We start from the raw sequence: 55,646 nt of genomic DNA, 5'->3' as shown, positions 1-55,646 counted from the left end.
GGTGAAGAGGTGGCCGGGGTCGGCTCCGGGGTCCTCGGTGGGAGTCGTGGGCGTATTCGCCGGGGCGGGCACGGAGGTCGGGGAGAGCCCGGGCTCCGGGGCGGCGGTGCCGTCGCTACCGCAGGCCGAGACCACGAGGGTGACGCCTAGAGCCAGAAGTGCCGTCCATCCCCGCAGTGTGACCATGCGCACCACTGTAGTGGGCACCGGCTTCGCGCCACCGTCCGTGGACCCGGCAGCCGGACGCCCGGCGCCGCGTCGTGCGGTGCCGGGCGTCCGGGTGCGGATTCAGGTGCCGCGTCAGCGGCTGGTGAAGGGGAGCAGAGCCATTTCGCGCGCGTTCTTCACCGCGACCGCGACCTGGCGCTGCTGCTGCGGGGTCAGACCGGTGACCCGGCGGCTGCGGATCTTGCCGCGATCGGAGATGAAGGTGCGCAGCAGATTCACATCCTTGTAATCGACCGTCTCGATACCCGCGGCGATCAGCGGGTTCTTCTTGGGCCGGCGGGCCTGTTCGGCGCGGACCTTCTTCGACGGGCCTCGTTTGACTGCCATATGACCGGTTCCTAACTCACGAGATCGGTGGGTTACCAGCTCGATTTGTGCACACCGGGCAACTCTCCTCGATGCGCCATCTCGCGCACACGCACACGCGAAAGGCCGAACTTCCGGAGATAACCGCGCGGTCGCCCGTCGGCGGTGTCCCGATTGCGCAATCGTACCGGACTGGCGTCACGGGGCAGTCGGCGCAGGGCCGCCTGGGCGGCCAGACGCTCGTCCTCCGGCGTGGAGGGTTTACGGATCAGTTCCTTGAGCTCGGCGCGCCGTTCGGCGTACCGGGCCACGACGGCGCGTCGCTGCTGGTTACGAGCGATCTTGGACTTCTTGGCCATCAGCGCTCCTCCCGGAAGTCGACGTGCCGGCGGACCACGGGATCGTATTTCCGCAGCACCATGCGGTCGGGATCGTTCCGGCGGTTCTTCCGGGTGACGTAGGTGTATCCGGTGCCCGCGGTGGAGCGGAGTTTGATCACCGGACGGATATCGGTCGATTTCGATGCCATCGGGGCGCTCAGATCCGTGTTCCGCGGGCGCGGAGGCGGGCCACCACGGCTTCGATCCCGTCCCGGTCGATGGTTTTGATGCCTTTGGCGGACACGTCGAGGGTGATCCGGCGGCCTTCGCTGGGCAGGTAGTAGGTCTTGCGCTGGATGTTGGGATCCCAGCGCCGGCTGGTGCGTTTGTGCGAATGCGAGACGGCCTTGCCGAATCCGGGTTTGCGGCCGGTGACCTGACAATGCGCCGACATGGGACTCCCTCCGACGTGAACGACGATGACAATCGTTTTCGACAACGATGGGTCCACACTGTAGCGTGTGCCGGGTCGTAATTGAAAATCATTACCGAAAGGGTAGTGGTGTCCCATTCCGCACAACTCCCAGAAGTCATCGATCCCGGAGACCGCCGCACACCGGTCGTGGTGGTCGCCGGCCTGCACGGTGATCCGGCCGGTTCCGTCGACCTCATCGCGGACGCCCTCGGCGCGGCCCCGGGCACCGTCGTGGTGCGCCACGATCTCGCCGAACTCGGGGAGGGAATCGTGCGCCGCACCGTGTCCCACGGCGGCACGGCCACCGTCTCCGTGCACGAACTGGCCCACGGTTGCGTCTCGTGCACCTTGAAGGCAGATCTACTGCCGCTGCTGTGCACTCTCGCGGCCCGCGATTCGGTGGACCGGATCGTGCTCGCCCTGGACCCGGCCATCGAAGCGGAGTCGGTGTGCCAGGGAATCGGCGAGATGGTCGTGGCCGGTGTCGTCGGCCGGGTGGACGGTCCCGCGGCGCGGGACGTCCGGATAGCCGCCGTGCTCACCGGTATCGACGCGCACACCTGGCTGCCGGCGGCGACCGGTGACGAAGCACTGCACGAACTCGGCTGGGCATGGGCCGACGATGAGCGCACTCTCGCCCAACTGGCCGTCGGACAAGTCGATTTCGCGGATGCCCTGGTGATCACCGGAGGCGACGCTGTGGACCCGCTGGAGCGGGCCCGGCTCGGGGCGGTGCTGTCCCGGTTGGTGCCGCTGGCCCCGGCGCTGTGGACCGGCCCCGACTCCGCGGTGACCTCCGGAGCGGTCGAGGGACTGCTGGCCCGGATCCCGGCGGAGTCCCGGCGCGGACGGGTCTTCGACGCGCATGCCCCGCTGCTGCGCGGTCAACCCCCGCTGGGGGCGGAATGCGGTGTCGAACTGGTGGAATTCACCGCCGGCCGGCCCTTCCACCCCGAGCGGCTGCACGAGGCGCTGGATGTGCTGTTCGAGGGTGTGGTCACGGCGCGTGGCCGGATATGGCTGGCGACCCAGCCGGACGAGGTCGTGTGGCTGGAATCGGCCGGCGGGGGGCTGCGAATCGGCGGTGCCGGTCGCTGGCTGGCGGCGATGACCGAAGCCGAACGCGCCGAGGTCGAGCGGGAGCGGCTGGCCATGGCCCGATTGCGCTGGGACGACCGGTTCGGCGACCGCGACAATTCGCTGGTCGTCCTGGTCCACGCGGCCGACCCGGACGAGGTCCGGCAGGCACTGGACCGGGCACTGGTCGACGATGCCGAACTGCGGCTGGTCGAGCGGGCGCCGCATCAGGTGGCCCGCTGGTCGGATCCCTTCGGTGAATGGCATACCGACCCCTGTGATTCGGACGAACCGTATCCGGCCGCCACCGGTGAGGGCCGGGGCGGCGACACGGGCGAGCGCGCCCGGAAGGAGAAGTGATGAAAGCCGATATCCATCCTGATTACCATCCCGTGGTCTTCGAGGACGCGAGTACCGGGGCCCGGTTCCTGACTCGTTCCACGGCCACCGGCGACCGGACCGTCACCTGGACGGACGGTAATACCTATCCGCTGCTGACGGTGGACGTGACCGCGGATTCGCACCCCTTCTGGACCGGCGCGCACCGCGTGCTCGACACCCAGGGCCGGGTGGAGAAATTCGAACGCAGATACGGCCGGCGTGCCGGGCGGAACCGGAAGGAGCACTGAGATGGCGGTACCGAAGCGGAGGATGTCGCGGTCCAATACCCGTAGCCGCCGGTCGAATTGGAAGGCCACCCCGCCGGATCTGGTTCCGGTCACGGTGGACGGTGTGGTGCATCGGGTGCCGCGGCGGCTGGTCGAGGCGGCCCGGCGCGGCTTGCTGGACCTGACACGCCGGTGAATTGTCAGGCCCCCTAGATGCGAAAGGACCGTGGAGACAGTCGTATCCGCGGAAGGGCGGAGGCCGATGTGACTCCGCTGGCAAATCTTCGGCAAGCATGATCATGGTCTTCACCTCGAACGAGCGCCTGCTGAGAGGTTGCGGACCGAAGTCGGGTGCGGTACCGCTATTTCGGAGGGATATCCGGTAAGCACCGGAAAAACTCGGCGGACTACTGCCTCACCGGTCCGTACCGGTTATCCTCGTGCGTGAGGGCGGGTCTCCCAGAGATGGGAGACCCGCTCATCGCCACTTTCGAGGCCTTTCGCCCCCATCTCCCCGGGCAACTCCGCCCGCTGTCGCGAGTCGCATTCCGCCGCGAGCACCTGCGCGATATCACCCACCTGTCGCAAAAGCGCCAGGGCGAGCGCGGCCGGTAGCAGCAGCAGCGAGACCGGCCACGGCAACTCCACTCGCTCCTGCTGGTCCGCCCGGTCGGCGAAATCGGCGAGCGTGGCTTCCATTTCGCTGATCTCGACCCGTAGTTCGGAGACCTCGGAGCGCAGACCGCGCACCTGCGCCCACAGCTCCCGCAGGAGCTTCTCCTGATCGGACAGCACGATGTCGGTTTCCGCCCGGCTCAACGCGCCGGTTCCGGCAGCGGCTGAGCCCGCTGCGCGAGCGCTGCCGCCGCATTGGGCCGGGCGGCGGGCCGGATCTGCTCGTCCGTGGGGGACGCACTGCCGTTACCGCCTGCCGGGCCACCGGTCTCGGACGTACCGGGCTTCGCGGCGCGGGGAGTGTCGTCGGGGCGCTCCGGCGCCACCAGCACCGCGGTGATCGGAACGGCCAGGGCCAGCAGGCCGAGGACGAACATCGGGAAGGCGTAGCCGAACAGTTCCATGCCCTGCGCGGGTTCGGCCTCGGAGTCGAAGCGGAATTCCAGGGCGGCGACACCGGTGAAGTAGACGGCCGCCACGCCCGCGCCGAACATCGCGATCGACCCGAACCGGGCCGCCGGGAAGCGGAACCGCTGAAAGAGGAACACGCACAGCGAGGAAGCGGTGACCACGACGACGATCGCGACGACGAAGAGCCCGATGTTCACCGAGACCGAACCCTGGATATCGATCGAGGTGAGCTGCAGCCACAGCATGATCCCGAACCCGAGGCCGAGCCCGGCCGCCGCGTTCACCATGCGTTTGACCTCGAACTCGCGACCGGCGAGGAGCAGGCCGAGGAAGACCGCGGCGACGGCGAACACCAGGGACAGGGTCAGGTCCGAGATGTCATAGCGCAGGATGCGGCCCGGAATGGATATGCCCAGCAATGAGACGGTGCTGGCCAGCCAGACCCCGATACCGCCGATGGAGACCGCGGCAGCGGCCACCCATACCGGGCGGAACCGGACCGAACGGCGTCCGTTCACCGCGCAGGCCAGGCCCACGAACATCCCGACCGCCGACACCCCGAAGGTGAGCAGGGTCAGCCAGTAGCCCATGGTGAACAGATCGGCGGTCTCGACCGTTTCCGCGGCCAGCACCTCAACCATGCCGGGCGACTCCCTCGTATTCCTGAGCCTTCAAACGGTTGATCGCGTACTCGGTGACGGCGGCCAGCGCCTGCCGGACCTCTTTCGCGTCACGGGCATCGATATCCACGATCGGCACACCCTCGCGCACCGACAGCGCCTCGCGCAGTTCGGCCATGGCGAACCGCGGCGAGTTCGGGAACCGGTTGACCGCGATCAGGAACGGCAGATTGCGGGCCTCGAAGAAGTCGACGGCCGCGAAACTGTCCTCCAGCCGGCGTGCGTCCACCAGCACCACCGCGCCGATGGCGCCGCGGATGAGGTCGTCCCACATGAACCAGAACCGGCGCTGACCGGGTGTACCGAACAGGTACAGCGTCAGGTTGCCCGGCAGGATGATGCGGCCGAAATCCATTGCGACCGTAGTGGTCCGCTTGTCCGGGGTGTCGTCCAGATTGTCGACGCCGTCGGAGAAGCTGGTGACCATCGCCTCGGTACGCAGCGGCACGATCTCCGAGACCGCGCCCACGAAAGTTGTTTTGCCCGCGCCGAATCCACCGGCCACGACGATCTTGGTCGACGCGACCCGGGTATCGGTCTCCCCCGCACCACCACCCTGGCTCTTGCTAAAGGGCTCGGAGTCCACGCAATGTCCTCTCCATCAGCGACCGGCGTTCGTCGTAACTCGCCTGCTCGGTCAAAGTCGAATGCACTCGCAGGTTGCCGTCCACGACGAGATCACCGATGACGACGCGGACCATACCGAGCGGGCGATCGAGATGCGCGGCGATTTCGGCAACCGACAGCTGGTGGGTTCCGAGCCGGAGGATCTCGGCTCGGATGTCACCGGACGGCCAATCGAATTGTGCATGATAGGAGATGGTTTCGATAACCGCCTCCATCGGCAGGTCGACTGCGGGCTGGGTTCGGCCGGCGGTGATTGCGTACGGGCGGACACGTCCGGCCCGGCGCGGGCTGTTCGGTTGCGCAGGGGCGCTGAACCGATAGGCACCGGTGTTGTACTGCGAGGAACCGGGTCCGAAGTTCTGTGCGCCCGGACCGTAGTTCCGATCCGGGGAGCCGAATCCGGGTCCGCCGGTGGGTGGATCGGGCAAGCCTTGGCCGAATTGGGACATGGTGCTCAGACGGTGGATCGGGCGGTCGCGCTGACGACCGCACCCACGCGATCGACCAGCAGGGCCATCTCGTAGCCGATCCGGCCGATATCGTGCTGCTTGTTGGCCAGTACCGCGATATGCGAGCCGTTGCCGACGCTCATGACCAGTAGGTAGCCGCGCTGCATCTCCACGATCGACTGCATCACCTTGCCGCCGTCGAACAACTGGGCCGCGCCGGTGGAGAGACTGGCCAGGCCCGCGGTCACCGCGGCGAGCTGTTCGGCACGATCGGCGGGCAGATGGGGGCTGACAGCTTGCAGCAGGCCGTCCGCGGAGACCAGGACGGCATGGGAGACACCCGGCACGTCCCGGGTGAATCTGGCGACCAGCCAGTTCAGGTTCTCGTCCGTGCTGCTCTTCGGGTCGTCGTCGGTCATGCAAGCCCTCCGTCATTGTTCTGCGCGTCGGCCCGCCCACTGCGGACCCCGCTCAGGTGTCTGGTCAGATTGCTCCGGATCTCCGCCGGGTCCCGGGGGGCCTCGTCTTCGACGGGGGTCAGCCCGCCGGGTACGAGCTGCGCGCCCGGTCGGCGGATGGGGAGCCCGTTCGCGGTCTTGGAGTCCGAACTCGGCTTGGCGGCGTCCTCCGCGGCCAGCCAGCCGATATCGGCGGGAGTGGTCCAGTCCTGGCGCGGCTGGTCCTGTGTGGTGGCCGGCTCGACCAGCCATTCCGAGACCATACGCTGGTAGATCGGCGTGGGGGTTTCACCGCCGACCGGCTGCAGCCGGGAAGAGGTGGTCGTGGCCGGCGCCGGCTCGTCGCGGCGCGCCTCGCTGCGGCCGAACGGGTCGTCGTGGTCCATGCCCGGCCGCCGGATCGGCAAGCCGGAGCGGGCGGTGACCGCCGGCGGCTCCGGTTCGGACGACGGACGGTGTTCGGTGGCGCTCGGTGCCGGGGTCTCGACCGGCGCCGGGAAGGGCTGGGACTTGTAGGTTTCCGACCACAGTCCGGTGGGCGAGTCGTCGGCTTCCGGGGTTTCGGGGACCGGATCGAACGCCGAGAAGGTGTCCCGGGATCCGCTGCCGTTCGCCGTGTCCTTGCCGGGGGCCGCGGGACCGTGCGTGGACGGACGGCGCTGCGGCAGCCCGGTGGATGTGGTGCCGAAACTCGAGGTCGCGGGGGCGGGGGTGAGCGGCCGCACCGCGGGGAGATCGGTCCGCGAGGTCCACGAATCCGAGGACGGCAGGTCGGGTACCGGGGTCAGCTGCCGCGGTGCCGGCGGCGGAGGCAGCTGCGGCAGCTGAGAGGTGTGCTGGAGTTGCGGCGGGGCCGCGGAGAGGTCGGCGGTGAGGACGTTCGAGTTGTCGGGGCCGGTATCGGGGGAGATCAGCAGACCCGGCAGATGCAGGCTGGCAGTGATGCCCGGCTGCTGCGCCATGGTCGAGGTGCGGCGCAGGCCGACGGTGATCTGATGCCGTTTGGCCAGCCGGCCGACGACGAAAAGACCCATCCGGCGCGCGGTTTCGACATTGATCTCACCACCGGAGGCCAGGCGCGCATTGGCGGCCTGCAGGTCCTCGTTGGCCATACCCAGTCCCCGGTCGGTGATCTCGATGAGGTACCCGCCGTCGACCGCGCGGGAGACGGTCACCGCCACCGGCGTATTGGGCGGGGAGTACCGCAACGCATTGTCGATGACCTCCGCGAGCAGGTGTTCGATATCGACCGCGGGCTCACCGGCGACCACACCCTCGGGCACATGACCGATCTCGACCCGCTGATAGTCCTCGACCTGGGAAACCGCACTCCACAGCATATCCGAGAGCGGGACCGGGTCGAGCTGGCCGCGACGCAGCGCGGTACCGGCCAGCACGAGCAGGTTGTCACCATTGCGCCGCATTCGCGTGGCGAGATGGTCGAGCCGGAACAGGTTCTGCAGCCGCTTCGGATCGTCCTCGTCGTGCTCGAGTTCCTCGATGATGCCGAGCTGCTGTTCGACGAGCGACTGGCTGCGCCGGGAGAGGGTCTCGAACATGTTGCCGATCTGCACACGCAAACGTGCCTGGTCGGCAGCCAGATTGAGGGCCTGCTGGTGCATTTCGTCGACCGCCCGGGCGAGCTGGCCGATCTCCTCGGTGCCCTGGACGCCGACCGGTTCGATCTCCGGGGTCTCGGCGCCACCGCGAACCTGCTCGAGTTCCTCGGGAAGGCGCACATGGGCCACTTCCAGCGCGTCCCGACGCAGCCGGCGCACCGGGACGACCAGGGTCCGGGCGACCGCGAGCGCGAGGGTCAGGCCGCCGAGCAGGGCGGCGATGAGCAGTGCGGTCTCGCGCAGCGCGCTGTTCTGGGCGGAAACCGTCGCATGGTGCAGTGCGCCACCGATGGTGGCGATCAGCTGGTCGGTGGTGACCCGGTAGGCCTGGGAGCTGGTATCGAGGGATTTCAGTGCGGCGGGATCGGTCATCGCGCCCTGGGTGCCCTGGCTGAAGATCGCCAGCCGGGTCTGCACCGCGTCCAAGAGCGGCCGCATATTGCCGGCCACATCCGGCATGATCTGGCCGTACTGGTGGATCATGGTGAGTTCGGCGCCACCCGAGGTGAGCACCCGGGCGCGCATGGCCGGATTGTCCTCGGCGGTGGGCGAACTGATCACCAGGCGCTGCGCGGTCAGCGAGCGCCGTGCGTTCTGGATGGCGCTCACCTGCAGGAAGTAGCGCTGGATCGACAGGTCCTCGACGGTGGGCGACTGCGCGAGCGCGTTACCGATCCGGACGGCGATCTCGTCGGCCTGGTCGCCCACCATGGCGGGCGACCCGTTGCTGAGGCCGCTGCGCATGGTGCTGCCGATGGTGAGTGCCGAGGACAGTTCGCGGGAGACCTCCGGCCGGATCTGGTTGGAGTCCAGCGCCCGTTCCAGGGTTTCGTGGGCCGCGTCGAAACCGGCGAGGGCCGCGGAGGCCCGCGGGTCGCGGTTGTCGGCCCAGCCGGCGGTCGCGGTGACCGCGAGGTGTTCGGCAGCGGCGTTGTAGCCGACGATGGGCGCGATGATGCGGGACTGGTCGGTCGCGGCCTCGAGCTGTTCCAGGGTGCGCAGCTCGTTGTTGATCCGTAGCACCGCGAAGAGGGTTGCCAGGATGACCGGCAGGACCAGGACGATGCCGACCTTGCGGGTGACCGACCAGTTGGACAGGCTGAATTGCCACGGTCGCGGGGTTTCCATCCGCCTCTGTCGCCTCCGCATCACGATCGACCTCTTTTTGGCGCGTGGGCGTTTCAGTTATGATTCACTTCACACCGAACCAACCGGAGGTCTAGTTTTTACCGATCGGAACATACCGTGCATGTTAGCGGCGGGCAATCGGGACGTTCAGACGGTTATACCGCGAATAAAGCGGATGTGGAACAGGTTTCGTGGCATATCACAGGGTGGTAATGGATCGTCCGGTTGTCGGATGAATTCCCAGGTGAAGATGCCTGCGCGCGGGAACGTCGAGAGTTGGTCTTCATTAGGTCGACCGTCCGGTACCTTCCCGTGAGGGGGAAGTTCCGCCCGATATTCGACCCGGATCCGGAAAATCCGTCCGGCGAAACCGGTGGTCAGCGGACTCGCGGCGCGGCGGGCCCTCTCAGTAGCCTCTCAGTCGCTGCGGTCAAACTGGTGTTATGCGGATTCTGGTGGTCGACGACGATCGTGCCGTGCGGGAGTCACTGCGCCGGTCGCTGACCTTCAACGGGTACACCGTCGATCTGGCGGTCGACGGTATCGACGCATTGGAGAAGGCGACCGCCGACCGCCCGGACGCGCTGGTACTCGATGTCATGATGCCGCGGCTGGACGGACTCGAAGTGTGCCGGCGGCTGCGCAGCACCGGAGACGACCTGCCCATCCTGGTGCTGACCGCCCGCGATTCGGTATCCGAGCGAGTCGCGGGCCTCGATGCCGGCGCCGACGACTACCTGCCCAAACCGTTCGCGCTGGAAGAACTGCTGGCCCGGCTGCGTGCCCTGCTGCGCCGCCGTGCCCCGGACACCGGTGAGATCTCCGAGGCGATGCACTTCGCCGACCTCTCACTCGATCCGGTCACCCGGGAGGTTGCCCGCGGTTCGCGGTCCATCTCGCTGACCCGCACCGAGTTCTCCCTGCTCGAAATGCTCATGTCCAACCCGCGCCGGGTGCTGACCCGCGGCCGGATACTCGAGGAGGTATGGGGCTACGACTTCCCCACCTCCGGTAACGCCCTGGAGGTCTATATCGGCTATCTGCGCCGGAAAACCGAGGCCGACGGCGAACCGCGGCTCATCCACACCGTGCGCGGCGTCGGGTACGTCCTGCGTGAAACGCCCCCGTAGGCGCGGATATGGCACGCACTCCCCGTTCCGCGGCGAAGAAACATTCGGTCGCGCCGCTCGGCGGCCCCTGGCCGGACGAGCCGGCCCCCATGCGCCCCCCGACCCCGCTGACCCGCACCGTATCCCTGCGATGGCGGGTAACCCTGCTGGCCGCCTCGCTGGTGGCGATTTTCGTGGCGATCACCTCGATCGCCGCCTACGCCATGGTCGCCCGCGCCCTCTACGGTCAGGTCGACGCGCAGCTGCGGGCCCGCGCCGCCACCATGATCAGCGGCGATATCGACAGCATGGCCTTCCAGTCGCTGGGCGTGGCGACCCTGTTCTCCAACGATATCGGTGTCGCGCTGATCTATCCGCCCGCCAACCAGGAGTCCACCCAGCGCCCCAGCCTGCCCGCCTATATCCCGCCGCAGCCGACCACCCCGCCCATCGGCACCGAGGAGATCGCGGTGGCGCAGGGCACCCGCGATTCGTCGCTGCGCACCTACAACAATCAGCGGGTACTGGCCGAGCGCATGGATTCCGGCGTGACCCTGATCATCTCGCAACGCCTGGAACCGACCCGGGAGGTGTTGGACCGGCTGGCCTGGCTGCTGTTCGCTGTCGGCGCCTGCGGGGTCGTCCTCGCCGCCGGCGCCGGCACCACTGTCGGGCGGACCGGGCTGCGCCCGATCGCCCGGCTGACCGCCGCCACCGAGCGGATCGCGCGCACCGACGACCTCACACCGATCCCGGTGACCGGTGACGACGAGCTCGCCCGGCTCACCGAGAGCTTCAACACCATGCTGCGGGCCCTGACCGAATCCCGGGACCGGCAGCGGCGGCTGGTCGCCGACGCCGGCCACGAACTACGCACTCCGCTGACCTCCCTGCGCACGAATATGGAGCTCCTCATCGCCTCGAGCCGCCCCGACGCGCCCGCCATCCCCGAGGAGGATATGGCCGAACTGCGCTCGGATGTGGTGGCGCAGATCGAAGAGCTGTCCAACCTGGTCGGCGATCTGGTGGACCTGGCCCGCGAGGATGCCCCGGAAACCGTCTACGAGCGGGTCGATCTCGGTGAGGTGACCGAACGCGCACTGGAACGGGTCCGCCGCCGCGGCGCGTCCGATTTCGCCGCCGAATTACGCCCCTGGTTCGTGTACGGGCACGACGCCGCATTGGAACGCGCGATTCTCAATGTTCTCGACAACGCCGCCAAATGGAACCCGCCCGGCGAACAGGTCCGCGTACTGATGGCCGAGACCGGCCGGGGACTTCTGGAATTATCGGTCGACGATGCCGGACCCGGTATTCCACCGGGCGAACGCGAGCTGGTCTTCGAGCGTTTCTATCGCACCACCGCCTCACGTTCCATGCCCGGTTCCGGGCTCGGCCTGGCGATTGTGAAACAGGTCGTGACCAAACACGGCGGCACTATTGCCATCGACACCTCCGAGCGCGGTGGCGCACTCATCCGCATCGTGTTGCCGGGTGAAAACCCGCCGCCCGAGGAATATCGTCCGGAAAGCGGAGGCAGCGAATAATTCGGGAGGGCCGGAAATATTGTTCGGTTGGCCCGGGGGTGCCGGAAATTGCGGAAGAATACGGGTCGCCTGGAACAAGAACAGGGATGTGGGTGAATGGTGGGCGGGGACGCCGACGGCCGGTGTCGGGTCTGGGGAATGTGCCGCTCGGGGGAAAGGAGAGTGGGCGCGCATGTGGGGTGGGGTTTGTGCGGGGCGGGAGGTGGGCTTGCTCGCGCCGGCGGGATACAAGGCGCGCACGAGGCCCGGCGTGAGCCCTGTGGAGGTGGGCTTGTTTGCTCGGGCCGGATAGAAATGTGCATGTGAGGTCGGCGGGGACCCTGTGGAGGTGGGGTGCGGGCTTCCTCGTGAGGGTGAGAGGTGGGCTTGCTCGCGTCGGCGGGATACAAGGCGCGCACGAGGCCCGGCGCGGACTCTGCGGAGGTGAGAGTGGGCTGGCCCGTTAAAACGTGCCCATGAGGTCTGCGCGGACCCTGCTCATGAGGTCGGTGCGGACCCTCTGGAGGTGGGGTGTGGGCTTGCTCGTGAGGGTGGGGTGTGGGCTTGCTCGTGAGGGTGGGGTGTGGGCTGCTCATGAAGGTGGGGGTGGGCTGCTGATGAGGTTGGATGTGGGCCCGCTCGTGAAGGTGGGAGACGTTGACCTGCTCGTGAAGGTGCTGTGTTTTTGGCGCGCTGGCGCGCGCGGGGTTGAGGCCCCCTTGGTCTCGCCGTTTCGGCCTCGAGACTCGAGCTTCGCTCATACGCTTTCGAGGCCGAAACGGCGAGACGGGCCTCAACCCTTTCAGGTGTCTCGTAAAACTCGACGCATGCGGTTGCGTCGGCATTCGACGTTCGGGTCGCATGCTCGACTCGCCTTCGGAGGTTCGGAGTCCGGGAGCGGGGAGCACTTACAGTGCGGTCCGTGATTTCATCGGGGCTGTTCGAGGTGCGTGTTCGCGCCCTTCTTCCGGTCGTTTCGGTTGATCTACCTCCGTGGTCGGGACCGCGCTGGTTTCTGGGCGGCAGAGCGAAGGAGTACCGGTATCGATCGATGAAGTGTGGAACGGGGGGGCACCGGGGTACCGGCCACATGGCGGCGAGGCGCGGTTATGGGCACCGCAAATTAATGCAGCTCTCAGTTCGTTCTCAGTAGTGGTCGGCAGGCTGGACAGCGGATATGAGCAGAAAAGGGAAACTATGACCGAGGATTTCACCAATCGGCCGGCCGGGCCGGAATCGGGACCGGTGCCGCCCTCGACGCCGCAGCCGCAGGCGGGGCCGCCGAGCTCCGGGCCCGGCGGTGAGCCGGCCGGGCCGCCCGGTCGGGCGCCGGAGGGCGGGATACCGCAGTATCCGGGTGGACCGCAGTTCCCGGGTGGCCGGCCGGGCGATACTGCTGCGTATCCGGTCTCCGGCGGGTCGTTCGCCGGACCGCCGCCCGGCGATTCCGGGCAGTTCTATGCGGCCGTGCCGCCACCTCCGCGCCGGAGCCCGGTGCGTACCGGTTTGGTGGCCGGGGCGGTCGCGCTGGCTCTGGTGAGCGGCGGTATCGGTGGTGCGGTGGGTGCGCTGGTCAGCGATTCGGGCGATCGGCCGGCGGTGACCAATGCGCTGGACGGGCCGGTGCCGAAGGTGCAGAACACGGCGAATGCGCCGGCAGGGTCGACCCAGGCGGTCGCGCAGCGGGTGCTGCCGTCGGTGGTGATGATCGAGGTGGCCAGTAATCGCGGGCAGGGGGAGGGGTCCGGGGTGGTGTTGTCCTCGGACGGTTTGATCCTGACCAACAACCATGTCGCGGCCGGGGGCGGCGGCAACGGCGATATGTCGGTGACCTTCTCCGACGGCAGTACGGCGCAGGCTTCGCTGGTGGGTGCCGATCCGGTGTCCGATCTCGCGGTCATCCGGGTGCGCGGCAAAACGGATCTGCAGCCGATCGAACTGGGTAGTTCGGCGAACCTTCAGGTCGGTCAGCCGGTGGTGGCGATCGGTTCGCCGCTGGGGCTGGCGGGCACGGTGACCACGGGGATCGTCTCGGCGATGAATCGCCCGGTGTCGACCACCGGGGAGGGCGGCAGCGACCCGACCGTGCCGAATCCGGTGATCGACGCGATCCAGACCGATGCCGCGATAAATCCGGGGAATTCCGGTGGTGCGCTCGTCGACGCCGAGGGCCGGCTGATCGGGATCAATACCGCGATCGCGAGTCTGGGGTCCTCGGGGGCGGGAGGTCAGCAGAGCGGTTCCATCGGGCTCGGGTTCGCGATCCCGGTGGATCAGGCGCGCCGGGTCGCCGACGAGTTGATCAAGAGCGGTCACGCGACATACGCGCAGATCGGGATGACGGTGCAGCGGGACGAGTCGGTGCACGGCGCGCGGGTTCTCGACGTGACGCCGAACGGCCCCGCGGCCGCGGCGGGGATCCCGTCCGGGTCCATCGTGACCCGGCTGGACGACCGCACGATCGAATCCGGTGACGCGCTGGTCGCCGCGGTGCGATCGAAACAACCGGGAGACAAGGTGACAGTGACGTATACCGATGAACGTGGTGGAAATACCCGTACGGCCGAGGTGACTCTCGCCGCCGCCGCGGTGGAGGGAGGCCGATGATGCAGAAGGTGGCCGGGGGTGGGCACGCGGCGCTCGCGATCGGCGCTACGGTGAGCGGTATGGAAATCGATGCTCCTGTTGCGGGGCGTGCACTGGTCGTGGTGGTGGACGATCGAACGGCGCACGGCGGCGAGGATTCGCTGGGCCCGCTGGTCACCGAACTGCTCACCGAGGCGGGGTTCCTCGTCGACGCCTCCGTTTCGGTGGAAGCCGACGAGGTGGCGATCCGGAACGCGTTGAACACCGCGGTGATCGGTGGCGTGGACATAGTGATTTCGGTCGGTGGCACCGGTATGTCGCCGCGGGATGTCACGCCCGAGGCCACCGCCGAGGTGCTCGACCGGGATCTGCCCGGGATCGGTGAGGCGCTGCGGGCGTCGGGACGGGTGGCCGGTTCGCTGGACGCCGGGCTTTCCCGCGGGCTGGCCGGTATCTCGGGGAGCACGCTGGTGGTGAACCTGCCGGGTACCCGGGCCGCGATCCGCGACGGTATGGCGACCCTGGGGCCGCTGGCGAGCCGGGTGATCGGTGAGTTGTCCGGGCTCCTGGAATGAGCCGGAGCGGGCAGTATGAGTGAGGGCGAGACCCCTGAGGTCCCCCGTCGGGCGCACCGCCGGACGGGGGACCCGGCGCGTGTGGACCGGATCTTCGGTGACGTGCTGCCGTCCACCACGCGGGACGAGCGGGATGACGGCGCGGTATCCGGTGCCGACGACGAGTGGTGGCGTGCACAGGTGCCACCGCATCACGGCGGCACCGGGTGATCCCGGAATTTCCTTGGCGCCCAACGCTTTTCGGGTGAGTATCGCGGCGTTGGAGTGCTATCCCCGGGAGTAAAGGGGGATATGAATTTCTCTGAAATTCTCCGATATAGGAATGGCGAGTTTATAATGTTCCGACCCCGATGTCGGTGATTTAAAGGGGGCTATTCTTTTGACGAATTCTTTGCGGGGGATTTTCTGGGTTGCCGACCTGTTCGAGGGTTCTCACCTGCGGTTGCCTGCCGATTCGTACCGCTTCGCATTCGGTTGTGAGTTGGATCACATTAACGTATAGCGAAAGCACCCTTTGTCCAACCTGTTACCGACCGTTTAATCTCGGCTTCGTCGACCGCCGCAATGGTGGTCCGGCGTGACTTCACTTTGTGGATCCCGCCGGTCGCATTGGCGTGCATTGTCCGATTTGCGGCGTTGCACCGAAATAACAACAGGTCACCTGTAGGTAACAAACGAGCGAAACACTGGTCGGAGCCGGCGAGTCAGCTGTCCGAGTCTCGTAGGCCGTGCTGTTTGTCCGACATGATGAGGGGAAATATGAGCGAGAACCGCACCGACGGTGTACGTAACGGCGTCAGGATCGCGGGTGTCGGTGCCGCGGCCGCCGTCGCGGTGGGCCTGTTGTCGGTGGGCGCCGCGAATGCCGATGCCTTCGTGGCTCTGCCCGATGGTCTGAAGGCCGGCCCCGGAGTGACCATTACCCGAACGGGTGAGCATGCCGTCGTTTCGCCCTCCATGGCGGCCAACGGCGCGGGCCGGGTGGTCTGGGTCTCCGGAAACGCCATTGCCGACGTCACAGTCACGCCAGAGGGCGAACCGGGTCCGAACAACGGCCCGACCGGTGAGGACGGGACCAACAACTCGTCCACGCACGGTGCCTCGCAGCTCAATACCGGCTATATCGTCGGTTGCCAGGTGAGCATCGGCGAGGACGCGATCGGCCTGGGCGGCTCGCTGGGCCTGTCCCTCGACGGCGGTAGCCTCGGTGGCTCCGTCGGCGTCGAATTGGGCCCGGGTGACGTCAAGTTCGTGCAGATCGACTACAAGGACATCACGAAGCCCGGCAAGTACTCGGTGGAGTACCAGGATGCCGAGATCGAGATCCAGGGTTGCGCGGGTTATGCGCAGGCGCGGTCGTACACGGTCGTCGAGATCATCGGCGACCACTACTCGAAGACCACCCTGTACGGCCAGCCGTTCAGCATCGGCTGAGCGGCCGCGCCCGTCCACGTCGCCTCGAATCGAATCTTTCTCGCGCATTCCGCGAGCTCTCCCCTCGAAGGGTGTCACTCTCATGTTCAACCGTAAGAACCTGGCGCGCCTGGCCGGCGTCGGCGCCGCCACCACCGTCGCGCTCGGCCTCTTCTCCACCGGCGCGGCCAGTGCCGATACGTTCGTGCCGCTGCCCGGCGGCGAACTCGTCAAGACGCTGTCCGACGGCACGGTGGTGACCGTGCGCATGGTCGGCGAGTCGGCGTCCATCAGCCCGTCCATGGGTGCCACACCGGTGCACCGCAACGCGTGGGCCTCCGGTAGCGCGCAGGTCGAGATCGCCGGCGGCGAGGATGTGGGCGGCAAGATCTACCCCGGCTATGTCGTGGGCTGCCAGGTCAATATCGACGGTGGCGGTGCCGAGGGCGGTGCCGGTGCCGAGGTGGACACCGAAGGTGCCGTGAGCCCGAGCGCCGAAACCGGCGGCAACCTCACCGTCGGCCCCGGCCAGGCGAAATCGTTCTATGTCCTCGATATCGAGGGACCCGACGACTACGGTAGCGAAGATCACGCCACCAACAACAAGTTCCGCGGCAACAGCGGGTCGGTGACCTGGTCCGATCAGACCATCGGCCTCAGCGGCTGCGGTGGCTACGCGCAGGCCCGGTCGTTCGTCAAGGTCGAGGTGGAAACCGAGAACGTGATCACCTTCGTCACGCTCTGGGGGCAGCCGTTCAGCCTCGGCTGATATCCGGCCGATCCGACATACTGGCACGAATACGGGCCCGCCGCAGCCGCGGCGGGCCCGTATTCTGTTCCGGCAGGACCGGTCCCGCCGGTGCCCGGCGGGTATTTCCCCAGCACCGGTCACCTTCTGGCTACCTGGCACTCATCCGGTCGACACACCATGTCGGCGGCACGGTACTCGAGTGTTCACCGGTTGTGTGGTTTTTGGTTCATCTGGTGGCTACAGCCGTCCCGCAAGCTCTATGCAGCCTGTTCTCGGGCCGCCCCGACATCGATTCGCTGCGATGCCGGGTGTCGCTGAAAACCTTGATGAGGGGAAATATGAGCAAGAACCGCACCACCGGTCTGCGCTGCGGCGCGCGCGCTTTGGGCGTCGGCGCTGTCGCGGCCGTGGCCATGGGCCTGTTCTCGACCGGTGCCGCGAACGCGGACACCTTCGTTCCGCTGCCCGACGGTGAAAAAATCGGACCCGGCGTGAAGATCACCCGCACCCATGAGAGCGCGCTCATCTCGCCGTCCCTGGCCGCCAACGGTGCGGGCCGGACCGTGTGGGTCTCGGGCAACGCCACCGCCGATGTCTCGGTGACCCCTGAGGGTGAAGCCGGTCCGAACAACGGTCCCACGAACGCGGATGGGACGAACAATTCCTCGACGCATGGTGCTTCGCAGCTCAATACCGGTTATATCGTCGGCTGCCAGGTGAGTATCGCCGATGACGCCATCGGTCTGGGTGGCTCGGTCGGTATCGAGGTCGGCGGCGGCAGTGTCGGTGGCTCGGTCGGTGTCGAGTTGGGCCCGGGCCAGGTCAAGTTCGTGCAGATCGAGTTCAAGGATATCGAGAAGGCGGGCGTCTACTCCGTGGAGTATCAGGACGTGGAGATGGCGATCCAGGGTTGCGCCGGGTATGCGCAGGCCCGGGCCTACACCGTGGTCGAGATCATCGGTGACCACTACTCGAAGACCACCCTCTACGGGCAGCCGTTCAGCATCGGCTGATATCGGCACCGGTCGAATTCACCCATCACATCTCTCGCTGTAGCGAATTCAACCCCAGAGGGGCACACACACATGTTCAACCGTAAGAATCTGGCGCGCCTTGCCGGCGTCGGCGCCGCTGCCTCGATGGCGCTGGGCCTGTTCTCCACCGGCGCGGCCAACGCCGATACCTTCATCCCGCTGCCCGGCGGCGAAATCACCAAGACCCTGTCGGACGGCACCGTGGTGACCGTGCGCCTGGTCGGCGAGTCCGCCACCATCAGCCCGTCCATGGGCGCCACCCCGATCCACCGCAACGCCTGGGCCTCGGCCAGCGCGCAGGTCGAGATCGCCGGCGGGGAGAAGGTCGGCGGCAAGATCTACCCCGGCTATGTCGTGGGTTGCCAGGTCAATATCGACGGGGGTGGCGCCGAGGGCGGCGCCAGCGCCGATATCGACGGCGAGTCCGGTGAGGTCAGCCCCAGTGGTGAGGTCGGCGGGAACCTGACCCTGGGCCCCGGCCAGGCGAAGTCCTTCTACGTCCTCGATATCGAGAAGCCCGACGACTACGGCAACGAGGATCACGCCACCAATAACAAGTTCAAGGGCAACAGCGGTTCGGTGACCTGGTCCGACCAGACCATCGGCGTCAACGGCTGCGGCGGCTACGCGCAGGCGCGCGCGTTCGTGCGGGTCAAGGTCGAGACCGATAATGTGATGTCCGTGGTGACCCTGTGGGGTCAGCCGTTCAGCCTCGGCTGATCCGGCCGTACGGCTTATCCGACCGGGTGCCCGGCCCGGCCGGACCCGCAGCTCGGTGGAGGGACCTGCCGCGTGTTCGCGGTGGGTCCCTTCGTCGTACGTGCGGGCGATCAGTGGAAGATCACGGTGAGTGCGCTGTGCAACGAGGCCGCGGCGACGACCGCTGCCCGGCGGGCGTCCATTGCCACCAGCACGACCCGTTCGGTGTGGCGGTTGCCCGAATCTGCCGGCGGCCCCGACACCAGTATCACCGCGGCGTCGACCGCCAGGGTTTGCGCGAGTGCCGGATCCTCGGTGCCGGCGGCCACCACGTCCACCCGATCGCCGGCCCGCAGGATTTCGGTGATCGCGGTATCGGCCAGGCGGACGGGCACGATCCGGGCATCCGGCCGTCCGGTGGCCGCCTCGGCGAGCCGTGGCCCGACCACACGGACATCGGTGAGCACCTCGCCCGCTCGCAGGGCGGCGGTGAGCACGGCGCCGAGCAGCGGCGCCGGGTCGGCGGCCGCGCCGTCGGGTGTGGCGTCCGGAGGGTAGGAGGCGAGGCGGAGATCCGCGGCGGCGATCAGGTGGCCGGGTGGCAGGTCACGGGAGGCGACCACGACGGAGCTGCGCGCATGGGCCGGATCGCCGCGGAGGAACAGCGTAACGGCCGCGAGTGCGCACAGTACGGCCAGCACGCGGCGCAGCAGGACCCCGTCGGCCCAGGCCGGCCGATCGGCGAACGCGTCGCGCCAGGTGTCACCGGCGCCGAGGGAGGAACGTCGGCCGCCGCTCGTGCGGTCAGGGGGTCGGATGCGGCTCATGGGCCGAGCGTATGAGTACTGCCCGGCCACGAACCCGGGGTTGTGCGTGGTTGTGGACAACTCCCGGGGTGTGGATGGTTTCTTCGGGACGACCGGCCGCTGTCAGCGATCCGTCCGGGCGGGGCCGGGTCGCGAGCCCGCGCTCAGCTGGCCGCGGCGGCGGGTGCCGAGGAGGTACCCGAGGAGCCCTTGTCCGAGCTCGATTTCGAGCCGGACCCCGAAGAGCTCGACGCGGAGCTGTCGGACTTGGCCGGTTCACTCGCGGTCGACGCGCCACTGCGGCTGTCGGTCCGGTAGAAGCCGCTGCCCTTGAAGACGATGCCCACCGAATTGAAGAGCTTACGCAGGGTGCCGGAGCACTCCGAGCAGACAGTGAGTGCCTCATCGGTAAAGGACTGAACGATATCGAAGCGGTTGTCGCACTGGGTGCACGCGTATGAATAGGTTGGCACTGGGTCCTCCGCAGTATTCGAGACTTAGCACTCTACAGCCGACAGTGCCAACAGTGCCAATCGCCGAGTGATTCCCGGATCCCCTCCATTGTGCCGAGTACCACCCCGGCGGTGTCTCACGGCGCTGTCACATCGAGCCGGCGCAGGCCGCCGCCCGGGGTGAGTACCCAGGTCATCCGGATATCGTGCGGTTCCTCGGGCAGCCGCTCGACCACCTCGTCGTCGCGGACGACCACGGTGCGCCGGGCAGTGGGATCGGCCATACCCAGGGTCCGGTCGTAGTAGCCGGCGCCCTGGCCGAGCCGGACCCCGCGCCGGTCCACCGCCAGTGCCGGGATCAGCAGGACCTCGGCCCGCGCGACCGTTTCCGGCGGTAGTACCGGGCCCGCCGGTTCCAGCAGGCCGTAGCGGCCCGGCCGCAGCGATCCCGCGCCGGTGAACTCGCCCCAGCGCAACGGGCCGGGCGCCCCGGTCACCGGCAACAACACCCGGCAACCGGCCGCGCGCAGCGCCTCGGGCAGGGCCGGCGAACCAGGTTCCGCGCGCATCGGCACGTAGGCGCACACCCATTCGGCGGGACCGAGGTCCGCGGCCGCGCCGGCCAGTGCCGCCGCCTCCGTGGCGCGCACGAGTTCGGGTAGTCGCGCCCGGCGGGCACGGATCTCCGCGCGCCAGGCCTGTTTGTCACGCTCGTCGGGCAGAGGCACGGCGACAACCATAGGCTCTCACCGGTGCCGGTTTCGTCGCGAAAGTCCGCAGCGAGCCGGTGTACAGCCGTTTGGGCGGCGCTCCGGGTGGATAGGGTGTGTATATGACAGAAAAGGCCGCAGAACAGGGCAGTGGGGGCGCCTCCGCGCCGGAACCGGGGTTCCGGACGGCCGTCGTGCCCGCGGCCGGGCTGGGAACGAGGTTCCTGCCCGCGACCAAGACGGTCCCCAAGGAACTGTTGCCGGTGGTCGACACCCCCGGTATCGAGCTGGTGGCCAGCGAGGCCGCCGAATCCGGGGCCAGCCGCCTGGTGATCGTGACCTCGCCCGGTAAGGACGGAGTGGTCGCGCATTTCGTGGAGGACCTGGTGCTGGAGAGCACCCTCGCCGAGCGCGGCAAGTTCCAGCTGCTCGAGAAGGTGCGCAAGGCACCGGGGTTGCTCGATGTGAGCTCGGTGGTGCAGGAGGAACCGCTGGGCCTCGGTCACGCGGTCGCCCAGGCGGAAGCGGTGCTCGACCCCGACGAGGACGCCATCGCGGTACTGCTCCCCGACGATCTGGTGCTGCCGTGCGGGGTACTGGATGTGATGAACCGGGTCCGCCGTAAACGCGGCGGATCCGTGCTGTGCGCGATCGATGTGCCCAAGGACCAGGTCAGCGCCTACGGCGTATTCGACGTGGCCCCGGTGCCCGACGCGGTCAACCCGAATGTGCTGCGGGTCAAGGGCATGGTGGAGAAGCCGGGCCTCGAGGAGGCCCCCTCCACCTTCGCCGCCGCCGGGCGTTACCTGCTCGATCGCGCGATCTTCGACGCCCTGCGCCGCATCGGTCCCGGCGCCGGCGGGGAACTGCAACTCACCGACGCGATCTCACTGCTCATCGACGAGGGACATCCGGTTCATGTGGTCGTCCACCGTGGGTCGCGCCATGATCTGGGGAACCCGGGCGGCTATCTTCGTGCTGCGGTGGATTTCGCACTGGAGCGCGAGGAATACGGTCCCGCGCTGCGCGAGTGGCTCCAGCACCGGCTGAGTCCGGAGTGGAACCCGCAACTCACCGCGGACGAATGAGATCGCCTGCGGGGCGAGGACATCGGGAAGGGCTGGATGCGCTCTGTTGAGGATCAGCAGATCAAGGTGACCGCCGCGGCCGTCGCGCCGCGGCCCGTGCGGGTCGCGATCTCCGAGGCCCAGGGCCTGCTGTGCGCCGAGGACGTGGTGACCGAGCGGCCGCTGCCCGGTTTCGATCAGGCCGCCATCGACGGATACGCCGTACGCAGTGTGGATGTGACGTCCGCCGGGGCCGATATCCGCGACGAGGACGGCGAACTGGTCGACCTGACGCTGCCGGTGGTCGGGGAGGTGCTCGCCGGCTCCCGGCAGCCGATCCGGCTGCAGCCCCGGCAGACCGTCCGGGTCGCGACCGGCGCGCCGCTGCCCACCCTCGCCGACGCCGTGCTGCCGCTGGATTTCACCGACGGCGGCCGGGGCCGGCTCAAGGTCTACGAACCGGTGCGGTCGGGTGACTATGTGCGCCGGGCCGGCGACGATGTGCAGCCCGGGGATGTCGCGGTGCACGCCGGGACGATCATCGGTCCCGCGCAGGTGGGTCTGCTGGCGGCGGTGGGCCAGGACAAGGTGCTGGTCCATCCGCGGCCGCGGCTGTCGGTGATCTCGATCGGCGAGGAGCTGGTCGATATCGATCGGGCGCCCGGACCCGGGCAGGTCTACGACGTGAATTCCTACGCCCTGGCCGCCGCGGCGCGTGATGCCGGCGCGGATGTGAACCGGGTCGGCATCGTCGATGCCGACCCCCGGCGGCTCCGGGATGTGGTCGAGGGTCAGCTGGTGCGCGCGGAAGTGGTGGTGATCGCCGGCGCGGTCGGCGGATGGGCCTCCGACCAGGTGTGTGAGGCGTTGGAGGGGCTCGGTGAACTGGAGATCGCCCGGGTGGCGATGCATCCGGGTTCGGTGCAGGGATTCGGCCGTCTCGGCCGCGACGAGGTGCCCACCTTTCTGCTGCCGTCCAATCCGGTGGGCGCCCTGGTGGTTTTCGAGGTGATGGTGCGGCCGCTGATCCGGATCGCGCTGGGAAGGCGGCAGCCGATGCGGCGGACCATCCGGGCGCGGACCATAACTCCGATCCAGTCGATGGCGGGCCGCAAGGGTTATCTGCGTGCCCAGCTGATGCGGGACGAGGCCACCGGTGAGTACCTGGTGCAGCCGCTCGGCAACAGTGCCGGGGCGTCGTCGCACCTGCTGGCCGCCATGTCGGAGGCCAACAGTCTCATCGTGGTCGAACCCGACGACACCGAAATTCGCACCGGTGACAAGGTCCGGGTCGCATTTCTGGCGCAACGCGGCTAGAAAGTGGAGTCCATGAATGTTTTCCGGGCCACCCAGCACCCCGGGTGGCCCGCGCACCTCGGTCCGGTACGGGTATCCGCCGGAGAGGTGACGTTGCGTCCGGTGCGGTTGCGCGACGCGGCGGCGTGGAGCCGGATCAGGATGCGGGACCAGAATCACCTGGAACCCTGGGAGCCCACCGGCCGCGGGGCCTGGGACGCGCGCAATCACGCGTCGAACTGGCCGCCGCTGTGGTCGAGCCTGAAGGCGGAGGCGCGCCGCGGCGCGATGATCCCACTGGTTATCGAAGTCGACGGCGCGTTCAGCGGGCAGTTGACGGTCGGCAATATCGTGCGCGGCGCGCTGCGCTCGGCGTGGATCGGGTACTGGGTGGCCAAGGATCTCGGCGGGCAGGGGGTCGCGACCGCGGCATTGGCGCTGGGGCTCGATCACTGTTTCGGTCCGGTGGGCCTGCACCGGGTGGAGGCGACCGTGCGGCCGGAGAATCTGGCGAGCCAGGCGGTGCTGCGCAATGTGGGTTTCCGTGAAGAAGGGCTGCTGCGTAGGTATCTCGATGTGGACGGGGCATGGCGCGATCATCTGCTGGTCGGGATAACGGTGGAGGAGCCGGCCGGCCGGGTGGTCGATCGGCTGGCGCGGGAAGGACGGTTGACGCTGCGGTGACGTGCCGCCGGAAACCGGCCTGCCCGGACCCGGCTTTGGTGGAAATGTGACTCATGTGGCGGAAGTGCACGGCGCGCCTGCCGTGTTGTACCCCTACTCGGAATTAACCTACGGACGTCGGTGGTGCGTCCTGTGCCACCGGTGGAGAGCTCGTACCACGATCTGCGAGACGTACCCGCGGGGAAGGACTCCGGCGTCGGGGCGCACACGGTTCATGGCGGGGGCTCGGACGACGACCAGGCGGGACGGAGGTGCTGACGACGATGCCGAATTCGATCCTGTGGATCGGGCTGGTCGTGCTGTGGGTCTTCGTCCTGTTTCCTATCCTTGCCGACCGGCATCCCAGAATCCGCCGGACAACCGACACGGCCCTGGCGACGCGGGTACTGCATCGTGGAGATTCCAAAAGGCGTAAGGGAAGTGGGCATGCCCGCAAGAAGCGGACCACGCGGCCTTACCGAAAGCGTCACCACGCCAATGATGCGGAGGATCCGATGAGCACATCGGCCGAGGAGAACGGTACCGCGGCTGACGAGGAGCAACCGGACGAGGTCGTCGGCGATCGGCCCGGGGGCGCCGAGCCGGAATCCGGTGCGGACGGTACCGCGCACGACAGCGAACCCGGCGACGGCTGGGACCACGAGGAGTTCGAACGCGGCGAGGACTGTGACGAGGAGGCCGGGTCGCCCGAGCGCGCCGAGGCCAATGTACCCGCGCGCATTCCTCCGGTGCGCGCGACGACGCGGGCACCGGACCCCGAACTCGAATACGACGAAGAGGATTTCGTGCCGTCCCGCCGCGGGCGCGGTGGTTACGACCCCGAAGCCGACGCCATCGCCCGGGCCGCGCGCTATACCTTCCGGCAGCGCGCCGTGGTCGCGCTCGTACTCGGCGCCGTGCTGTGCGGCGGCCTCGCGGTCGCCGTCGCACCCATTTTCTGGTGGGGCTGCGGTGGCGCCGTGCTGTCCCTGGGTACCTACCTGGGTTATCTGCGCAAACAGGTCCGGATCGAACAGGAGATCCGCCGGCGGCGCAGCGCCCGGCTCGGCGGCCGGGATCAGGAGTCGGCCGGGCACGGTCCCGCCGATGCCGGGACGGCGTCGCCGCGGGGTGCCCGGCCCGGAATGGACCGGGATACCGCCCGGGCGCTGCGTCGCCGTGCCCATCTGCTCGAACCCGACGACGAGGATCCGGCGTTCGAGCATCTGGACGCCTACGACGCGTCCGTCGCCCGGACCGTGCGCAACCGGGCGACCGGCGGTGAGATCCGCCGGGCCGCGGGTGCGTGACCCGTATCGGATCCCGCCGCCCGGAAATGCTCGGAGAATAGAGAAACCGCAGGTCAGGATCCCGATTCGGATTCTGGTAGCCCTGTTTGCTAGAGTGGCACAGCGCGGTTCACCGAGCCGCACGGGGCTATAGCGCAGTTGGTAGCGCGTCTCGTTCGCATCGAGAAGGTCAGGGGTTCGATTCCCCTTAGCTCCACATACATGGTCCCCGGCCCGCTGAACGCGGGTCGGGGACCATTTGTGTCGGGCCTCGTGCAGGCGGCCCTGCGGGTAGTACGCCATCCTCGATGCGAGGGAGTACCCGACCTCGTCGGACTCCGGACGGTATACCGCTACATCGTCGGCCGGATCCACCGGCAGGCCGAAGGCCACTGGGTCGGTTCACCGAGCCGGGGCGTCGAGCACTGCCGCGGCGGCGTCGGCCATGACGGCGTAGCCCGTCGGGTTGGGATGGAGATGGTCGCCGCTGTCGTAGCGCGGGTCCAGGGCATCAGGGTCGGATCCGGCGGCAAGGAGACGTTCGAAATCGATGACGGCGTCGAATTCTCCGGACTCGCGTATCCAGGAATTGACCGTGTCCCGGACATTTTCGCCGCGCGGGCTGAAATACGGGGCACCGCGGTACGGCAGTAGTGTGCCGCCGATGACGCGTAGCCCGTCGGCGCGCGCGAGACGAATGAGTTGCCGGTATTCGGTGATCAGCTGATCGGCGGTGACTTCCGGGTTCGGTCGCAGCCAGGGTTCGTCGAGTTCGCTGGCACCGATGTCGTTGATACCGGACAGCAGGACCACCGTGCCGACGCCTTCCTTGTCGAGTACGTCGCGGCGGAAGCGGGTTGCGGCGCGCTGGCCCACGTAGCCGGAGTCGGACACGATCCGGTTGCCGCCGATCCCGGTGTTGAGTACGGCCCGGGGGCGGCCGTCGGCCGCCAGTCGGGTGGCCAGGGCGTCGGGGTAGCGGTTGTCGGAACCGGTGGTGGCTCCGGCGCCGTCGGTGATGGAGTCGCCGAAGGCCACCACGCCGTCGCGGGTCTCGGGCCCGCCGACCTGAAGATCCGACAGGTAGTACCAGGACCCGTCGGACTCGGTGAAGGCGGCACTGCCGGTGTCGGCGTGATGGTCGCCGTCGGCTCGGTAGGAGGTCGTGTTGCCGAGGTAGTGAAAGGTGGCCGGTCCGGTCTCGTCGGCCAGGTAGAGGGTCACCGTGACCGGCTTCCGCGCGGTCACCGAGAACTCGACGGCGTCGCTGGTGAGTTCGGTACCCTGCGCGATCTCCGCGGTCGATGCCCCGTCGAAGGACAGCGATCGCACCGTGCCCGGCTCCACGGCCGCGCCGTCCGTGGTATTCGCGAGCGTTGCCGCGGCGATTCGCAACGGCCGGTCCCCGAAAAGGTTGGACACAGTGATCCGGGCCTGATCGCCGCCCACGGTGGGACGGACGGTCTGCCGCACGGTCTGGTCGGCGAAACCGGCTGTCGACCAGGTCGGTCCCCAGACGCCGGTGGCGGCCATCTGGGCGGTGGACCAGCTGCCGAGCCACGACTGCCGCTCGCCGGAGCGGTCGGCGACGCCCGCGTAGAGCGCCGTTCCCGCGACGGTCAGTACTGCAAGCAGCACAGTCAGGAGGAGGGTCCTGATCTTTCGCGCGTTCATCGACCGGTCTCCTCGTCGAGCCGCCAGCTGATCCCGTGTGGCGCCAGTCCATCGAGGAACGCGGACGGGTCGAACGCCTCGGCGGCGGCCAGTACCCCCGGTCGCACCGTCCCTTCGGCGAGTTCGACCGCGGCTGCGACCGCCATGAGGCCGGAGTCCCGGTAGGAATCCACGCCGCTGAGAACACCGCGTACCCTGCGGTTGTCGGCGCCGAATGCATCCACCACCAGGTCGTACCGCATGTCGGCACCGGGTGACGGAGCGAGGGGCAGGGTCTCCACCAGATCCGGCGTCACGCCGCCGACGGCCGCGTGGATTTGTGCGTCGAGCACCCCCGCCACGAAACTCACCGGCGTGTGGCGCGGGATGGTCAGCACGGGCGGCTGCGGGAACTTCGTCACCGTGGTCGCCGCGGTGGTGCCGGGAAAGACCATCGACGTGTGCCGGTCGATCGGACCGCGGCGCCGTTCACCGTCCTGGTAATGCCAGCCGCCGTCGCGGAACCAGTCCAGGCTCGCCAGCAGTGTCCGGGCGCTTCCGCGCGATCCCTCGCCGCCGCTGTGAGTGTGGTGACTGATCACGATCTCCGCCGGTGCACCGATCCGCCGCGCGGTCAGGTAACCGAGCAGGTCACCCGGAAGGTTGCTGTCGGTGATGCCCGGGACCGCCGTCACACCCGTGGCCTCGGCGGTCGCGGCGAATTCGTTGAAAACCCGGTCCAGCCACAGTTGTTCACCGGACAGATCCACGTAGTGCGCGCCCGCCGCGAGTGCCGCCGCCAAGACCGGTGCACCATGGGTCACGTAGGCGGGCAGGCTGCTGATCACCGTGTCCACGCCGGTGAACGCGGCGGTCAGTGCCGCGTGGTCGTCCAGCGCCGCGACCCGGATCTCGGTGTGATCGCCGGGGGCGAGGGCGTGCAGCCGTTCGGCATTCCGCCCGACGAGGACCGGGCGCACGCCGCGCCGGACCAACTCGGTGATGATGTGGCCACCCACGTGGCCGGTGGCGCCGTATACCGCGATCCTCATGTCCGAACTCCGCTCTGTCGTGCTGGTGATAAAACCAACCTATGGATCAGCGGTGAGTAATAACATGGGTAGATAGCTCATATTTATGTCCGAAACTCTCACAAGCAGTTGTACGATCGATTCGTGGACATTCTTTCCGACGCCGTATCCGCGATTCGTACCGGCAGCCCCGGCTCGGGCCTGTTCATCCGGCACGCACCGTGGGGGCGTGACTACCCCGTGGTGCCCGGCGCCGGATTCCATGTGGTGCTCGAGGGATCGTGCTGGCTGCGCCCGCGCGTCGGCGACGCGATCGCGCTCGGGGTCGGTGACGTCGTCTTCATGCCCAGGGGCGCCGAACATGTCCTCGCCGATGATCCGGCCACACCCGTCACCGAGGTCGCCCGGCCCGGCGAGCCCCGGGAAATATCAGGGCCCGGCCGCCGCAGCGTGCTGCTGTGCGGTGCGTACGCGCTCGACCGGCGTCATCCACACCCGATGCTGGACGGCCTGCCGGAATTCGTTCATCTGCCCGCCCGGCTGGGCAGGCACCCGTCCCTGCGCAGTGCCGTCGACCTGCTCGCCGCCGAATTGTCCGGCCCACGAGCGGGAACCGATGCCGTGCTGCCGTCGCTACTGGATGTCCTGCTGCTGTACATCCTGCGGGCATGGTTCGAGGAGGACGGCGCCGGCTCCACCACGCCCACCGGATGGATCGCGGCATTCCGTGACATGCCGGTGGCGCGCGCATTGCGGGCCATCCATGCCGCCCCCGGCCGAGCGTGGACCGTGGAGCAGCTCGCTGCCGAAGCCGGGGTATCGCGAGCAACCCTGGCCCGGCGATTCGCTGCCACGATCGGGGAAGCACCGCTGTCCTATGCGACTCGCTGGCGGATGATTCTCGCCGCCAAACGGTTACGTGACAGCGGCGATTCGATCGCCGTGGTCGCCGGGCGGGCGGGGTATGGCTCCGAGTTCGCCTTCGCCAAGGCATTCAAACGCGAATTCGGCATGGCCCCGGGCCGATACCGCAAGGACAGCGCGAACCCGGATCTCATCGCGGTCTGATCCGATACGTCCGGATAGCTGTGTTCCGCGGCGGCGTCGAGACCTCCTCGGTGGCCTCGGGATACGTGCGGAGCGGTTGAGCGGGTCATGGAAGGCGACCGACGCCGTCCCGCGGTTCGCGGGTCGGTGCCGGTGATTTTGCCGCCGAGGCGCCGATCGTATTCGCGGGCAATCGATTCGATGAGAGCTGGAGTGCCTCATGGTCTCGAATCAGCGAACGCAATAGTGCGTTTTGCCGTCGGTGAGTTATGTCCATCGACTATTGTCATCGACTGAACAAATCTGTCCGATATGCGGTACGACCGAATCGAGAGCCGATCATGTTTGAACAGAGTGTGATGGTGCCGGGCGACGTGCGCACGCGGCAGCCGGTGCCCGCGGCCACCACGGGCCTGCCGACGGCGACCCAGTTGCTGTGCAGCTTCCAGGGGACCCGGTTCGAGGATCACGACGTCCTCCGCACCGCGCGGGCACTGGCCGTTCTGCACGGCCATCGGGTGACTCTGCGGGACGCGCGCACGGTCGCCGAGGTGGACAATCGCCGCCGGGAGCTGGTCGAGGATATCGACGAGTGGGTCGACGCGCGGTCCCCGCAACGTGACGCCGACGTATCGATCCACGCCGAAACGCTGGGGGCGGTGATCGATCGCATGGCCTGGGGCTGGGTGGACGCCAACCAAGTGGTCGAGATCGACGGCACACGCGATCACCACGCGCGCAAACGCTGGCACCGGCTGGCCGAAATGATCGACGGCTATACAGAACTGATCACCGAGCTCCTCCGGGGCGGGCGGCGGCTACCCGGCCGGCCGTAATACCTGATGGCGGTGCCCGGTATCGCGAGCGATCCGGTCGGCTCGGCGGCATCAGCGGTCGAGTACCGCGAGCATTCCCGATACGGCCGCGGGCCAGGTGAACTGCTCGGCTCGCCGCCGGGCCGCGCCGCGCCGCTGCGCGGTCGGGCGGGCCAGGACGTCGGTGACCGCGTGCGCGAACGCCGCCGGATCGTCGGCGGCGACCGCGCCACAGTCGGCGGTGACGATATCGGCCAGCGCCGAGGACCTGCTCGCGACCACCGGCGTACCCGCGGCCAGCGCTTCCAGCGCGGCCAGCCCGAAGGTCTCGTGCGGGCCCGGGGCCAGCGAGATATCCGCGGTCGCCAGCAATCTCGCCACATCCGACCGGTCGCTGATGAACCCGGTGAAATGTACCGCGGGCAGGCCGCCCGGCAGTTCCGGCAGTAGTTTGGCCCGGCGTTCGAGCGCGTCCCGGCGCGGGCCGTCACCGGCGACCACCAGACGCGCGTCGAGCCCGTCCCGGCGTAGTTCGGCGAGCGCTTCGATACTGCGATCGGCGCGTTTCTCCACCGACAGCCGGCCGCAGTGCACCAGCAGGGGCTGTCCGGGCACCCCGAGGTCGGCCCGCAGACCGTGGTCGTGGCGGCGCGGGCTGAACAGGTCCAGATCCACGCCCAACGGCACCATCTCGACATTCGGGGCGCCGATACGCCGGAACTCGGCCCGCGCGAATTCGGTGGTGCACACCACCATGTCGTATTCGGCGGCGGTGTGCCGGTTGGCGATATCGGCGCAGCGCCGGGCGATCCGGTCCGGCATGATCTGCCCCAGCAGCCGGTCCAGGCGTTCGTGCGAGATCATCACCCCGGCCACGCCCCGGCGCCGCGCCCAGCGGCCGAATCCGCGCAGGGTCAGCCGGTCGGAGACCTCCAGCACATCGGGCCGCAGGCCGTCGAGGATATCGGCGACCCGGCGCGGATCGGCCGCCCGGTAACCGCCCGTCCACGGGATCCCGACCGCGGGCAGAGTGATCCGCAACGCTCCGCTCGGCAGTACTTCCTCGGTGCGCCGCGGCCCGGGCACAATGAGCACGACCTCGTGGCCGGCGGCCACATAGCCCGCACCGAGATGGTGCAGCGCGGTACGCAGACCCCCCGAGCGTGGGCCGTAGAAATTCGCCAGTTGCACGATGCGCACGTCGCCGATCGTGGCGCGAGCCGGGTTACCACCGGAACCGGGGCGTTGAACTCGCGGTGAAGGCCGCGTGTTATTTGGACCTCGAGTGGCTACGGGGCGGGCATACCGCGGCCCACCCGCGGCAGGTCCAGATTCAGCGGGATCCGTCCGAGGGCCAGATGTTCGCCGACCTCGTCGGCGGGCAGCGGGCGCGCGATGAGGAAACCCTGGGCCCGGTAGCAGCCCAGACCGACCAGGGTGCGGGCCGCGACCGGGGTCTCGACCCCTTCGCCGACCACCCCGAGACCGAACGATCCGGCCAGCCCGATAATCGATTTCACGATGGCCAGGTCGTCGGTACTGGCCCCCAGCCGCTGGACGAAGCCCCGGTCGATCTTCACCGCGTCCACCGGCAGCGCCTTGAGATGGGAGAGCGAAGAATAACCGGTACCGAAGTCGTCGATGGCGATCTGGACACCCATCCGTTTGAGCCCGCGCAGCGTGACCTGGGTGCGGGCCAGATCCTGGACCACCACGTGTTCGGTGATCTCCAGGCAGATCGAACTCCCGTCGATTCCGAAATGCCGGAGGATGTCCTCGATACGCTCCACGAAATCCAGGCTCACCAGCTGTACCGGCGACACATTGATCCGCATGACCATATTCGTCGCCAGGCCCTGCCGTCGCCACTGCGCGAACTGCGCGCAGGCGGTGCGCAGCACCCAGCGACCCAGCTCACCGGCGAGGTTGGTGGCCTCGGCCACGGTCACGAACGCACCGGGCGGGAGCAGGCCGCGGGTCGGATGCATCCAGCGGACCAGCGCCTCCATGGCCACGATCCGGCCGGTGCGCAGATCCACCTCGGGTTGGTAGTGCAGGATCAGCGATCCGTCGGCCACCGCGCTGCGCAGGTTCAGTTCCACATCGTCCTGGAGTTCGAACTGGGCCCGCATGGCGTCGGTGAACAGGGCCACTCCGTTGCCGCCGCCGGATTTGGCCGACAGCAGCGCGTGGTCGGCGCGCCGCATGATGTCGGCGACGGTGGTTTCACCGGGGATACCGACGGCCACGCCGACGCTGGCGCCGCGGCTCACCGACTCGCCGCCCACGGTGACCCGGCGGCTGATCAGTTCCTGGATCCGGGTCGCCTCGTATTCGGCGGCGACGGTGTCCATGGGTTTGGCGGGGACGATCACGAACTCGTCGCCACCGAGGCGGGCGATCATATCGTTGGGGTCCAGATTGTCCCGTAGCCGCTCGGACAGGGTCCGGATGAACTTGTCCCCGGCGGTGTGGCCGAGGAAGTCGTTGAGGGCCTTGAGCCGGTCCAAGTCCAGGAAGAAGGCCGCGACCGGGCCGGGACTGCCCGGTTGCAGCCGCTGCTCCATATGCTCCAGCAGCGCGCGGCGGTTGGCCAGACCGGTCAGGTCATCGTGCAGGGCGATGAAGCGGAGCTTCTCCTCGGCCTCCACCCGGGCCTGCAACTGCGCGAACAGGGTGGCGATGGCTTTGAGCACGTTCAACTCCCGGGTACTCCAGTCGCGGTCGCCGACCTTCACGAAACCGAGCAGACCGGTCGACCGGCCCCGGGACACCAGCGGCACCGCCGCGGAGCTGATATCGCCCAGCCCGGACGCGGAGTGGATGGTCTGCTGGTAGTCGGCGGCGCTGGCCGGGATGAGGAACGGTTCGGTGGCGTGCTCGAGTGATTTGAAAACCGAATCCGCCTGATCGAAATACACGATCTTGAGCGGATCCGGTTCGGGCACGTCCTGGCGCGGCGGCCACTCGGCCACCAGCACCGTGGATCGGTTCGCGGGATCGTTGTGCCGCAGGTAGCTGAAGTCGACATCGAAATAGTCGATCAGCATGGCCAGCACCTGCTCGGTCGCCGACACCATGGTCGCCGAATCGACGCCCATCAGCTCCGCGGCGACTTCGGTCACCAGCGAGTCGAGTGTCCGCCGAGGCACCTGATCTCCGATCACACTATCTGCGGCTGTCCGCGCCCGGTGCCGGGCGCCGTCGGCTCCGCACGCTGGCAGCTGCCGCGTAACTCAGGCGTAGTACCAGCGCCACGCTGTCCTGTTCCGGCACTTCCAGTATTTCCAGGAAACGACCCTGAAGTGTGGACAGTCTATCCGCGTATGCCGGGGAGAGCGCATCCAGTTCGGTACGGGATCGGGAAAACAGGAAGACGGGGGACATCGGCTGGACGGCCAGGCCGGACCGCTGCGCCTGGATCCACAGCCGCTGTACCGCGGCCCCGGCACGGGCGTAACCGGTCAATGCCCCGGGCTCGGCGCCCGGTTCCGGGGTGAAGGTCAGGGCGACGACGGCCGAACTCGAGCGCACCCTGTCCCGGGCGTAGTCGCCCAGTGCCGCACCCGCCGACCAGCTGTGCAATTGGGCCATCACATCGGCGCGTCGCCCGATCTGCAGGGCGACCCGCTCATCGGGCGCCAGTTCGAGCGACCGGGTGTCGATACCGTCGGTCAGGTCCTCGCCGGGCCAGCGCATCTCCGCGAACATCTCGCGGTGCAGCAGCGGTGTGAGGTAGCGGATCCGGTCGGATTCGGCCAGGACGGCGGCCAGGGTGCGGATCCCCGGCGAATCGGCGACGGCCCGCATCCGGGCGCCTTCGGCCGCCGCGGCCGCGGCCAGCCCGGCCAGGACGCCGGCCGGGATCTGCCCGCCGTAGCCGAGCCGGCGGTTGGTCTCCCGGGCGAGTGCGTAGGGATAGTCCGCCGCCAGCGCCGGGTCGGTGTCGCCGCCGTGCCGGAGCACCGCGGTGAGCGGGGAGTCCGGTTCGGTGCCTTCGAGGTATTCGTGGGGGCCGAGTACGTCGTAGGCCGCGGCCGCGACCCGGGCGTTGTAGAGGGCGGCGCCCAGGGCCACGGCGCTGCCCCGGTAGCCGATGTCCATGGCGGTGGTGTGGCGGGGCTCGAGTGCGATCCGCAGCTCCTGTGGCCCGGTATGCAGCGACCACGGCTGGACATTGCCGCCCGAGGGCGCGCGTTGCGCGCAGACCAGGATGCGGTCGATGGTGGTGCCGGCCGGGTCGTCGGACTCGGGGTCGGCGAGATATTGCTCGGTATCGATATCCGGGTCGGCCAGCGCGTCGAGCGCCTGCTCCACATCGACACGGGTACGGCCCGACCGCAGCGGCCGGCCCAGCCCGATCCGGCGGATCGCCGTCGCGACACTGGCCGCGCCGAGCACCACGTCACCACTGAGTTGTGGCCAGCTGTTGAGGGTCTCACCGACCTCCACGAGACTGCCGGCCATCCGGGCCGACAGATCGCGCGCGCCGAGCAGACCGACGACGTAGGGCGCTTTGTCCCGGGTGGACAGGCCGCGCAGTTGTTCGGCCCCGGTATCGCCGAGCAGGCCGTGGAACGGGGCCCGGTCCGGTTCGAGGTCGAAACGTTCGACATCGAGCAGACCGCGGTCACTGGTCTCCATGATCAGCGGCAACCGGCGGCGCCGGGCCGCTTCCCGGATGAGTAGTTTGATGTCCAGGGAATCACATTCCTCCACAACGATTCCCAGACCGTCGACGAAATCGTCCGCGGTTTCGGCGTCCACGCCGCCGCCGCGCACTTCCACGGGCAGGTACGGATCGAGTTCGGCGATCCGCCGAGCGGTGACGATCGCCTTGTTCACCGCGATATCGAACAGCGTGGCGGGTACCCGGTTGAGGTTGGACAGTTCGAGTTCGTCGAAATCGGCGAGCCGCAGTTCACCGCATACGCCTTCCTGCGCCAGGGTGTACGCGATGGCGTGACCGACGCTCTGACCCACCACGCCGACCGTCACGGTGCTCAGCCGGTCCTGTTCGGCCCGGGTCAGCTTGTTGCGGTTGCGGTCCAGGCGGATCGCGCGGAAGGTCCGCGGGCCCGGCAGCACGAGCACGCTGCGCCGCCACGGGTAGTAGACCCAGCGGTCGTCGGCCGCGCTCTCCCCGGTATCGGGGGGATCGTTGAGCCGGCCGAACTCCGCGGCCAGCAGGCCTCGTAGATCGTTGAACTCGGTATGCGGGGTGGCGCGAAGCCCCGCGAGGGCGTGTTCGTCATCGGGATCGCTCGGGTCCAGGATCAGCGGCCGGTACTCCACCCCGAGATCTGCCTCACCGACCATATGTGTAGCAATCCTCCCCGCCGTGCCCGAACAGTCGATTCGACCGCCGCGACCTCGGTTCAGCTAATCCCATAGTGCGAAGTTCACCACGCATCAGCAGATACTGCAACTTGTCAGCAAATACATGGTAGGTCCGGGTATCCCACCAAATGGGCAGGGTCCGATAGCGCTCGTCGGGGTAGGGCACCGGCGGGATCGGCTGGGCCGCCCCCCCGCCGCTGGCGCGGTGCCGTTCGGTGGTGAAGGAGGCGACCGTGGCGAAGCCGTACCGGGCGTTGAGCAGGCGCGGCGCATGGGCCATACAGCGTGAGATCGCCGCGGCCAGCTCGTTGCGCCGGGGCGCGTCCCGGGCGACCCACACCGCCCGGGATTCCACCACCCCGCGTGGAATGCGCCGGGCCATCATCAGACCCAGTTCGGCCGCGCCCGCCCGGCCCGCCCACGGGGTGAGCGAGCCGACCTCGGACACCCAGGTGTAGGGACCTTGGACCCGTAGTCCGCCGACCACTTCGCCGCGGGCGTCGGTGGCGGCGAAGAACAGGGCCGTCGAGGACCCGTCGAGTACACCGTCGTAGTCCAGGGCCGATTCGTTCCCGAAGTGGCGGTACGCTTCCCGCGCTCCCGCGAGATATCGGCGCCACAGGCCGGGGCAGAGATGTGGGGTGGTTACGCAGAGGGCGTATCCGGAAACGTTGTCGCGAAATCTCACAGTGCGGCCGCGGCTCGGGTCTTCCTGGCCGACTGCGATCGTTTCGACAGTCATGCAGTTCCTACTCTTTCGCCGCACGACGCGAGGGCCGTGCGGGATTTGTTGTCCAGCAGCCCGACCGACGCCCCGGCTCGTCGGCGTGCCCAGTGCAGTATCCGTCATCAGAAGACAATTGACCAGAACTCTGGTTAATCTTCCGGAAACCGGCTCGGTGTGCGATCGTTATCGCAGGTCAACCCGGATGAAATCGGCACGCGTCGTTACCACCAGACCGGTTGGTACCGAGTTGGTTACCGGCAGGCAACGACCTGTTCCGCCCGCGGTCAGGGGGTGATGGAGATGAACAGCTCCACCGATTCCGAACCGTGCCAGATCTCGATCTCCTCGCGGTAGGCCCGGGTGATCTCCGCCGACGCGGTCGCGTCGTCGACCTGGGCCCAGACATCCTCGACCGGATCGTGGTAGTCGCCGTTGGGTACGAACCGGGCGTAGACGCCCCGGGGAACCCGGACCAGTACATCGCCGACCGGGGCCCGGCCCGGGTCGGTGTACTCGAAACACACCAGCGCGTTGTAGGTTCCCGTCGGCGTCCGGACGTACACGGTGTACATGGGCCGTTGTCCGTCGGCCGATCCGGCGGCGGCGTCCAGCCGCTCCCGCACCCGGTCCTTCAGGAACTCGATGAGCTCGCTGTTGCTGACCTTGAAACTGGGCCGGACCTTCGGGAAGACGAGTCCGGCGTAGACGGATTCGCCGCGCACCACGATCGTGTAGGTCATCGGGCCTCGACCGCCAGATACAGATCGATCTTGTAGGCGTGCGGGTAGAACTCGAAATCACCGGAAAAGGTCCGGTTGATCTGGTGGTGCTCCTCGGCGTAGGCGATCTGTGTCCACAGGCTCGTCATGATCTGCGGGAAGTTACCCACCGAGGAGAATTTCGCATAGGTGCCGCGCGGCAGCCGGGCGACCAGATGCCCGCGGGTGACCTCGTCGAACGAACTGCACCGATATCCCACGATCTGGGTGTTGTAGGTGCCGAGCTCCGTCGAGTAATCCGTGTACGCCGTGGCGAGGGGGCCGCCCAGCTCGTGATGGAGTACCGATGCCCAGGCGCCTTCGAGGTCGCGGTCGTACAACTCACCGAGCGCACGCTTGGGACTGCGTACCGGGAGTCCGGCCACCCACGTCTCGTCCCGCTCGACGAATTCAAACTGCATGGAACGACTCTTTCGAGATGTGTCCTGGTCGGCAAGCCGACCGAATGGTCGGCTGGATCCGCCATGCTATCAACCGACGGCGATACCGGCCGGTTGCCCGCGCCCGGCGCCGCCGCCCGGGGTGGCGAGCGCGGCACCGCGTGCTCGGCCGAGTTCCTACGGTCCGATCCGGAACCCATTATCATGGGATGAAATTTCTCCGGACGCCACAGCCGGGCAATTCGGGAGTAATCGGTTTTATTACCGAATTCCGCTCACCGTGAATTGAATTCGGCATTTTACTCCTGTTCTCAGGGCTGGGGATTTTTCCGGGTATTATTTCGTAATTCACCGCGGTAGGCCCGATCCGCCACTGCCAGTTCAGCTGAATTTCATTCGGCGTCGATACCAATGCCAGCATGATCGGCAGACCAGACCGGCGGGCCGTGCCCGCATTCGGCGAGCGCGCGAAACGCGCAGCCCAGTAGCCGGATCTACGGCCATGCGCCTGTGGGGTGAGCGCGGAAGCAGTGCACCGCGGACAGCAGCGAGATGGGGGCGCCGCCTCCTCTGGTGCCTCGCCGGCCTCTTCGTGCTGACCGTACTGCCGGGTGCGCTCGGGGCGGTGGCCATGGCACAGGACGGCGCCACCGGATCGAGCCGGATGGACGGAGTGGCCTGGATGAACGTCCGGGACTCCTTCGGTGTGGCGCTCGCCGATTACACCTACATCAGTGACAACGGCGGGTTGCTCGACCCGGGCGGCACAATCGTGTGGACCATCGTCGGCCTGGAATTCGTCGGTTACATGATCATCGTGACCACCGCGATCTGGTTCATCGGCTTCGCGCTGAGCTTCGCCTGGCTGGAATTCTTCGCCGACGCGCTGCGCGGTACCGCCGGCGCGCTGGCCGGCCAGCTCGCCACGCCCGCTGTCCTGGTCACCGCGGCCACGATCGGCGCCTTCTTCGTGGCCTGGTTCATCGTGCGAGGTTTCCATGCTCGCGCGGTGATCCAGACCGTGACGATGCTGGCCGTGGCAGTGCTGGGCCCGCTGTTCCTGGCCGACCCGCTGGCGGCCGCACTGGGCTCCGACGGGGTGCTCGCCCAGGGCCGCGACGTCGGTCTGGCGGTCGCGTCGGGGCTGAACGGGTCCGCGAACCGGAACCCGGATCTGGCGGTGAGCACCCTGCAGGGCGATATGGCGGACAATTTCGCGCGCCGTCCGGTGCAGGTGTGGAATTTCGGCCATATCGTGGACAACCAGTCCGCGTGTGCCGCGGCGTGGTCTTCCGGAGTGACCACGGGGGACGCCGACCGCGCCCAGCGCGCACTGGCAGCCTGCGGGGACACCGCGGCGGCCGCGGCCGCGGCCCACCCGAGCATGGGACAGATCGGCACCGGTCTGTTGCTGTTGGTCTCGGCAGCCGTACTGCTGTTGTTCGCGGTGGTCCTGTCCTATCGGCTGATGCGGGCCGCGCTGGACGCGGTCATGCAGGGGTTCATGGCGACCTTCGGTTTCGCCGCGGGCGGTTTCGTCTTCGGGCCCACGCAGACCTTTCTGGTGCGCAACCTGGTGAACACGGGTATCGCCGCGGCCCGGATGTGCGCTTACACCGTCTTCATCGGGGTGTACCTGCTGATCCTCGGCAACCTGTTCCAGCAGGCGCGCGGACAGGTGCTCGCCGTCCTCGTCATCGCGGCGGTCGTGGAAGTCGTCGCGATCCTGCAGTTCGGCCGGCTGACCAAGGGATTGACGCGCGGTTCGGACTGGATGGCCAACCGGTTCTCGCTCACGATCCAGGGCGCGCGCGGCGGGTCGGGCGGTACCGCGCTCGGTATGGGCGGCGGCGGGAAGAGTTCCGGGGGCGGTTCGGGTGCCGGCACGATCGCGAGCCTCGCCGCATTGAACACCGTCAACTCCTCGCCGCTCACTGCCTGGCTCGTGGGGCGCACGGTCAACCCGCTCAGCCCGTTGGCGTTCGGCAAGATGCGCAGTGACCGGGTGAACGCGGCCACGGCGGCGAGCCGGTTGGAAGGGCACGAATGGGCGTCGATGGCCAGGCAGAACTGGCGCCTGCTGGCGCGGCGGGAAGCCGACGCGTGGGGCGGAATCCACACCGAGCTCGGACTCGCGCGCGCTATCAAGTATCTCGACAACAACCGGGTGCCCTATCAGCACATGGTGGCTGTGCTACTGGACGCCGGGTCCACCCACAGCAGCGTGAACCATGCGTTGCGTGCCCGTTCGGTCCGGAACGAGACCCGATCGCGCAATCCGTACGGCTTCGGCCCTTTGCAGAAGGCCGTCGCCTCCGGCAATGCGGTGATGAACCATGCCGGAACCGACGCGCAGGCGGCCTTCGCGGCGCAGGCGGTGGCCGATGCCGACAGCCTGGCCCGGCACACTCTGGCGCCGGACCCCGCTGCGCAGCTCAACCGCGACTTCATCGCACGGGTCGAACAGCACTGGGATTCCGACCGCGCCCTGCGGGCCAATATCAGCCCCGAAGAATGGAACTCGGTCGGCCGCGCCACTCGAACCGCCATCGCCGATCGGCTGGCCACCGATCACTTCACGATCGCGAGGGCGTTCAGCGATCGCCCGACCCCAGCGAATCGGGAAGCGCTCATGGCGTCGGTCAAGCGGCTCGCCAACCTCGACCACACGATTCCCGAGTTCGGCCTGGACCCCTGGGACGTGTGACCAGGGCGCAGGCCGCGCATGCCTGCTGCCCCGGGCATTGTGGTCATCGCGGTCGGCGCAGTGCGGTCGCCAGCCAGTCACCGGTGAGGTCGACTACCTCGGCGCCGCTGCGGTCGCTGAGGTGGATGCTGTCGACGAACAGGTCCGAGCCGCGGCTGCGCGCCACCTGATCCCAGCTGCGCCCGAACAGGTAGTGCTGCGCGGCGGCGGTGAAGGCGAGGGTGAAGCCGAAGTCGTAGCGCGCGCTCGGATCGCCGTGTTGCCGGACGAGGCCGGCGATCCGTTCGTGCAGCGGCAGGTAATCGCTGCCGGTGCGAGTGGCCGTTTCGGCGATGACCCGGTTGTATCCGGCCAGCCGGCGATTGATCTCGTCCCCGGGGTCCTCGCCGAGCGGTGGTAGTGACATCAGCGCCACCCGTGCCGTGCCCGCGGCGGCGATGCGGTCCACGATCGCGGTGAGGTTGTCGCGGTAGGTGTCCAGGCCGATATCGCCGCGGACGTCGTTGGTGCCCACCAGGACGATGACCGCGTCCGGCCGGCAGGCCAGGACATCGGTGTCGAGCCGGTCCCGCAGATCCGCGCTGGTGTTCCCGTTGACCCCGGCGTTGACGATCCGGTGGCCGCCGAATTCCGCGCTTTCCCGGAGCGCGCCGACCCAGTCGGCGCCGAGGGTCCCGCGGGTCATACTGGCCCCGGCTGCTACGACAACGGGCCGGTCGTCGCCCGGTTTTCCGCCGGCGCACGCCTGTGCCGGGGAGTCGGCCGGGGACCGTACGAAGGTCAGATAGCCGACCGTCCCCGCGGCACCGAGGACGGCCGCGAGTGTGACGGCGAGAGCGAGCAGCAGCCGCTTGCGGGTGAGCCGTGGTCGCATATCAGTACCCCAGGGAGAGCGAGTGCCCGATGGTGGCGGGCTCGGCCGGTGCGGCGAGGACGGCCGGCCCGAGTGCCGGAACGGCCGCGTCCGGATCGGCGACCGCCGGGCCGATCGCGTCCGGGGCCATCGCCTCGCCGGTGCTCGCGCCGAGTCCGGGGCGGTTCGCGCCGGGCGGGACTGCCGGATCGTGAACTACCGCCCGGTCGTGGCGCCCGGCGGCGAGCGGGCGCTGTACCAGATGACCGGTGCCGCCCGTGGCGCCGAAGATGCCGACACGCATTGCTGAACCTCCAGAAAGAATGGGGTTAGTAATCACTAACCCCAGAATGATCTAGTGTTTACCAACCTGTCAAGCGCGGCACGAGGAGACCGAGATGAGCACGCGCGAGCGGATTCTGGACGCGGCCGCGGACATCCTGCGGACCCGGGGCGTCGTCCACGCGACCACGAAGGAGATCGCGCAGCACACCGGCGTCTCGGAGCCGACGCTCTACAAGTACTTCGGTGACAAGGAGAAACTGCTGCTGGCCGTGCTCCGGGAACGGCTGCCCGGGCCCGCGCGGGTGGGTGTCGCCCCGGGCGACGGCGAGCTGACAGACAATCTCACCCACCTGGCCTGCGCGGCGCTCGACTTCTACCGGCAATCCATTCCCATGCTCGGCGCGCTACTCGCCGATCCGCGGCGGATGGCGACCCATCGCGCCGCCATGGCCGAACACGGCGCCGGTCCGGAGAAAGCGGTCGGCGCCTTCGCGGCCTATCTGGCGGCCGAGCGGGAGCTCGGCCGGATCGCCGCGGACACGGACCCCGACGCCGTCGCCGCACTCCTGGTCGGCGCCTGCTTTCAAGAAGCCTTTCTGGACTACTACAGCGGCGGAATGTATTCGACCGCCTCGTCGCGTGAAACGGCCGCGGGGCTCGTCCGGGCGCTCGTGCGCCCGCTGCTGTAGCGGCGTTCCGTCCGGCCGCCGTTTCCGCCGTGCCCGCCCGCCCCCGGGTCGGTAGGCTGCTGCCGACAGCGCAGTCGGACGATCGGGAGTGGCAGCATGGGGCGGGTCGACCGCAGGAAATCGGTGCAGGACGCGAAAACGCTGATCACCGGCGCGGCCAGCGGTATCGGCCGGGCGACCGCGCTGGCCTCGGCGGCCCGCGGGGCGCACTTGGTGCTGACCGATATCGATGCCGACGGGCTGGCCGATACCGTCGCCGAGATCGAGCGGGCCGGCGGCACCGTGCTCATCGCCGAGGCGTTCGACATCTCGAACCACGACGCCGTGGCCGAGTTCGCGGCCACCGTGCACGAGCGGTTCGGCAGCCTCGATGTGGTGATGAACGTGGCCGGGACCTCGGTCTGGGGCACGGTCGACAGTCTCGAGATCCGGCACTGGCGGCGGATGATCGATATCAATCTGCTGGGCCCGATCAATGTGATCGAGCGGTTCGTGCCGCCGATGGTGCGTGCCGGTCAGGGCGGCGCGCTGGTGAACGTGTCGTCGGCGGCCGGTCTGCTGGCGCTGCCGTGGCACGCCGCGTACAGCGCCAGCAAGTACGGGCTGCGCGGATTGTCCGAGGTGTTGCGCTTCGAACTGGCCGAGCATGGGATCTCGGTGCACGTGGTGACCCCGGGCGCGGTCGCCACCCCGCTGGTGCGCTCGTTCGACCTGGTCGGCGTCGACAAGGAGCATCCGCGGGTGCAGCGGGTCACCTCGCTGTTCACCCGGCACGCGGTGGCGCCGGAGAAGGTCGCCGCGGTGATCCTGAAGGGCATCGAACGCAACCGGTTCCTGGTGTACAGCTCGTTCGATATCCGGTTCGGATACTGGTGGAAGCGGAAGTTCGCCTTTCCCTACGAATTGCTGATGCGGCAGGCCAACCTGCAGTTCAGCACGCTGAAGCAGTCGGTGAATCGGGATCGGCCAGCGGGGAACACAGCGAGTCCGGACTCTCCGGCACCGCGCTGAGTACGTCGTCGCAGCCGTACTCCGGGCAGTTCAGGTGTACGTCCAGCACGCGCGCGCCCGGGCCCTCGGCGCCGAGCCGGTCGTTCTCGTTGACCAGTTTGCAGCTACCCAGGGACAGGCAGCCGCAGCCGATGCATCCGGTCAGGTTGTCGCGCAGCCGGACCAGCTGGGTTATCCGGTCGTCCAGATCCTCGCGCCAGGCCGTGGACAGCGTCTCCCAGTCGCGCCGGGTGGGTGTGCGACCTTCCGGCAAACGGTCCAGGGCGGCCCGGATATCGCTCAGTGGGATGCCGACCCGTTGCGAGATCCGGATGAACGCCACCCGGCGCAGCGTCTCACGGGTGTAGCGCCGCTGATTTCCGCTGGTCCGGCGGCTGGAGATGAGGCCCTCGCGTTCGTAGAAATGCAACGCGGACACGGCTACTCCGCTACGCTCGGAAAGCTGGCCGGGGGTCAACTCCTTGGTGGTCCAATCCGCTGTCGGCATCGATATTCCTCCTTTATCTGAACAATACTTCAGGTTGCTGGAGCCGGGGGCGGAATCGGGGCAACTGCCCCGCGAACGGGTGGACGTCGCCGTGCCCACACCGCGTTCGCGCATTAGTGTCGGGACATGGGACCAGATGCCGTACCGGATCCGACATCCGCCCGCGACCACCGGCCTTCCCCCGCCGGCTACGGGGTGACCAGCGAAGTCGGCGCGTTGCGCGCGGTACTGCTGCACCGCCCCGGTGACGAGTTGCGCCGCCTCACCCCGCGCAACAACGACCAGCTGCTCTTCGACGGAATCCCCTGGGTGGAACGCGCGCAACAGGAACACGACATCTTCGCCCAGGTGCTGCGCGACCGCGGAGTAGAGGTCGCGCTACTGGCCGATGTGCTCACCGAAACACTCGAGGTGAGCGGCGCCGCCCGCATCCAGGGCATCTCCGCCGCCGTGCACGCCCGCCGTCTCGGGCACGCCCTCGCCGACGAACTGTCCGGCCACCTACGCGGGGTCCCGGCCGCCGACCTGGCCCGAATCCTCATGGCCGGGATGACCTTCGACGAACTGCCCTTCGCCGCCGACAACACCTCGCTGGTCCGCCGGATGCACCACGGCGGTGATTTCGTCATCGACCCGCTGCCGAACCTGCTGTTCACCCGGGACTCCTCGTTCTGGGTCGGCCCCAAGGTCGCCATCACCGCCCTGGCCCTGCCGGCCCGCGCCCGGGAAACCTCCCTCACCGACCTGATCTACGCCTTCCACCCGCGTTTTCTCGGCGTACGCCGGGCCTACGAATCACATACCGCGCCCATCGAAGGCGGCGATGTGCTGCTGCTGGCGCCCGGAGTGGTGGCGGTCGGCGTGGGCGAACGAACCTCACCGGCCGGCGCGGAAGCTCTGGCGCGCAGCCTGTTCGACGACCGGCTGGCGCATACGGTGCTGGTGGTGCCGATCGCGCAGAACCGCGCCACCATGCACCTGGACACCGTGTGCACGATGGTCGACACCGATGCCGTGGTGATGTACCCGGGAGTCCGCGAAACCCTCACCGCCTACACGATCAATCGCGACGGCACCTCCGACGACTGTGTCGTCACCGGTCCCGAACCCTTCCTGCCCGCCGCGGCGGCAGCCATGGGGATCGACAAACTCCGCGTGATCGACACCGGGCTCGACGGGGTCACCGCCGAACGCGAACAGTGGGACGACGGGAACAACACCCTCGCACTGCGGCCGGGCGTCGTCGTCGCCTACGAACGCAACGAAATGACCAATGCGCGGCTGGAGGATTCCGGTATCGAAGTGCTGCGCATTCCCGGCTCGGAACTGGGTTCGGGGCGCGGCGGGCCGCGCTGTCTGTCCTGCCCGCTTGCCCGGGATCCGGTATGAAATCCGACCGGATGCGGTAAGAACGAGCCATGCTCGAGATCACGGTGTCCCACGATTCGGGCGTCCCGCCGTACGAACAATTGCGGCTCGCCGTCATCGCCCGGGTCCGCGCGGGCGAACTGGCCGCGGGCACCAAGATCCCCACGGTGCGGGCCCTGGCCGCCCAACTGGGCCTGGCTCCCAACACGGTGGCCCGCGCCTACCGTGAACTGGAACAGGACGGGGTCCTGGAAACCCGCGGCCGGCTGGGCTCGTTCATCGCCTCCTCCGGCGACCCCACCGCCGACGCGGCGGGGCGGGCGGCCTCGGAGTACGTGGCGGCCATCCGGCGGCTGGGGTTGGACGGGGACGACGCAGTCCACTACGTGCGGGTCGCGCTGGGCGCGGCTGCGGACTGATTCGCGAAGGTGGGGTGTGGGCAGCTCATGAAGGTTGGATGTGGCCCGCTCGTGAAGGTGGGAGATGTTGACCTGCTCGGGAGGTGGGAGACGTTGACCTGCTCGGGAGGTGGGAGACGTTGACCTGCTCGTGAAGGTGCTGTGTTTTTTGGCGCCGCCTGCGATGTGCGGTGGGCCGTTCATAGAGTGCGACCTTTGAGCACCTTCGGCCCAGGGGCGAGACGGGCCTCAACCCTTTGCGGTGTCTCGTAAAACTCGACACATAGGGGTTGCGTCGGCATTCGACGGCTTGGTGGCGGGTGTGCCGGTTATCTCCAGCTGGGGAGCCACAGGTGGTCTTGCCAGTTGTTCGTTGTTATGGGTAGGCCGGTGAGGATGGGCCAGAGCCAGATGAAGTTCGCTATGACGAGGGCGAGATAGAGGCAGACCAGCAGGAGACCCAGGCTGTGGCGTTCGCTGGGTCGGGCGGGCCGGAACTCACCGCCGGATCCGACGGGGGCCGGGCGTCTGGCGGTGCCGAGTATGTCGCCCAGCACCAGTGCCACCGCCATCACCAGGAACGGGGCCAGGGTGACCGCGTAGAAGTAGTACATCTGGCGGTCGAGGGTCAGGAACCAGGGCAGCAGGGCGGCGCCGTAGGCGGTGAGCACGGCCGCGTACCGCCAGTCCCGGCGGACGATCCAGCGCCAGATACCCCACGCGAGGACGGGCAGCGACACCCACCACAGGGCGGGTGTGCCGACCAGCATGACGGCTTTCACGCATTCCGTCTGCCCGCAACCGGTGACCCCGTCGTCGGCGTAGTAGTACAGCATCGGCCGCAACCCCATCGGCCAGGTCCACGGTTTGGATTCCCACGGGTGATGGTTGCCGGCGGAGTTGGTGAGCTCGGAATGGAATGTGAGGGTGCGGGAGTGGAAGTACCACAGCGACCGCATGGCATCGGGCACCAGATGTGACCAGAATCCGCCGGTGCCGATTCCGTCCTCGGGCGCCGACGGATTACCCGCCATATAGCGGTAGACGGCGGTTTCGCTGCGGAACCAGGCGGCGTAGCTCGCCAGGTACACGCCCAGCGGGATCAGCACCAGCGCGTACAGCGCGGGGCCGAGATCGCGGACGGCGGTGCCGTACAGCGGTTTGCGCACACCGTAGGTGCGGCGCGCGAACAGATCGAACAGGATGCTCAGCACCCCGAACGCGGCGATGAAGTACAGCCCGGACCATTTGGTGCCGCAGGCGAGTCCCAGCAGGAGTCCGGCCCCGAACCGCCACCAGCGCACACCCAGGCGCGGACCCCACGGAGTCTCGCCGATCCGGCCTTCGGCGTCGGCGCGCGCGAGCCGGGCCCGCACCTGGTCACGGTCGACGATCAGGCATCCGAACGCGGCGGTGACGAACACTGTGATGAAGATGTCGAGCATCCCGATCCGGGACGAGACGAAGGTGGTTCCGTCCGCGATCAGCAGGATCCCGGCCAGTGCGCCCAGCATCGTCGAGCGCGTCATCCGCCGCACGATCCGGATGACCAGCAGGACCAGCACCGTACCGGCCAGCGCGGCGGAGAACCGCCACCCCCAGCCGTTGTAGCCGAACAGCGCCTCGCCGATCGCGATCATCTGTTTCCCGACCGGCGGATGCACCACCAGCCCGTAACCGGGGTTGTCCTCGATACCGCCGGTGAGGAACTGCCAGCCCTGCGGGGCGTAGTGCTTCTCGTCGAAGACCGGCGTTCCCGCGTCGGTCGGATAGTTGAGCATGGTGAAGCGGGTGATGGCCGCGATCACCGTCAGGAACAGGCTGACCACCCAGCCGCGCGCGGTATCGGTGGGACCGAAATCCGGCGCCGGCCGCAGCGGAGCCGGGCTCGACCAGGTGCGCGGCGGCCGCCAAGCCGCGCGGCGGCGGCGCGATTCGGTCAGCTGATTGGCTTGATCTCCGCCCCAAAGGCCGGGGACCTCCGGCCTCACGGCCGGATTTTCCTGTTTCATCGACGGTTGCCTTCCCGCATCAGCTGCGGGACGGTCTCACACCATCTCCGCAGGCGAGCACCGCAAGCCCTGCGGCAAGGATATTCTCGGCGGCATTGATGTCCCGATCGTGGACCGCGCCGCATAAGCACACCCACTCGCGCTTGTGCAACGGCAGCGAGTCTGCGATTCGTCCACATACGGAGCATGTCTTGCTGGATGGATAGAACCGATCGACGGCGATTACGGTCCGCCCGTACCAGTCCGCCTTGTACTCCAGCATGGCCCGAAACTGCGACCAGCTCGCGTCGGAGATCGCCCGCGCCAGCGAACGATTGCGAACCATGTTCCGCACACTCAAATCCTCGATGGCGATCACTTGGTTTTCGCGCACCAGTCGAGTGGAAAGCTTGTGCAGATGATCGCGGCGCCGATCCGCGATACGCGCGTATACCCGCGCGACCCGTAACCGTGCTTTTGCCCGATTCTTCGACCCCTTCTCCTTCTTTGCCACGACGCGTTGTGCTTTCGCCAGGCGGGCTCGATCACGCTTCTCATGCCGGGGATTGGAGACCTTCTCTCCGGTCGAGAACGTATACAGCGAGGTGATCCCGGCATCCACCCCTACCGTAGCGTCCGTAGGAGCATGCTCGGTGATCGCGTCCTCGACCAGGATCGAGATGTGGTACCGGCCTGCCGCATCTTTCGATACCGTTACCTGTGACGGGCGCGTTCTGTCGGGTAGCGGACGTGACCACTGGATATTCAGCGGATCGGATTGCTTGGCGAGCGTCAACCGGCCGTCGCGGTAGCTGAAGCAGTTCGAGAAATAGGTGGCCGAGTCCTTCGATCGGCCTTTCTTCTTGAACTTCGGATAGCTGGCGTGCTTGCGCCAGAAAGCGTCGAACGCGCCCTGCAGATGTCGCAGGGTCGCCTGCAAAGGGCCCTTCGAAGGTTCGGTCAGCCATGCGGTCTCGGGATCACGTTTCCACGCGGTGAGCATCTTGTCCGATTCGGCATACGAGATGCGGCGTTGTTCATGCGACCAGGCGCGGGAGCGCTCCGCCAGTGCCCGGTTATACACATACCGAACGCATCCGAACGTACGAGCAAGGTACTGCTCCTGTTCGATCGTGGGATAGAACCGGTACTTGTATGCCCGCTTCACCACCTTCGAACCCATGGTGGCATGGTAGATCACTAGTTTGTCACCGACTCGTTCGGGTTTGATTTCGAAAAACTGTGCATGCGGACCCGTTCGCCAACCGAATTCATCGGCAGCCTACGGCGTTGAATACCGGGCCCAGCGATGTGTCCGGCTGCTCCAGTAGAGCCGCGGTGCGGGCGCCCGTTCCAAGATGCACCCGCGCTGACGTGGGGTCGAGTGTCGCCCTGCTCTGGGGCTCCATAGACTCGGTTCGATGACAAATGGTGGGCTGATCTTGGCGGCGACACCGCTGGGGGCGATCGGGGATGCGTCGCTGCGGCTGCGGGAGGCGCTCGGCAGCGCCGATATCGTGGCAGCGGAGGACACCCGGCGGACCCGGTCGCTGGCGGACGCGCTCGGGGTGGAGATCCGGGGGCGGGTGGTCAGTTTCTACGATCACGTCGAGGAGGCGCGGATTCCGGCGCTGCTGACCGAGATCGCGGACGGCCGGACCGTGCTGCTGGTGACCGATGCCGGTATGCCGTCGGTGAGCGACCCCGGCTACCGGCTGGTGGCGGCCTGTGCCGAACGCGGCCTGCCGGTGACCTGTCTGCCCGGGCCCTCGGCGGTGACGACGGCGCTGGCGCTGTCGGCGTTGCCGGTGGACCGGTTCTGTTTCGACGGTTTCGCACCTCGGAAGCCGGGCCGGCGCAAGGAGTGGCTGGGCACGCTGGTGGGGGAGAAACGGGCCTGTGTCTTCTTCGAGGCGCCGCACCGATTGGCGGATTGCCTGGCCGACGCGGTGGAGGTGCTGGGCGGCGACCGCCGGGCCGCGGTGTGCCGGGAGCTCACCAAGACCTACGAGGAGGTCGTGCGCGGCACGCTGGCCGAACTCGCCGACTGGGCGGTGGACGGGGCGCGCGGTGAGATCACCGTGGTGCTCGCGGGCGCCGCGGGCACCGTGGTCGATCCACAGGATCTGGTGGCGCAGGTGGAGGAGCGCGCCGCGGCGGGGTTGCGTCTCAAGGACGCGAGCGCGGAGATCGCCGAGGTCGCCGGGGTTTCCCGGCGGGAACTCTACGATGCCGTGCTGGCCGCCCGCCGCGCCGCGGTGGACTGATCCGGCGCCGGATCAGTCCTCGGTTTTCGGCTCCACATAGCGCGGGAACACCGGTGCGGGAGCCGGGAGCGCGACACCGGATACCAGCGGGGTGGCGAGCGCGGCGAAATCGCGGTCCTGCTGGGCGAGCAGGTCCAGGATCCGCGCGGCCGAGCCGGGCAGGACGGGCTGGACCAGGATCGCCACGATCCGGACCACCTCGAGAGTGACGTAGAGGACCGTCGCCATCCGGGCGAGATCTTCCTCGGTACCCGATTTACGCAGCGCCCACGGCGCCTGGGCGCTGAAGTAACGGTTGGTCTCGCCGAGGGTCAGCCAGATCTGCTCCAGCGCCAGATGCATCTGCTGCACGTCGAATTCGGCCCGGCAGCGTTCCAGCAGTCCGTTCGCACGGTCGAGCAACGCCCGGTCCTCGGCAGTGAACTCGCCCGGGGTGGGGACGGCCGCGCCGCAGTTCTTGGCGACCATGGTCAGGCTGCGCTGCACCAGGTTGCCGAATTCGTTGGCGAGGTCGGCATTGATCCGGGAGACGATGGCCTCGTGGCTGTAGCTGCCGTCCTGGCCGTAGGAGATCTCGCGCAGCAGGAAGAAGCGCACCGCGTCCAGCCCGTAGGTGTCGACGAGATCCAGCGGGTCGACCACATTGCCGACCGACTTCGACATCTTCTCGCCCTTGTTGTACAGGAAGCCGTGCACGAAGACCCGGCGCGGCAGTTCGATTCCCGCCGACATCAGGAACGCCGGCCAGTACACGGTGTGGAAGCGGGTGATGTCCTTGCCGATGATGTGCACATCGGCGGGCCAGTACTTACGGAACGCGGCCGACTCGGTGTCGGGGAAGCCGGCGCCGGTGAGGTAGTTGGTGAGCGCGTCCACCCAGACGTACATCACGTGGTCGGGGTGGCCGGGGACCGGTATGCCCCAGTCGAAGGTGGTGCGGGAGATCGACAGGTCCTTGAGACCGGCCTTCACGTAGCTCACGATCTCGTTGCGCCGGGTGGCCGGGGCGATGAACTCGGGATGCTCGTCGTAGAGGGCGAGCAGTTTGTCCTGATAGGCCGAGAGCCGGAAGAAGAAGTTGGATTCCTCGGTCCAGGTGACCGGTGTTTTCGTATCGGTGGAGATACGGCTGCCGTCGTCGAGCAGCGTGGTCTCCTCCTCGGTGTAGAACGCCTCGTCGCGCACCGAGTACCAGCCCGAATAGTTGTCGAGGTAGATATCGCCGTTGTCCAGCATCCGCTGCCAGATGGCGGCGCTGGCGAGCTGGTGGTCGGCGTCGGTGGTGCGGATGAACCGGTCGTAGGAGACGTCGAGGGTCTTGTCCATCTGCTCGAACACATCGGAGTTACGGGCGGCCAGCTCCTCCACCGGGATGTTCTCGGCGGCGGCGGTCTGCTGCATCTTCTGGCCGTGCTCGTCGGTTCCGGTCATGAAGAACACGTCGTACCCGTCGAGCCGCTTGAACCGGGCGAGCGCGTCCGAGGAGATGTACTCGTAGGCGTGCCCGATATGCGGCGCACCGTTGGGGTACGCGATGGCCGTGGTGAGGTAGAAGGCGGGACGATCGACTGCGCTCATGGTGTGTCGATTCCATCATGCGGACCGCAGTGAAGCCGACTCGACTGCGTGTTCATGCCATCAGAGGGTACTTGCAGGGCTCCGCCGGCCGGGATCGATGCGGCAGTGACCGCCCTTGTGCGGCCGGTATCGCGGGGCGCGCTGCCCTCCGTGCGGCCGGCCGGGGGTCTCTAGTGTGGTGCCCGTGCCTCTTCTCGATCGTGTGCGTGAATCCCGCCCCGCCCGCGCGGTGGGCCCCGTCCCGCGTCTGCGCCCGCCTCGACGATGGGTCGCGAACCGATGAGCGCAAAGCGTCCCGCGCCGCCGTTGCCGGAGCCGCTGACGCCGCTGGTCGACGCGCATACCCATCTGGACGCCTGCGGCGCCACCGACGCGGCGTCGGTGGCGGAGATGGTCGACCGAGCGGCGGCGGTGGGTGTCGGCCGGGTGGTGACCGTCGCCGACGATCTGGACGCCGCTCGCTGGGCGGTCCGCGCCGCGAACTGGGACGACCGGGTGTACGCCGCGGTCGCGCTGCACCCGACCCGGGCGAACGCGCTCGACGACGCGGCGCGGACCGAGTTGGAGAAGCTGGTCGCCGACCCGCGGGTGGTGGCGGTCGGTGAAACCGGGCTGGACTACTACTGGCCGGGCAAGCTGGAGGGGTGCGCGGATGTCGAGACCCAGATCGAGGGTTTCCGCTGGCATATTGACCTGGCGAAGCGCATCGGCAAACCGCTGATGATCCACAACCGGGAAGCCGATCACGACCTGTTGACCGTGCTGCTCGACGAAGGCGCCCCGGAGACGGTGATCTTCCACTGTTTCTCCTCGGACGCGAATATGGCGGTGTCGTGTGTGGCCGAGGGCTATGTCCTGAGTTTCTCGGGGACGGCGAGTTTCAAGAACGCGCACGAATTGCGGGAGGCGGTGCGGGTGGTGCCCGACGAGCAGCTGCTGTTCGAGACCGACGCGCCGTACCTGACCCCGCATCCGTATCGTGGCGCGCCCAACGAGCCGTACTGCCTGCCGTACACCGTGCGCGCGGTGGCCGAGATCCGTGGCCAGGACCCGGGTGAACTGGCCGAGATCAGCACTGCGAACGCGCGCCGGATCTATCGATTCGGCCGCGGCTGAGCTCCGCTGATCTTGAGTGATCTGAATCACAAATCGGCCTGCCGGGATTTCGTCTACCTGGGGTGCGAGGGTCTGCCGTGGATGTGAAGAATCAGTGGGTCGGTTCGCAGCGGTTGTCGGGGGCCACCGGCTTCGTTATCGTCTCGTGACCGTGTCACCCTTTGCGAGGATCAACTCCTCACGCTCGCCCCTGCTGTACCTGGTCATCGCCGCCGTGCTGCTGACCTTGATCGCCGGCGCCGGTGCGGCCATCGCCACCCACGACTCCGGGGGCGAACGGGCCCATTCCGCCCCGGTGGGCGTGTCGTACGCGCCGGCCCTCGACGCGGCCTGAGCTTCCCGCCCGCGTGGGCGGCCGGGCCCGGGTTGGTAGGTTCTCCCGGTGTCCGATGCCGAGATGATGGTGCGTGGTCAGGCCGAACTGCTGGGCCCCGCGCAGGTGCGCGAACTGGCGGAACGGCTGGGTGTGCGCCCGACCAAACAGCTCGGCCAGAACTTCGTGCACGACGGCAACACCGTCCGGCGCATCGTGGCCGCGGCCGGTGTCGGGCGGGCGGACACCGTACTGGAGGTCGGGCCCGGTCTCGGTTCCCTGACCTTGGCGTTGCTGGATGTGGTGGATTCCGTCCTCGCGGTGGAGATCGATCCGGTGTTGGCCGGGCAACTACCCGCGACGGTGCGGGAGCGGGCGGCCACGCTGGCCGAGCGGCTGACCGTGATCCCGGGTGACGCACTGCGGATCGGGTCGGCGGCGCTGGCGGTGGCGCCGACCGCACTGGTCGCGAATCTCCCCTACAACGTGGCCGTGCCGGTACTGCTGCACCTGCTCGCCGAGTTCCCGAGTATCACCACCACGCTGGTGATGGTGCAGGCCGAGGTGGCCGACCGGCTCGCCGCGAAACCGGGCGGCCGGGTCTACGGGGTGCCCAGTGTGAAGGCGGGTTTCTACGGGGCCGTGCGCAAAGCGGGCGCGGTGGGCCGTCAGGTTTTCTGGCCGGTGCCGCAGGTCGAATCGGGCCTGGTGCGCATCGATCGGTTCACCGAATCGCCCTGGCCGGTCGACGAGGCGCACCGGCGCCGGGTCTTCGAGGTGGTCGATCTGGCGTTCGCGCAGCGTCGCAAGACACTGCGTGCCGCGCTGGCGGGGTGGGCGGGTAGCCCCGCGGAAGCCGAGCGGCGGCTGCTCGCCGCCGGGATCGCACCGACTGCCCGCGGGGAAACCCTGGACACCGCGGCGTTCGTCCGCCTCGCCGCGCAGTCCTGATCCATTCGGATCAAACCTGTTCGCTCGATTACCGGGCGATCTCGTAACCCGCTTCGTCCACCGCCGCGGCGATATCGGCCTCGGCGATGGGAGCGCTGCCCTCGACGACGACCCGGCCGGACGCGAGGTCCACGTCGACGCCGGTGACACCGTCGATCTTGCCGATCTCGGTCTGTACCGACTGGACGCAGTGCCCGCAGGTCATACCGGTGACGGTGTAGGTGCTGGTCGTGGCCATGACATCTCCTTCGTGCTCGTTCCCGTTCGGGAGTTCCCGCGGTCAAATATACCCCCCGGGGGTAACTGCGGCAACGGTGTGTTGTCCACCGCACCCTCTGTACGGGCCCGCCCGCCCGCCCCGGCCGTGAGCCGTGGTGCTGAGGTCCCCTTTCGCGATGTCCGCGGGCCGGGCCGGCATCCGGCGTACCTCCGCCTTCGCTCCGGCCCTGTGCGGGCCGGCGATGGGCTCCGCCCAACTGTGCCTATCCGGCCTACCTCCGCATTCGCTCCGGCCATGCGCGGATTGTGGATGGGCTTCGCCCAACCGTGCCTATTAGGCTGGGTCACCGTGCTGTCCGTTGTGCCCAGTCCCGTCACCGTGCGGGCTCCTTCGAAGGTGAACCTCCATCTGGGAGTAGGTGACCTGCGCGCCGACGGCTACCACGAGCTCACCACCGTGTTCCAGGCCCTGTCGCTCGCCGACGACCTGGAGATCACTCCCGCCAACTCGCTCACCCTGCGGGTCACCGGCGAGGGCGCCGCCGAAGTGCCCACCGACCGGACGAATCTGGTGTGGAAGGCGGCGGTCCGGCTCGCCCAGGTGGCCGGACGCGCGCCCCTGGTGGAGATCGCCATCGACAAAGGCATCCCGGTCGCCGGCGGTATGGCCGGCGGCAGCGCCGACGCGGCCGCCACGCTGGTCGGCCTGAACGAGCTGTGGGAACTGGGGATGAACCGGGACGAACTCGCCGCGGTGGGCGCCGAACTGGGCAGCGATGTGCCCTTCGCCCTGCACGGTGGTACCGCGCTGGGCACCGGGCGCGGGGAACGCCTGCTTCCCGTCCTGTCCCGCAATGCCTTCCACTGGGTGCTGGCGCTGGCCAAGGGCGGGCTGTCCACCCCGGAAGTGTTCACCGAACTCGACCGGCTGCGGGTCCAGGGCGACCCGCCCCGGCTCGGCGCACCCCAGGAGATCATGCAGGCGCTGGCCTCCGGTGACGCACACCAGCTCGCACCACTGCTCGGCAACGATTTGCAGGCCGCGGCGGTCTCGCTGCGCCCCGAACTGCGTCGCACACTGCGGGCGGGCGTAGAGGTCGGCGCCTTGGCCGGATTGGTCTCCGGCTCCGGGCCGACCTGCGCGTTCCTGTGTGAATCGGCGGAATCGGCGGTGGCGGTCGCGGCGGAACTGTCCGGCGCGGGAGTGGCCCGCAGCGTGCGCACCGCCACCGGCCCGGTACCCGGCGCCCGGGTGATCGGTCACGAGGAACCACACCCGCCGGCACCCGAACCCGGACCCGGCCCGCGCCGCGCCTGATCGCCGGGCCCGGACCGCTGCCGGGCACCCACCGGGCGGCTCGATAGGCGTACCTCCGCGTTCGCTCCGGCCGTGCGCGGACTGTGGGTGGGCTCGCCGAGCTGCGCCTGTAGGGCGTACCTCCGCGTTCGCTTCGGCCGTGCGCGGACTGTGGGTGGGCTCGCCGAGCTGCGCCTGGTGGGCGTACCTCCGCATTCGCTCCGGCAATGCCCGGGCTGTGGCTGGGCTGGGCCCGACAGTGCCTACAGGGCGTACCTCCACGTTCGCTGCGGTCGTGCGCGGGCTGCGGGTGGGCTGTGCCCAGCAGTGCCTATTAGGCTGATCGGGGCCCCGTAGAGGCGTGGCCGGCAGCCGGAGGCGGAAGGATCCATGTCCAACCTGATCAACCTCGAACAGGTCAGCAAGAGTTTCGGGATCACACCGCTGCTCGACGGTGTATCGCTCGGTGTGCACGCCGGTGACCGGATCGGGGTGGTGGGCCTCAACGGCGGCGGGAAGACCACTCTGCTGGAGGTGCTGACCGGTATCGAGGAGCCCGACAGCGGCCGGGTGAGCCGGCTCGGCGGGCTGCGCATGGCGGTGGTCACGCAGCGGGGCGTACTGCCCGAGGGCGCCACCATCGGCGAGGTGGTGCTGGCCGGACTGGCCGACGACGCGCCCACCGGCGATATCGCCGAACACGAATGGGCCGCAGATCCCCGGATCCGGTCGGTGCTGGACGGTATCGGGATCGCGGATCTCGGCCTGGAAACGTCGGTCACCAACCTGTCCGGTGGCGAACGCCGCCGGGTCGCGCTGGCGGCCGCGCTGGTGCGGGAACTGGATCTGCTGGTCCTCGACGAACCGACCAACCACCTCGACGTCGAAGGCGTGGAATGGCTGGCCGGCCACCTGCTGGCCCGGCGTAGCGCGCTCGTCGTCGTCACCCACGACCGCTGGTTCCTGGACACGGTCGCCACCCGCACCTGGGAGGTGGTGGGCGGCCGGGTCGAAACCTACGAGGGCGGCTACGGTGACTGGATCTTCGCGCGGGCCGAACGCGCCCGCCAGGCCGACGCGACCGAGGCCCGCCGCCGTAACCTCGCCCGCAAGGAACTGGCCTGGTTGCGGCGTGGGCCGCAGGCCCGTACTTCCAAACCGCGTTATCGGGTCGAGGCCGCCGAGGCGTTGATCGCCGATGTGCCGCCGCCGCGCGATTCGGTCTCGCTGGCCGCGTTCGCCAAGAAGCGCCTGGGCCGGGTGGTGGTCGAACTGGAGGACGCCTCCCTCGCCACCCCGGACGGCCG

General features: G+C 68.3%; 58 protein-coding genes and 1 tRNA gene (2 of these 59 cut by a window edge). 30 read left to right on the top strand and 29 right to left on the bottom strand.

Annotation, left to right across the window (positions count from 1 at the left end):
• The 5 genes from IG75_RS0117470 to rpmB form a co-directional block, all read right to left on the bottom strand.
• Positions 1-186: the 5' portion of a hypothetical protein gene (locus IG75_RS0117470; RefSeq protein ID WP_030522355.1), read on the bottom strand. Its footprint begins 279 nt before the window's first position; 186 of the gene's 465 nt are visible here — the first part of the coding sequence; the start codon lies at positions 184-186; the stop codon falls past the left edge of the window.
• Positions 187-300: 114 nt separating this feature from the next.
• A complete protein-coding gene (rpsR, locus tag IG75_RS0117465; RefSeq protein WP_030522354.1) occupies positions 301-555 on the bottom strand; it encodes a 30S ribosomal protein S18 in 255 nt (84 codons plus the stop codon).
• 32 nt (positions 556-587) lie between these two features.
• Positions 588-893: a 30S ribosomal protein S14 gene (gene rpsN, locus IG75_RS0117460; protein WP_030522353.1), complete on the bottom strand. Its 306-nt coding sequence runs from the start codon at positions 891-893 to the stop codon at positions 588-590.
• Positions 893-1,063, bottom strand: a complete 171-nt coding sequence (gene rpmG / locus IG75_RS0117455; protein WP_030522352.1) for a 50S ribosomal protein L33 — start codon at positions 1,061-1,063, stop codon at positions 893-895. The genes rpsN and rpmG overlap by 1 nt, the downstream gene beginning before the upstream one ends.
• Positions 1,064-1,071: 8 nt before the next feature.
• Complete coding sequence (gene rpmB, locus IG75_RS0117450; protein ID WP_030522351.1) at positions 1,072-1,308, bottom strand: 50S ribosomal protein L28; 237 nt, start codon at positions 1,306-1,308, stop codon at positions 1,072-1,074.
• Between the two features lie 108 nt (positions 1,309-1,416).
• On the opposite strand from rpmB, the gene mrf reads away from it, so the two are divergent.
• Genes mrf through rpmF form a run of 3 tightly spaced genes read left to right on the top strand, consistent with a single transcriptional unit; the run spans position 1,417 to position 3,210 of the window.
• Positions 1,417-2,766, top strand: coding sequence for a ribosome hibernation factor-recruiting GTPase MRF (mrf, locus tag IG75_RS0117445; RefSeq protein ID WP_063834161.1), 1,350 nt, complete (start codon positions 1,417-1,419; stop codon positions 2,764-2,766).
• The gene (locus tag IG75_RS0117440) at positions 2,766-3,035 is read left to right on the top strand and encodes a type B 50S ribosomal protein L31 (RefSeq protein WP_030522349.1); all 270 of its coding nucleotides are present in this window, start codon (positions 2,766-2,768) and stop codon (positions 3,033-3,035) included. Before mrf ends, IG75_RS0117440 begins: the two co-directional genes overlap by 1 nt.
• A gap of 1 nt (position 3,036) precedes the next feature.
• On the top strand, positions 3,037-3,210 hold the full coding sequence (rpmF, locus tag IG75_RS0117435) for a 50S ribosomal protein L32 (protein ID WP_030522348.1): 174 nt from the start codon (positions 3,037-3,039) through the stop codon (positions 3,208-3,210).
• Positions 3,211-3,446: 236 nt separating this feature from the next.
• Here rpmF and IG75_RS0117430 read toward each other — a convergent pair whose 3' ends face one another.
• The 6 genes from IG75_RS0117430 to IG75_RS0117405 form a co-directional block, all read right to left on the bottom strand.
• Complete coding sequence (locus IG75_RS0117430) at positions 3,447-3,833, bottom strand: hypothetical protein (protein WP_030522347.1); 387 nt, start codon at positions 3,831-3,833, stop codon at positions 3,447-3,449.
• Positions 3,830-4,741 (bottom strand): MHYT domain-containing protein, encoded by a 912-nt coding sequence (locus tag IG75_RS0117425; RefSeq protein WP_063834155.1) that lies wholly within the window; start codon positions 4,739-4,741, stop codon positions 3,830-3,832. Before IG75_RS0117425 ends, IG75_RS0117430 begins: the two co-directional genes overlap by 4 nt.
• The gene (locus IG75_RS0117420) at positions 4,734-5,285 is read right to left on the bottom strand and encodes a GTP-binding protein (protein WP_373863778.1); all 552 of its coding nucleotides are present in this window, start codon (positions 5,283-5,285) and stop codon (positions 4,734-4,736) included. Before IG75_RS0117420 ends, IG75_RS0117425 begins: the two co-directional genes overlap by 8 nt.
• A gap of 61 nt (positions 5,286-5,346) precedes the next feature.
• On the bottom strand, positions 5,347-5,661 hold the full coding sequence (locus IG75_RS40270; RefSeq protein WP_030522344.1) for a DUF742 domain-containing protein: 315 nt from the start codon (positions 5,659-5,661) through the stop codon (positions 5,347-5,349).
• A 200-nt stretch (positions 5,662-5,861) separates the two neighbouring features.
• Positions 5,862-6,275: a roadblock/LC7 domain-containing protein gene (locus IG75_RS0117410; RefSeq protein ID WP_030522343.1), complete on the bottom strand. Its 414-nt coding sequence runs from the start codon at positions 6,273-6,275 to the stop codon at positions 5,862-5,864.
• Positions 6,272-9,061 carry an ATP-binding protein gene (locus IG75_RS0117405; protein ID WP_030522342.1) on the bottom strand — a complete coding sequence of 930 codons (2,790 nt, stop codon included), beginning with the start codon at positions 9,059-9,061 and terminating at the stop codon, positions 6,272-6,274. Before IG75_RS0117405 ends, IG75_RS0117410 begins: the two co-directional genes overlap by 4 nt.
• A gap of 443 nt (positions 9,062-9,504) precedes the next feature.
• On the opposite strand from IG75_RS0117405, the gene IG75_RS0117400 reads away from it, so the two are divergent.
• From IG75_RS0117400 to IG75_RS0117360, 9 genes are all read left to right on the top strand, one after another.
• Positions 9,505-10,191 (top strand): response regulator transcription factor, encoded by a 687-nt coding sequence (locus tag IG75_RS0117400; protein WP_030522341.1) that lies wholly within the window; start codon positions 9,505-9,507, stop codon positions 10,189-10,191.
• Positions 10,192-10,199: 8 nt separating this feature from the next.
• On the top strand, positions 10,200-11,717 hold the full coding sequence (locus IG75_RS0117395) for a sensor histidine kinase (protein WP_030522340.1): 1,518 nt from the start codon (positions 10,200-10,202) through the stop codon (positions 11,715-11,717).
• Between the two features lie 1,176 nt (positions 11,718-12,893).
• Entirely contained in the window at positions 12,894-14,303 is a 1,410-nt protein-coding gene (locus IG75_RS0117390; RefSeq protein WP_081876949.1) for a S1C family serine protease, read from the top strand.
• Entirely contained in the window at positions 14,303-14,857 is a 555-nt protein-coding gene (locus tag IG75_RS0117385) for a MogA/MoaB family molybdenum cofactor biosynthesis protein (protein WP_051714680.1), read from the top strand. Before IG75_RS0117390 ends, IG75_RS0117385 begins: the two co-directional genes overlap by 1 nt.
• A 15-nt stretch (positions 14,858-14,872) precedes the next feature.
• Positions 14,873-15,067 carry a hypothetical protein gene (locus IG75_RS0117380; protein WP_030522337.1) on the top strand — a complete coding sequence of 65 codons (195 nt, stop codon included), beginning with the start codon at positions 14,873-14,875 and terminating at the stop codon, positions 15,065-15,067.
• 549 nt (positions 15,068-15,616) lie between these two features.
• Entirely contained in the window at positions 15,617-16,291 is a 675-nt protein-coding gene (locus IG75_RS0117375) for an MspA family porin (RefSeq protein WP_030522336.1), read from the top strand.
• An 82-nt stretch (positions 16,292-16,373) separates the two neighbouring features.
• Positions 16,374-17,039, top strand: coding sequence for an MspA family porin (locus IG75_RS0117370; protein ID WP_030522335.1), 666 nt, complete (start codon positions 16,374-16,376; stop codon positions 17,037-17,039).
• 320 nt (positions 17,040-17,359) lie between these two features.
• On the top strand, positions 17,360-18,034 hold the full coding sequence (locus IG75_RS0117365; RefSeq protein WP_030522334.1) for an MspA family porin: 675 nt from the start codon (positions 17,360-17,362) through the stop codon (positions 18,032-18,034).
• Between the two features lie 72 nt (positions 18,035-18,106).
• The gene (locus IG75_RS0117360; protein WP_030522333.1) at positions 18,107-18,775 is read left to right on the top strand and encodes an MspA family porin; all 669 of its coding nucleotides are present in this window, start codon (positions 18,107-18,109) and stop codon (positions 18,773-18,775) included.
• Positions 18,776-18,885: 110 nt separating this feature from the next.
• On the opposite strand, the gene IG75_RS0117355 is transcribed toward IG75_RS0117360, so the two are convergent.
• The 3 genes from IG75_RS0117355 to IG75_RS0117345 form a co-directional block, all read right to left on the bottom strand.
• A complete protein-coding gene (locus IG75_RS0117355) occupies positions 18,886-19,581 on the bottom strand; it encodes an SAF domain-containing protein (RefSeq protein WP_051714679.1) in 696 nt (231 codons plus the stop codon).
• A gap of 143 nt (positions 19,582-19,724) precedes the next feature.
• On the bottom strand, positions 19,725-20,033 hold the full coding sequence (locus IG75_RS38300; protein ID WP_081876948.1) for an FmdB family zinc ribbon protein: 309 nt from the start codon (positions 20,031-20,033) through the stop codon (positions 19,725-19,727).
• Between the two features lie 116 nt (positions 20,034-20,149).
• Complete coding sequence (locus IG75_RS0117345; RefSeq protein ID WP_030522331.1) at positions 20,150-20,752, bottom strand: 5-formyltetrahydrofolate cyclo-ligase; 603 nt, start codon at positions 20,750-20,752, stop codon at positions 20,150-20,152.
• Between the two features lie 92 nt (positions 20,753-20,844).
• On the opposite strand from IG75_RS0117345, the gene IG75_RS0117340 reads away from it, so the two are divergent.
• From IG75_RS0117340 to IG75_RS0117320, 5 genes are all read left to right on the top strand, one after another.
• On the top strand, positions 20,845-21,810 hold the full coding sequence (locus IG75_RS0117340; RefSeq protein WP_030522330.1) for a UTP--glucose-1-phosphate uridylyltransferase: 966 nt from the start codon (positions 20,845-20,847) through the stop codon (positions 21,808-21,810).
• 36 nt (positions 21,811-21,846) lie between these two features.
• On the top strand, positions 21,847-23,106 hold the full coding sequence (gene glp, locus IG75_RS0117335; RefSeq protein ID WP_030522329.1) for a molybdotransferase-like divisome protein Glp: 1,260 nt from the start codon (positions 21,847-21,849) through the stop codon (positions 23,104-23,106).
• 12 nt (positions 23,107-23,118) lie between these two features.
• A complete protein-coding gene (locus tag IG75_RS0117330; RefSeq protein ID WP_030522328.1) occupies positions 23,119-23,769 on the top strand; it encodes a GNAT family N-acetyltransferase in 651 nt (216 codons plus the stop codon).
• A gap of 263 nt (positions 23,770-24,032) precedes the next feature.
• Complete coding sequence (gene sepX / locus IG75_RS0117325) at positions 24,033-25,058, top strand: divisome protein SepX/GlpR (protein WP_030522327.1); 1,026 nt, start codon at positions 24,033-24,035, stop codon at positions 25,056-25,058.
• 123 nt (positions 25,059-25,181) lie between these two features.
• Positions 25,182-25,254, top strand: a tRNA-Ala gene (locus IG75_RS0117320).
• A 185-nt stretch (positions 25,255-25,439) separates the two neighbouring features.
• Here the strand turns inward: IG75_RS0117320 and IG75_RS0117315 are convergent.
• Positions 25,440-26,711 carry an SGNH/GDSL hydrolase family protein gene (locus tag IG75_RS0117315; protein WP_030522326.1) on the bottom strand — a complete coding sequence of 424 codons (1,272 nt, stop codon included), beginning with the start codon at positions 26,709-26,711 and terminating at the stop codon, positions 25,440-25,442.
• Positions 26,708-27,742 (bottom strand): saccharopine dehydrogenase NADP-binding domain-containing protein, encoded by a 1,035-nt coding sequence (locus IG75_RS0117310; RefSeq protein WP_030522325.1) that lies wholly within the window; start codon positions 27,740-27,742, stop codon positions 26,708-26,710. The genes IG75_RS0117315 and IG75_RS0117310 overlap by 4 nt, the downstream gene beginning before the upstream one ends.
• Before the next feature lie 123 nt (positions 27,743-27,865).
• Between IG75_RS0117310 and IG75_RS0117305 the strand changes: the two genes are divergently transcribed.
• A complete protein-coding gene (locus IG75_RS0117305) occupies positions 27,866-28,789 on the top strand; it encodes an AraC family transcriptional regulator (protein ID WP_030522324.1) in 924 nt (307 codons plus the stop codon).
• 320 nt (positions 28,790-29,109) lie between these two features.
• Entirely contained in the window at positions 29,110-29,604 is a 495-nt protein-coding gene (locus IG75_RS0117300) for a DUF4254 domain-containing protein (protein ID WP_245713349.1), read from the top strand.
• Between the two features lie 51 nt (positions 29,605-29,655).
• Here the strand turns inward: IG75_RS0117300 and IG75_RS0117295 are convergent, their stop codons facing one another.
• The 6 genes from IG75_RS0117295 to IG75_RS0117270 all read right to left on the bottom strand — a co-directional run bounded on the left by IG75_RS0117295 (position 29,656) and on the right by IG75_RS0117270 (position 36,830).
• The gene (locus IG75_RS0117295; RefSeq protein WP_030522322.1) at positions 29,656-30,783 is read right to left on the bottom strand and encodes a glycosyltransferase; all 1,128 of its coding nucleotides are present in this window, start codon (positions 30,781-30,783) and stop codon (positions 29,656-29,658) included.
• Positions 30,784-30,872: 89 nt separating this feature from the next.
• The gene (locus tag IG75_RS0117290) at positions 30,873-32,735 is read right to left on the bottom strand and encodes a bifunctional diguanylate cyclase/phosphodiesterase (RefSeq protein ID WP_036514418.1); all 1,863 of its coding nucleotides are present in this window, start codon (positions 32,733-32,735) and stop codon (positions 30,873-30,875) included.
• A 16-nt stretch (positions 32,736-32,751) separates the two neighbouring features.
• Positions 32,752-34,902, bottom strand: a complete 2,151-nt coding sequence (locus IG75_RS0117285; protein WP_051714678.1) for an Rv1355c family protein — start codon at positions 34,900-34,902, stop codon at positions 32,752-32,754.
• Positions 34,892-35,665: a hypothetical protein gene (locus tag IG75_RS0117280; protein WP_063834154.1), complete on the bottom strand. Its 774-nt coding sequence runs from the start codon at positions 35,663-35,665 to the stop codon at positions 34,892-34,894. Before IG75_RS0117280 ends, IG75_RS0117285 begins: the two co-directional genes overlap by 11 nt.
• A 269-nt stretch (positions 35,666-35,934) precedes the next feature.
• Complete coding sequence (locus tag IG75_RS0117275) at positions 35,935-36,390, bottom strand: GyrI-like domain-containing protein (RefSeq protein WP_030522318.1); 456 nt, start codon at positions 36,388-36,390, stop codon at positions 35,935-35,937.
• Entirely contained in the window at positions 36,387-36,830 is a 444-nt protein-coding gene (locus tag IG75_RS0117270) for a GyrI-like domain-containing protein (RefSeq protein ID WP_030522317.1), read from the bottom strand. Before IG75_RS0117270 ends, IG75_RS0117275 begins: the two co-directional genes overlap by 4 nt.
• A gap of 571 nt (positions 36,831-37,401) precedes the next feature.
• On the opposite strand from IG75_RS0117270, the gene IG75_RS0117260 reads away from it, so the two are divergent.
• Positions 37,402-39,516, top strand: a complete 2,115-nt coding sequence (locus tag IG75_RS0117260; protein ID WP_030522316.1) for a hypothetical protein — start codon at positions 37,402-37,404, stop codon at positions 39,514-39,516.
• 43 nt (positions 39,517-39,559) lie between these two features.
• On the opposite strand, the gene IG75_RS0117255 is transcribed toward IG75_RS0117260, so the two are convergent.
• A complete protein-coding gene (locus IG75_RS0117255; RefSeq protein WP_030522315.1) occupies positions 39,560-40,390 on the bottom strand; it encodes an SGNH/GDSL hydrolase family protein in 831 nt (276 codons plus the stop codon).
• 1 nt (position 40,391) lies between these two features.
• Positions 40,392-40,673, bottom strand: a complete 282-nt coding sequence (locus tag IG75_RS36345) for an NAD(P)-dependent oxidoreductase (protein ID WP_030522314.1) — start codon at positions 40,671-40,673, stop codon at positions 40,392-40,394.
• A 94-nt stretch (positions 40,674-40,767) separates the two neighbouring features.
• Between IG75_RS36345 and IG75_RS0117245 the strand changes: the two genes are divergently transcribed.
• Complete coding sequence (locus IG75_RS0117245; RefSeq protein WP_030522313.1) at positions 40,768-41,343, top strand: TetR/AcrR family transcriptional regulator; 576 nt, start codon at positions 40,768-40,770, stop codon at positions 41,341-41,343.
• A 96-nt stretch (positions 41,344-41,439) separates the two neighbouring features.
• Positions 41,440-42,354, top strand: coding sequence for an SDR family oxidoreductase (locus tag IG75_RS0117240; RefSeq protein ID WP_051714677.1), 915 nt, complete (start codon positions 41,440-41,442; stop codon positions 42,352-42,354).
• On the opposite strand, the gene soxR is transcribed toward IG75_RS0117240, so the two are convergent.
• Positions 42,275-42,841, bottom strand: a complete 567-nt coding sequence (gene soxR, locus IG75_RS0117235) for a redox-sensitive transcriptional activator SoxR (protein WP_081876947.1) — start codon at positions 42,839-42,841, stop codon at positions 42,275-42,277. The two genes, IG75_RS0117240 and soxR, sit on opposite strands and share 80 nt — an antisense overlap.
• Positions 42,842-42,967: 126 nt before the next feature.
• Between soxR and arcA the strand changes: the two genes are divergently transcribed.
• Complete coding sequence (gene arcA / locus IG75_RS0117230; RefSeq protein ID WP_081876946.1) at positions 42,968-44,230, top strand: arginine deiminase; 1,263 nt, start codon at positions 42,968-42,970, stop codon at positions 44,228-44,230.
• A gap of 29 nt (positions 44,231-44,259) precedes the next feature.
• The gene (locus IG75_RS0117225) at positions 44,260-44,628 is read left to right on the top strand and encodes a GntR family transcriptional regulator (RefSeq protein WP_030522309.1); all 369 of its coding nucleotides are present in this window, start codon (positions 44,260-44,262) and stop codon (positions 44,626-44,628) included.
• Between the two features lie 308 nt (positions 44,629-44,936).
• Here the strand turns inward: IG75_RS0117225 and IG75_RS0117220 are convergent, their stop codons facing one another.
• Both IG75_RS0117220 and IG75_RS0117215 read right to left on the bottom strand, forming a co-directional pair.
• The gene (locus IG75_RS0117220) at positions 44,937-46,550 is read right to left on the bottom strand and encodes a dolichyl-phosphate-mannose--protein mannosyltransferase (RefSeq protein WP_030522308.1); all 1,614 of its coding nucleotides are present in this window, start codon (positions 46,548-46,550) and stop codon (positions 44,937-44,939) included.
• Between the two features lie 88 nt (positions 46,551-46,638).
• A complete protein-coding gene (locus tag IG75_RS0117215) occupies positions 46,639-47,781 on the bottom strand; it encodes an RNA-guided endonuclease InsQ/TnpB family protein (protein ID WP_030522307.1) in 1,143 nt (380 codons plus the stop codon).
• 238 nt (positions 47,782-48,019) lie between these two features.
• Between IG75_RS0117215 and rsmI the strand changes: the two genes are divergently transcribed.
• Positions 48,020-48,865 carry a 16S rRNA (cytidine(1402)-2'-O)-methyltransferase gene (gene rsmI, locus IG75_RS0117210; RefSeq protein ID WP_030522306.1) on the top strand — a complete coding sequence of 282 codons (846 nt, stop codon included), beginning with the start codon at positions 48,020-48,022 and terminating at the stop codon, positions 48,863-48,865.
• 12 nt (positions 48,866-48,877) lie between these two features.
• Here rsmI and metG read toward each other — a convergent pair whose 3' ends face one another.
• The gene (gene metG, locus IG75_RS0117205) at positions 48,878-50,443 is read right to left on the bottom strand and encodes a methionine--tRNA ligase (protein ID WP_030522305.1); all 1,566 of its coding nucleotides are present in this window, start codon (positions 50,441-50,443) and stop codon (positions 48,878-48,880) included.
• 279 nt (positions 50,444-50,722) lie between these two features.
• On the opposite strand from metG, the gene IG75_RS0117200 reads away from it, so the two are divergent.
• From IG75_RS0117200 to rsmA, 3 genes are all read left to right on the top strand, one after another.
• Positions 50,723-51,559: a TatD family hydrolase gene (locus IG75_RS0117200; protein ID WP_030522304.1), complete on the top strand. Its 837-nt coding sequence runs from the start codon at positions 50,723-50,725 to the stop codon at positions 51,557-51,559.
• 151 nt (positions 51,560-51,710) lie between these two features.
• Positions 51,711-51,893 (top strand): hypothetical protein, encoded by a 183-nt coding sequence (locus IG75_RS0117195; protein ID WP_156058955.1) that lies wholly within the window; start codon positions 51,711-51,713, stop codon positions 51,891-51,893.
• Between the two features lie 63 nt (positions 51,894-51,956).
• A complete protein-coding gene (gene rsmA, locus IG75_RS0117190) occupies positions 51,957-52,823 on the top strand; it encodes a 16S rRNA (adenine(1518)-N(6)/adenine(1519)-N(6))-dimethyltransferase RsmA (RefSeq protein WP_373863776.1) in 867 nt (288 codons plus the stop codon).
• 28 nt (positions 52,824-52,851) lie between these two features.
• Here rsmA and IG75_RS0117185 read toward each other — a convergent pair whose 3' ends face one another.
• Positions 52,852-53,061, bottom strand: a complete 210-nt coding sequence (locus IG75_RS0117185) for a heavy-metal-associated domain-containing protein (RefSeq protein ID WP_030522301.1) — start codon at positions 53,059-53,061, stop codon at positions 52,852-52,854.
• Between the two features lie 330 nt (positions 53,062-53,391).
• Between IG75_RS0117185 and IG75_RS0117180 the strand changes: the two genes are divergently transcribed.
• Both IG75_RS0117180 and IG75_RS0117175 read left to right on the top strand, forming a co-directional pair.
• Positions 53,392-54,360: a 4-(cytidine 5'-diphospho)-2-C-methyl-D-erythritol kinase gene (locus IG75_RS0117180; protein ID WP_030522300.1), complete on the top strand. Its 969-nt coding sequence runs from the start codon at positions 53,392-53,394 to the stop codon at positions 54,358-54,360.
• Positions 54,361-54,729: 369 nt separating this feature from the next.
• Positions 54,730-55,646 carry the 5' portion of an ABC-F family ATP-binding cassette domain-containing protein gene (locus IG75_RS0117175; protein ID WP_030522299.1) on the top strand. Its footprint extends 895 nt past the window's final position, so only the first 917 of its 1,812 coding nucleotides appear in the window; it begins with the start codon at positions 54,730-54,732; its stop codon lies off the right edge, out of view.

The sequence above is a fragment of the Nocardia rhamnosiphila NBRC 108938 genome (assembly GCF_000720425.1).
Lineage (GTDB): Bacteria > Actinomycetota > Actinomycetes > Mycobacteriales > Mycobacteriaceae > Nocardia > Nocardia rhamnosiphila.
The sequence above is the reverse complement of the archived record's forward strand: the minus strand, read 5'-3'. Positions and strand labels throughout refer to the sequence as shown.

Coding starts and splice junctions, on each gene's coding strand:
- glp (WP_030522329.1), top strand. CDS start 21,847: ATGCGCTCTGTTGAGGATCAGCAGATCAAGGTGACCGCCGCGGCCGTC.
- IG75_RS0117240 (WP_051714677.1), top strand. CDS start 41,440: ATGGGGCGGGTCGACCGCAGGAAATCGGTGCAGGACGCGAAAACGCTG.
- IG75_RS0117410 (WP_030522343.1), bottom strand. CDS start 6,275: ATGACCGACGACGACCCGAAGAGCAGCACGGACGAGAACCTGAACTGG.
- IG75_RS0117360 (WP_030522333.1), top strand. CDS start 18,107: ATGTTCAACCGTAAGAATCTGGCGCGCCTTGCCGGCGTCGGCGCCGCT.
- IG75_RS0117330 (WP_030522328.1), top strand. CDS start 23,119: ATGAATGTTTTCCGGGCCACCCAGCACCCCGGGTGGCCCGCGCACCTC.
- rsmA (WP_373863776.1), top strand. CDS start 51,957: ATGATGGTGCGTGGTCAGGCCGAACTGCTGGGCCCCGCGCAGGTGCGC.
- IG75_RS0117440 (WP_030522349.1), top strand. CDS start 2,766: ATGAAAGCCGATATCCATCCTGATTACCATCCCGTGGTCTTCGAGGAC.
- IG75_RS0117370 (WP_030522335.1), top strand. CDS start 16,374: ATGTTCAACCGTAAGAACCTGGCGCGCCTGGCCGGCGTCGGCGCCGCC.
- IG75_RS0117285 (WP_051714678.1), bottom strand. CDS start 34,902: ATGGTCGGTGAGGCAGATCTCGGGGTGGAGTACCGGCCGCTGATCCTG.
- IG75_RS0117375 (WP_030522336.1), top strand. CDS start 15,617: ATGAGCGAGAACCGCACCGACGGTGTACGTAACGGCGTCAGGATCGCG.
- IG75_RS0117425 (WP_063834155.1), bottom strand. CDS start 4,741: ATGGTTGAGGTGCTGGCCGCGGAAACGGTCGAGACCGCCGATCTGTTC.
- sepX (WP_030522327.1), top strand. CDS start 24,033: ATGCCGAATTCGATCCTGTGGATCGGGCTGGTCGTGCTGTGGGTCTTC.
- IG75_RS0117270 (WP_030522317.1), bottom strand. CDS start 36,830: ATGCAGTTTGAATTCGTCGAGCGGGACGAGACGTGGGTGGCCGGACTC.
- rpsR (WP_030522354.1), bottom strand. CDS start 555: ATGGCAGTCAAACGAGGCCCGTCGAAGAAGGTCCGCGCCGAACAGGCC.
- rpmB (WP_030522351.1), bottom strand. CDS start 1,308: ATGTCGGCGCATTGTCAGGTCACCGGCCGCAAACCCGGATTCGGCAAG.
- IG75_RS36345 (WP_030522314.1), bottom strand. CDS start 40,673: ATGCGTGTCGGCATCTTCGGCGCCACGGGCGGCACCGGTCATCTGGTA.
- IG75_RS0117280 (WP_063834154.1), bottom strand. CDS start 35,665: ATGACTGTCGAAACGATCGCAGTCGGCCAGGAAGACCCGAGCCGCGGC.
- IG75_RS0117340 (WP_030522330.1), top strand. CDS start 20,845: ATGACAGAAAAGGCCGCAGAACAGGGCAGTGGGGGCGCCTCCGCGCCG.
- IG75_RS0117385 (WP_051714680.1), top strand. CDS start 14,303: ATGCAGAAGGTGGCCGGGGGTGGGCACGCGGCGCTCGCGATCGGCGCT.
- IG75_RS0117275 (WP_030522318.1), bottom strand. CDS start 36,390: ATGACCTACACGATCGTGGTGCGCGGCGAATCCGTCTACGCCGGACTC.
- IG75_RS0117345 (WP_030522331.1), bottom strand. CDS start 20,752: ATGGTTGTCGCCGTGCCTCTGCCCGACGAGCGTGACAAACAGGCCTGG.
- rpmG (WP_030522352.1), bottom strand. CDS start 1,063: ATGGCATCGAAATCGACCGATATCCGTCCGGTGATCAAACTCCGCTCC.
- rsmI (WP_030522306.1), top strand. CDS start 48,020: ATGACAAATGGTGGGCTGATCTTGGCGGCGACACCGCTGGGGGCGATC.
- IG75_RS0117390 (WP_081876949.1), top strand. CDS start 12,894: ATGACCGAGGATTTCACCAATCGGCCGGCCGGGCCGGAATCGGGACCG.
- IG75_RS0117355 (WP_051714679.1), bottom strand. CDS start 19,581: ATGAGCCGCATCCGACCCCCTGACCGCACGAGCGGCGGCCGACGTTCC.
- IG75_RS0117405 (WP_030522342.1), bottom strand. CDS start 9,061: ATGGAAACCCCGCGACCGTGGCAATTCAGCCTGTCCAACTGGTCGGTC.
- IG75_RS0117310 (WP_030522325.1), bottom strand. CDS start 27,742: ATGAGGATCGCGGTATACGGCGCCACCGGCCACGTGGGTGGCCACATC.
- rpsN (WP_030522353.1), bottom strand. CDS start 893: ATGGCCAAGAAGTCCAAGATCGCTCGTAACCAGCAGCGACGCGCCGTC.
- IG75_RS0117245 (WP_030522313.1), top strand. CDS start 40,768: ATGAGCACGCGCGAGCGGATTCTGGACGCGGCCGCGGACATCCTGCGG.
- IG75_RS0117215 (WP_030522307.1), bottom strand. CDS start 47,781: ATGGGTTCGAAGGTGGTGAAGCGGGCATACAAGTACCGGTTCTATCCC.
- IG75_RS0117200 (WP_030522304.1), top strand. CDS start 50,723: ATGAGCGCAAAGCGTCCCGCGCCGCCGTTGCCGGAGCCGCTGACGCCG.
- IG75_RS0117315 (WP_030522326.1), bottom strand. CDS start 26,711: ATGAACGCGCGAAAGATCAGGACCCTCCTCCTGACTGTGCTGCTTGCA.
- IG75_RS0117400 (WP_030522341.1), top strand. CDS start 9,505: ATGCGGATTCTGGTGGTCGACGACGATCGTGCCGTGCGGGAGTCACTG.
- IG75_RS0117225 (WP_030522309.1), top strand. CDS start 44,260: ATGCTCGAGATCACGGTGTCCCACGATTCGGGCGTCCCGCCGTACGAA.
- IG75_RS0117380 (WP_030522337.1), top strand. CDS start 14,873: ATGAGTGAGGGCGAGACCCCTGAGGTCCCCCGTCGGGCGCACCGCCGG.
- rpmF (WP_030522348.1), top strand. CDS start 3,037: ATGGCGGTACCGAAGCGGAGGATGTCGCGGTCCAATACCCGTAGCCGC.
- arcA (WP_081876946.1), top strand. CDS start 42,968: ATGGGACCAGATGCCGTACCGGATCCGACATCCGCCCGCGACCACCGG.
- metG (WP_030522305.1), bottom strand. CDS start 50,443: ATGAGCGCAGTCGATCGTCCCGCCTTCTACCTCACCACGGCCATCGCG.
- IG75_RS0117185 (WP_030522301.1), bottom strand. CDS start 53,061: ATGGCCACGACCAGCACCTACACCGTCACCGGTATGACCTGCGGGCAC.
- IG75_RS0117365 (WP_030522334.1), top strand. CDS start 17,360: ATGAGCAAGAACCGCACCACCGGTCTGCGCTGCGGCGCGCGCGCTTTG.
- soxR (WP_081876947.1), bottom strand. CDS start 42,841: ATGCCGACAGCGGATTGGACCACCAAGGAGTTGACCCCCGGCCAGCTT.
- IG75_RS0117300 (WP_245713349.1), top strand. CDS start 29,110: ATGTTTGAACAGAGTGTGATGGTGCCGGGCGACGTGCGCACGCGGCAG.
- IG75_RS0117395 (WP_030522340.1), top strand. CDS start 10,200: ATGGCACGCACTCCCCGTTCCGCGGCGAAGAAACATTCGGTCGCGCCG.
- IG75_RS0117255 (WP_030522315.1), bottom strand. CDS start 40,390: ATGCGACCACGGCTCACCCGCAAGCGGCTGCTGCTCGCTCTCGCCGTC.